The organism is Dickeya sp. CFBP 2040, assembly GCF_012273755.1.
GTDB classification, from domain to species: Bacteria; Pseudomonadota; Gammaproteobacteria; order Enterobacterales; family Enterobacteriaceae; genus Dickeya; species Dickeya poaceiphila.
The window spans coordinates 1-57,671 of record NZ_JAAVXH010000028.1 but is presented as its reverse complement, the minus strand read 5'-3'; the positions used below and the strand labels follow the sequence as shown (position 1 = coordinate 57,671).

General features: G+C 53.3%; 48 protein-coding genes and 6 tRNA genes (1 of these 54 running past the window's edge). 22 read left to right on the top strand and 32 right to left on the bottom strand.

The annotated features are described in order from the left end of the window. Both lptE and leuS read right to left on the bottom strand, forming a co-directional pair. Positions 1–455, bottom strand: partial view of an LPS assembly lipoprotein LptE gene (gene lptE, locus Dpoa2040_RS04050; RefSeq protein ID WP_168640387.1) — the 5' portion only. It extends 100 nt beyond the left edge of the window; only the first 455 of its 555 coding nucleotides appear in the window; its start codon is at positions 453–455; its stop codon lies off the left edge, out of view. A gap of 14 nt (positions 456–469) precedes the next feature. Further along, entirely contained in the window at positions 470–3,052 is a 2,583-nt protein-coding gene (leuS, locus tag Dpoa2040_RS04045; RefSeq protein ID WP_168640386.1) for a leucine--tRNA ligase, read from the bottom strand. 305 nt (positions 3,053–3,357) lie between these two features. Between leuS and Dpoa2040_RS04040 the strand changes: the two genes are divergently transcribed. After that, on the top strand, positions 3,358–3,840 hold the full coding sequence (locus Dpoa2040_RS04040) for a zinc ribbon-containing protein (RefSeq protein WP_168640385.1): 483 nt from the start codon (positions 3,358–3,360) through the stop codon (positions 3,838–3,840). Positions 3,841–3,900: 60 nt separating this feature from the next. Here the strand turns inward: Dpoa2040_RS04040 and Dpoa2040_RS04035 are convergent, their stop codons facing one another. From Dpoa2040_RS04035 to miaB, 9 genes are all read right to left on the bottom strand, one after another. Beyond that, complete coding sequence (locus tag Dpoa2040_RS04035) at positions 3,901–4,626, bottom strand: amino acid ABC transporter ATP-binding protein (protein ID WP_168640384.1); 726 nt, start codon at positions 4,624–4,626, stop codon at positions 3,901–3,903. Next, the gene (gene gltK, locus Dpoa2040_RS04030) at positions 4,626–5,300 is read right to left on the bottom strand and encodes a glutamate/aspartate ABC transporter permease GltK (protein ID WP_168640383.1); all 675 of its coding nucleotides are present in this window, start codon (positions 5,298–5,300) and stop codon (positions 4,626–4,628) included. Before gltK ends, Dpoa2040_RS04035 begins: the two co-directional genes overlap by 1 nt. Continuing rightward, entirely contained in the window at positions 5,301–6,041 is a 741-nt protein-coding gene (locus Dpoa2040_RS04025; RefSeq protein WP_042869463.1) for an amino acid ABC transporter permease, read from the bottom strand. A gap of 162 nt (positions 6,042–6,203) precedes the next feature. Beyond that, positions 6,204–7,097, bottom strand: coding sequence for a glutamate/aspartate ABC transporter substrate-binding protein (locus Dpoa2040_RS04020; RefSeq protein ID WP_168640382.1), 894 nt, complete (start codon positions 7,095–7,097; stop codon positions 6,204–6,206). Between the two features lie 373 nt (positions 7,098–7,470). Continuing rightward, the gene (gene lnt, locus Dpoa2040_RS04015; protein ID WP_168640401.1) at positions 7,471–9,000 is read right to left on the bottom strand and encodes an apolipoprotein N-acyltransferase; all 1,530 of its coding nucleotides are present in this window, start codon (positions 8,998–9,000) and stop codon (positions 7,471–7,473) included. A 7-nt stretch (positions 9,001–9,007) separates the two neighbouring features. Next, positions 9,008–9,877, bottom strand: a complete 870-nt coding sequence (gene corC / locus Dpoa2040_RS04010) for a CNNM family magnesium/cobalt transport protein CorC (RefSeq protein ID WP_042869468.1) — start codon at positions 9,875–9,877, stop codon at positions 9,008–9,010. Positions 9,878–9,975: 98 nt separating this feature from the next. Continuing rightward, positions 9,976–10,461: an rRNA maturation RNase YbeY gene (gene ybeY, locus Dpoa2040_RS04005; RefSeq protein ID WP_168640381.1), complete on the bottom strand. Its 486-nt coding sequence runs from the start codon at positions 10,459–10,461 to the stop codon at positions 9,976–9,978. Beyond that, positions 10,458–11,510: a PhoH family protein gene (locus Dpoa2040_RS04000; RefSeq protein ID WP_042869473.1), complete on the bottom strand. Its 1,053-nt coding sequence runs from the start codon at positions 11,508–11,510 to the stop codon at positions 10,458–10,460. Before Dpoa2040_RS04000 ends, ybeY begins: the two co-directional genes overlap by 4 nt. A 226-nt stretch (positions 11,511–11,736) precedes the next feature. Then, complete coding sequence (gene miaB, locus Dpoa2040_RS03995; protein WP_042873844.1) at positions 11,737–13,161, bottom strand: tRNA (N6-isopentenyl adenosine(37)-C2)-methylthiotransferase MiaB; 1,425 nt, start codon at positions 13,159–13,161, stop codon at positions 11,737–11,739. Positions 13,162–13,406: 245 nt separating this feature from the next. On the opposite strand from miaB, the gene ubiF reads away from it, so the two are divergent. Together ubiF and Dpoa2040_RS03985 are read left to right on the top strand one after the other, a co-directional pair. Further along, the gene (gene ubiF / locus Dpoa2040_RS03990) at positions 13,407–14,573 is read left to right on the top strand and encodes a 3-demethoxyubiquinol 3-hydroxylase (RefSeq protein WP_168640380.1); all 1,167 of its coding nucleotides are present in this window, start codon (positions 13,407–13,409) and stop codon (positions 14,571–14,573) included. A gap of 183 nt (positions 14,574–14,756) precedes the next feature. Next, positions 14,757–15,086 carry a multidrug efflux SMR transporter gene (locus tag Dpoa2040_RS03985; protein WP_042869477.1) on the top strand — a complete coding sequence of 110 codons (330 nt, stop codon included), beginning with the start codon at positions 14,757–14,759 and terminating at the stop codon, positions 15,084–15,086. Between the two features lie 120 nt (positions 15,087–15,206). Here the strand turns inward: Dpoa2040_RS03985 and Dpoa2040_RS03980 are convergent. The 10 genes from Dpoa2040_RS03980 to nagB form a co-directional block, all read right to left on the bottom strand. Then, a tRNA-Gln gene (locus Dpoa2040_RS03980) sits at positions 15,207–15,281 on the bottom strand. 7 nt (positions 15,282–15,288) lie between these two features. Continuing rightward, a tRNA-Met gene (locus Dpoa2040_RS03975) sits at positions 15,289–15,365 on the bottom strand. A 42-nt stretch (positions 15,366–15,407) separates the two neighbouring features. Continuing rightward, positions 15,408–15,482: transfer RNA gene (locus Dpoa2040_RS03970), tRNA-Gln, on the bottom strand. A gap of 38 nt (positions 15,483–15,520) precedes the next feature. Then, positions 15,521–15,595: transfer RNA gene (locus Dpoa2040_RS03965), tRNA-Gln, on the bottom strand. A gap of 56 nt (positions 15,596–15,651) precedes the next feature. Continuing rightward, positions 15,652–15,736: transfer RNA gene (locus Dpoa2040_RS03960), tRNA-Leu, on the bottom strand. Between the two features lie 9 nt (positions 15,737–15,745). Further along, a tRNA-Met gene (locus tag Dpoa2040_RS03955) sits at positions 15,746–15,822 on the bottom strand. 218 nt (positions 15,823–16,040) lie between these two features. Further along, complete coding sequence (gene asnB / locus Dpoa2040_RS03950; protein WP_168640379.1) at positions 16,041–17,705, bottom strand: asparagine synthase B; 1,665 nt, start codon at positions 17,703–17,705, stop codon at positions 16,041–16,043. Positions 17,706–17,999: 294 nt separating this feature from the next. Next, the gene (locus Dpoa2040_RS03945; RefSeq protein WP_168640378.1) at positions 18,000–19,223 is read right to left on the bottom strand and encodes an ROK family protein; all 1,224 of its coding nucleotides are present in this window, start codon (positions 19,221–19,223) and stop codon (positions 18,000–18,002) included. 30 nt (positions 19,224–19,253) lie between these two features. Beyond that, the gene (gene nagA / locus Dpoa2040_RS03940; RefSeq protein WP_168640377.1) at positions 19,254–20,405 is read right to left on the bottom strand and encodes an N-acetylglucosamine-6-phosphate deacetylase; all 1,152 of its coding nucleotides are present in this window, start codon (positions 20,403–20,405) and stop codon (positions 19,254–19,256) included. A gap of 24 nt (positions 20,406–20,429) precedes the next feature. Further along, positions 20,430–21,230, bottom strand: a complete 801-nt coding sequence (gene nagB, locus Dpoa2040_RS03935) for a glucosamine-6-phosphate deaminase (RefSeq protein WP_042869485.1) — start codon at positions 21,228–21,230, stop codon at positions 20,430–20,432. Positions 21,231–21,567: 337 nt separating this feature from the next. Here nagB and nagE point away from each other — a divergent pair, with 337 nt between their 5' ends. Together nagE and glnS are read left to right on the top strand one after the other, a co-directional pair. Then, on the top strand, positions 21,568–23,040 hold the full coding sequence (gene nagE / locus Dpoa2040_RS03930; protein WP_042869487.1) for an N-acetylglucosamine-specific PTS transporter subunit IIBC: 1,473 nt from the start codon (positions 21,568–21,570) through the stop codon (positions 23,038–23,040). Positions 23,041–23,204: 164 nt separating this feature from the next. Continuing rightward, positions 23,205–24,863 carry a glutamine--tRNA ligase gene (gene glnS / locus Dpoa2040_RS03925; RefSeq protein WP_042869489.1) on the top strand — a complete coding sequence of 553 codons (1,659 nt, stop codon included), beginning with the start codon at positions 23,205–23,207 and terminating at the stop codon, positions 24,861–24,863. A 75-nt stretch (positions 24,864–24,938) separates the two neighbouring features. Here the strand turns inward: glnS and fur are convergent, their stop codons facing one another. Together fur and fldA are read right to left on the bottom strand one after the other, a co-directional pair. Next, the gene (fur, locus tag Dpoa2040_RS03920; RefSeq protein ID WP_042869491.1) at positions 24,939–25,385 is read right to left on the bottom strand and encodes a ferric iron uptake transcriptional regulator; all 447 of its coding nucleotides are present in this window, start codon (positions 25,383–25,385) and stop codon (positions 24,939–24,941) included. 347 nt (positions 25,386–25,732) lie between these two features. Next, positions 25,733–26,260: a flavodoxin FldA gene (gene fldA, locus Dpoa2040_RS03915; RefSeq protein ID WP_168640376.1), complete on the bottom strand. Its 528-nt coding sequence runs from the start codon at positions 26,258–26,260 to the stop codon at positions 25,733–25,735. A 417-nt stretch (positions 26,261–26,677) separates the two neighbouring features. Between fldA and Dpoa2040_RS03910 the strand changes: the two genes are divergently transcribed. Then, on the top strand, positions 26,678–28,363 hold the full coding sequence (locus Dpoa2040_RS03910) for a methyl-accepting chemotaxis protein (protein WP_168640375.1): 1,686 nt from the start codon (positions 26,678–26,680) through the stop codon (positions 28,361–28,363). 42 nt (positions 28,364–28,405) lie between these two features. Here Dpoa2040_RS03910 and ybfE read toward each other — a convergent pair whose 3' ends face one another. Next, on the bottom strand, positions 28,406–28,687 hold the full coding sequence (gene ybfE / locus Dpoa2040_RS03905; protein WP_168640374.1) for a LexA regulated protein: 282 nt from the start codon (positions 28,685–28,687) through the stop codon (positions 28,406–28,408). A gap of 264 nt (positions 28,688–28,951) precedes the next feature. Next, the gene (gene ybfF / locus Dpoa2040_RS03900; RefSeq protein WP_042869499.1) at positions 28,952–29,722 is read right to left on the bottom strand and encodes an esterase; all 771 of its coding nucleotides are present in this window, start codon (positions 29,720–29,722) and stop codon (positions 28,952–28,954) included. A gap of 253 nt (positions 29,723–29,975) precedes the next feature. Here ybfF and seqA point away from each other — a divergent pair, with 253 nt between their 5' ends. Together seqA and pgm are read left to right on the top strand one after the other, a co-directional pair. Then, positions 29,976–30,512 carry a replication initiation negative regulator SeqA gene (gene seqA / locus Dpoa2040_RS03895; RefSeq protein WP_042869502.1) on the top strand — a complete coding sequence of 179 codons (537 nt, stop codon included), beginning with the start codon at positions 29,976–29,978 and terminating at the stop codon, positions 30,510–30,512. Positions 30,513–30,537: 25 nt separating this feature from the next. Then, positions 30,538–32,181 (top strand): phosphoglucomutase (alpha-D-glucose-1,6-bisphosphate-dependent), encoded by a 1,644-nt coding sequence (pgm, locus tag Dpoa2040_RS03890; RefSeq protein ID WP_042869503.1) that lies wholly within the window; start codon positions 30,538–30,540, stop codon positions 32,179–32,181. A gap of 129 nt (positions 32,182–32,310) precedes the next feature. Here the strand turns inward: pgm and kdpE are convergent, their stop codons facing one another. Genes kdpE through kdpF form a run of 6 tightly spaced genes read right to left on the bottom strand, consistent with a single transcriptional unit; the run spans position 32,311 to position 40,230 of the window. Next, positions 32,311–33,000 (bottom strand): two-component system response regulator KdpE, encoded by a 690-nt coding sequence (gene kdpE, locus Dpoa2040_RS03885; protein WP_168640400.1) that lies wholly within the window; start codon positions 32,998–33,000, stop codon positions 32,311–32,313. Next, on the bottom strand, positions 32,997–35,726 hold the full coding sequence (kdpD, locus tag Dpoa2040_RS03880) for a two-component system sensor histidine kinase KdpD (RefSeq protein ID WP_042869509.1): 2,730 nt from the start codon (positions 35,724–35,726) through the stop codon (positions 32,997–32,999). Before kdpD ends, kdpE begins: the two co-directional genes overlap by 4 nt. A 57-nt stretch (positions 35,727–35,783) precedes the next feature. Next, positions 35,784–36,359 carry a potassium-transporting ATPase subunit KdpC gene (kdpC, locus tag Dpoa2040_RS03875; protein WP_168640373.1) on the bottom strand — a complete coding sequence of 192 codons (576 nt, stop codon included), beginning with the start codon at positions 36,357–36,359 and terminating at the stop codon, positions 35,784–35,786. Positions 36,360–36,374: 15 nt separating this feature from the next. Then, on the bottom strand, positions 36,375–38,441 hold the full coding sequence (kdpB, locus tag Dpoa2040_RS03870; RefSeq protein ID WP_042869513.1) for a potassium-transporting ATPase subunit KdpB: 2,067 nt from the start codon (positions 38,439–38,441) through the stop codon (positions 36,375–36,377). Between the two features lie 14 nt (positions 38,442–38,455). Continuing rightward, positions 38,456–40,141: a potassium-transporting ATPase subunit KdpA gene (gene kdpA, locus Dpoa2040_RS03865; protein ID WP_042869515.1), complete on the bottom strand. Its 1,686-nt coding sequence runs from the start codon at positions 40,139–40,141 to the stop codon at positions 38,456–38,458. Then, the gene (gene kdpF / locus Dpoa2040_RS03860) at positions 40,141–40,230 is read right to left on the bottom strand and encodes a K(+)-transporting ATPase subunit F (RefSeq protein ID WP_080578346.1); all 90 of its coding nucleotides are present in this window, start codon (positions 40,228–40,230) and stop codon (positions 40,141–40,143) included. The genes kdpA and kdpF overlap by 1 nt, the downstream gene beginning before the upstream one ends. Positions 40,231–40,666: 436 nt before the next feature. On the opposite strand from kdpF, the gene Dpoa2040_RS03855 reads away from it, so the two are divergent. From Dpoa2040_RS03855 to pxpA, 6 genes are all read left to right on the top strand, one after another. Beyond that, positions 40,667–40,873 carry a YbfA family protein gene (locus Dpoa2040_RS03855; RefSeq protein WP_146411416.1) on the top strand — a complete coding sequence of 69 codons (207 nt, stop codon included), beginning with the start codon at positions 40,667–40,669 and terminating at the stop codon, positions 40,871–40,873. Between the two features lie 283 nt (positions 40,874–41,156). After that, a complete protein-coding gene (gene phrB, locus Dpoa2040_RS03850) occupies positions 41,157–42,587 on the top strand; it encodes a deoxyribodipyrimidine photo-lyase (protein ID WP_168640372.1) in 1,431 nt (476 codons plus the stop codon). Positions 42,588–42,618: 31 nt separating this feature from the next. Further along, complete coding sequence (locus Dpoa2040_RS03845; protein WP_168640371.1) at positions 42,619–43,362, top strand: type 2 GTP cyclohydrolase I; 744 nt, start codon at positions 42,619–42,621, stop codon at positions 43,360–43,362. Between the two features lie 63 nt (positions 43,363–43,425). Continuing rightward, a complete protein-coding gene (gene pxpB, locus Dpoa2040_RS03840) occupies positions 43,426–44,085 on the top strand; it encodes a 5-oxoprolinase subunit PxpB (protein ID WP_168640370.1) in 660 nt (219 codons plus the stop codon). Further along, positions 44,079–45,008, top strand: a complete 930-nt coding sequence (pxpC, locus tag Dpoa2040_RS03835; protein ID WP_168640369.1) for a 5-oxoprolinase subunit PxpC — start codon at positions 44,079–44,081, stop codon at positions 45,006–45,008. The genes pxpB and pxpC overlap by 7 nt, the downstream gene beginning before the upstream one ends. After that, positions 44,998–45,735, top strand: coding sequence for a 5-oxoprolinase subunit PxpA (gene pxpA, locus Dpoa2040_RS03830; protein WP_042869528.1), 738 nt, complete (start codon positions 44,998–45,000; stop codon positions 45,733–45,735). Before pxpC ends, pxpA begins: the two co-directional genes overlap by 11 nt. A 121-nt stretch (positions 45,736–45,856) precedes the next feature. On the opposite strand, the gene Dpoa2040_RS03825 is transcribed toward pxpA, so the two are convergent. After that, positions 45,857–47,143 (bottom strand): citrate synthase, encoded by a 1,287-nt coding sequence (locus Dpoa2040_RS03825; protein WP_168640368.1) that lies wholly within the window; start codon positions 47,141–47,143, stop codon positions 45,857–45,859. 657 nt (positions 47,144–47,800) lie between these two features. Here Dpoa2040_RS03825 and sdhC point away from each other — a divergent pair. The 8 genes from sdhC to sucD all read left to right on the top strand — a co-directional run bounded on the left by sdhC (position 47,801) and on the right by sucD (position 57,504). Further along, the gene (sdhC, locus tag Dpoa2040_RS03820) at positions 47,801–48,190 is read left to right on the top strand and encodes a succinate dehydrogenase cytochrome b556 subunit (protein WP_042869532.1); all 390 of its coding nucleotides are present in this window, start codon (positions 47,801–47,803) and stop codon (positions 48,188–48,190) included. Beyond that, the gene (gene sdhD, locus Dpoa2040_RS03815; RefSeq protein ID WP_042869535.1) at positions 48,184–48,531 is read left to right on the top strand and encodes a succinate dehydrogenase membrane anchor subunit; all 348 of its coding nucleotides are present in this window, start codon (positions 48,184–48,186) and stop codon (positions 48,529–48,531) included. The genes sdhC and sdhD overlap by 7 nt, the downstream gene beginning before the upstream one ends. Continuing rightward, a complete protein-coding gene (gene sdhA / locus Dpoa2040_RS03810; RefSeq protein ID WP_168640367.1) occupies positions 48,531–50,297 on the top strand; it encodes a succinate dehydrogenase flavoprotein subunit in 1,767 nt (588 codons plus the stop codon). Before sdhD ends, sdhA begins: the two co-directional genes overlap by 1 nt. Positions 50,298–50,315: 18 nt before the next feature. After that, positions 50,316–51,032: a succinate dehydrogenase iron-sulfur subunit gene (locus Dpoa2040_RS03805; RefSeq protein WP_168640366.1), complete on the top strand. Its 717-nt coding sequence runs from the start codon at positions 50,316–50,318 to the stop codon at positions 51,030–51,032. Positions 51,033–51,274: 242 nt separating this feature from the next. Continuing rightward, positions 51,275–54,082 carry a 2-oxoglutarate dehydrogenase E1 component gene (gene sucA, locus Dpoa2040_RS03800; protein ID WP_042869541.1) on the top strand — a complete coding sequence of 936 codons (2,808 nt, stop codon included), beginning with the start codon at positions 51,275–51,277 and terminating at the stop codon, positions 54,080–54,082. A gap of 17 nt (positions 54,083–54,099) precedes the next feature. Further along, positions 54,100–55,326, top strand: a complete 1,227-nt coding sequence (odhB, locus tag Dpoa2040_RS03795) for a 2-oxoglutarate dehydrogenase complex dihydrolipoyllysine-residue succinyltransferase (protein ID WP_042869543.1) — start codon at positions 54,100–54,102, stop codon at positions 55,324–55,326. 139 nt (positions 55,327–55,465) lie between these two features. Continuing rightward, positions 55,466–56,632 (top strand): ADP-forming succinate--CoA ligase subunit beta, encoded by a 1,167-nt coding sequence (sucC, locus tag Dpoa2040_RS03790; RefSeq protein WP_042869545.1) that lies wholly within the window; start codon positions 55,466–55,468, stop codon positions 56,630–56,632. Continuing rightward, a complete protein-coding gene (sucD, locus tag Dpoa2040_RS03785) occupies positions 56,632–57,504 on the top strand; it encodes a succinate--CoA ligase subunit alpha (RefSeq protein ID WP_042869547.1) in 873 nt (290 codons plus the stop codon). The genes sucC and sucD overlap by 1 nt, the downstream gene beginning before the upstream one ends. The last annotated feature ends 167 nt before the right edge of the window (positions 57,505–57,671 follow it).

The window sequence follows — 57,671 nt, the reverse complement described above, 5'->3', positions numbered from 1 at the left end:
GCTGCCTGTTGACGCATTTCCTGCAGGATAATCTCCTGTTCGGCCTCTTTAGCTAAGGCAGCGAGTGGATTATCAAAGAAGGAACGGAAAACCGTCACATTCAGTGGATAAATATCGTCCCCTGGAATCAGCACTTGTGCTTTCAGCTCCATAACAAATTGATACTCTGCCGTTTTTCCGTCCTGGAAAATGGAGACCGTGCTGCGTGACAGGGTTTCGCCCAGATAACGCAGTGACGGAATGTCCTTACGTTTAGTGTCTTCAGACACCTGGATATTGTTAAGACGCAACTGCTCACGAATAGCTCTGGTCGTCGGGCCATAGGGATCGCCGCTATCTAGAATCAGATTATGCAACTGCGTGGGGAGTTGAGTCGTGCCGCGCAGATGAAAGCCGCAACTGGCGGTCATTAAGACCGCCAGCCCCAGCACCAGCGTTAGAAACGGGTGTCGCACAGTACCTCCTTGCCTTAACCTACAACCAGGTTAAGCAGTTTGCCCGGAACGAAAATCACCTTGCGGACAGTCACGCCATCCAGATATTTTGCCACCAGCGGTTCCTGTGCTGCACGCTCACGAACCTGCTGTTCGGTGGCATCGGCTGCCACAGTAATCTTGCCGCGGACTTTACCGTTGACCTGCACCACGACCAGACGGGAATCCTCGACCATTGCCTGCTCGTCTGCGACCGGCCAGGGCGCCTGATCGATGTCGCCTTCGCCTTTCAGTTCATTCCACAGCACGAAACAGGCGTGCGGGGTGAACGGGTACAGCATCCGCACCACTGCCAGCAATGTTTCCTGCGTCAGCGCGCGATCCTGTTCAGATTCTTGCGACGCTTTAGCCAGCTTGTTCATCAACTCCATAATCGCTGCGATAGCGGTGTTGAAAGTTTGGCGACGACCGATATCGTCAGTCACCTTGGCGATGGTTTTGTGCAGGTCTCGACGCAGCGCTTTCTGCTCTTCTGTCAGTGTCGCTGCATCCAGTGGTTGGGTAGCGCCTTTTCCGGTGTGGTCATAGACCTGTTTCCATACGCGCTTCAGGAAGCGGTTGGCCCCTTCAACACCGGACTCCTGCCACTCCAACGTCATTTCTGCCGGAGACGCGAACATCATGAACAGGCGCACGGTGTCGGCACCGTAGCGTTCCACCATCACTTGAGGGTCAATGCCGTTGTTTTTGGATTTCGACATCTTGCTCATACCGGCATACACCAGTTCACGACCTTCGTTGTCGAACGCTTTGATAATGCGGCCTTTATCATCGCGCTCCAGCGTAACGTCGACCGGTGAGACCCAGATACGCTCGCCGTTGTTGCCAGGATAATAGAAGGCATCGGCCAGCACCATCCCCTGGCACAGCAGGCGTTTCGCTGGTTCATTGGAGTTCACCAGACCTGCGTCACGCATCAGCTTGTGGAAGAAGCGGAAATACATCAGATGCATGATGGCGTGTTCGATACCACCGACATACTGATCTACCGGTAGCCAGTAGTTAGCAGCAGCTGGATCGAGCATCCCTTGATCATATTGTGGGCAGGTATAACGTGCGTAATACCATGACGACTCCATGAAGGTATCGAAGGTGTCGGTTTCACGCAGTGCCGGCTGACCGTTGACCGTGGTTTTGGCCCATTCAGGATCGGCTTTAATCGGGCTGGTGATGCCGTCCATGACCACGTCTTCCGGCAGAATGACCGGCAACTGGTCTTCCGGTGTTGGGATTACCGTGCCGTCTTCCAGCGTCACCATCGGGATAGGCGCACCCCAGTAACGTTGACGGGATACGCCCCAGTCACGCAGACGGTAATTGACCTTACGTTGACCAACACCCAACGACACGAGCTTGTCGGCAATGGCGTTGAACGCGGCGTCAAAATCCAGGCCGTCAAATTCACCGGAATTAAACAAGCGACCTTTTTCAGTCTGCGCCTGAGCGGACAGATCCGGCTCGCTGCCATCTGTTGCCAGAATAACCGGCTTCACCGGCAGGTTATATTTGTGGGCGAATTCCCAGTCGCGTTGGTCATGCCCCGGTACTGCCATTACCGCACCGGTGCCGTACTCCATCAGCACGAAGTTGGCGGCCCATACCGGTACGTTTTCGCCGGTCAGCGGGTGGATGGCGAACAGACCGGTGGCGACGCCTTTTTTCTCCATCGTTGCCATGTCGGCTTCCGCTACTTTGGTGTTGCGGCATTCAGCGATGAAGTCTTGCAGCGTCGGATTGTTTTTCGCCGCTTTTAACGCCAGCGGGTGACCTGCCGCTACGGCGACATAGGTTACGCCCATGAAGGTATCTGGACGCGTAGTGTAAACTGTCAGCGTATCGTCGCCGTCCGCAATCCGGAAAGTGATTTCCACCCCTTCAGAGCGACCAATCCAGTTTCGCTGCATGGTTTTGACTTGCTCCGGCCAGCTTTCCAGCGTATCGAGGTCGTTGAGCAACTCATCGGCATAAGCGGTGATTTTGATAAACCACTGGGGGATTTCCTTGCGTTCTACTTTGGTATCGCAACGCCAGCAACAACCATCGATCACCTGCTCGTTGGCCAGTACGGTCTGGTCGTTAGGGCACCAGTTTACCGCTGAGGTTTTTTTGTAAACCAAGCCTTTTTCGTACAATTTGGTGAAAAACCACTGTTCCCAACGGTAGTAATCCGGCTTACACGTTGCTACTTCGCGATCCCAGTCATAACCGAAACCCAGCAGTTTCAGCTGGTTTTTCATGTATTCGATATTGGCGTAGGTCCAGGGCGCCGGTGCCGTCTTGTTTTTCACCGCCGCGCCTTCTGCTGGCAGGCCGAAGGCGTCCCAGCCGATTGGCTGCAGCACGTTTTTGCCCAGCATACGCTGGTAGCGGGAGATCACGTCGCCGATGGTGTAGTTACGCACATGGCCCATGTGTAGACGGCCAGAAGGATAAGGCAGCATGGAAAGACAATAGTATTTTTCCTTGCCGGGTTCTTCGGTCACTTTGAAAGTCTGTTTTTCTTGCCAGTGAAGCTGGACGTGCGCTTCGATCTCTTCTGGGCGGTATTGCTCTTGCATGGCTGCCAGTGGTCCTTAGTGAAAATTGCTACCTCAGTAGCATGTTTTGTTTCATTTTAAAAGATCCGCATAGCATAGCTGATAAGCGACTGGCTCAACAACCGCTTGAGGCGCTCAGTGGCTGATTTATACGGCTTTAGGTAACGAAGAACGCTGTAGGATGTGGCCAAATACTGAGTATTGGGAAGCGGCTCCCGGTGGCATCGGAAAAATCATCTACACTAGGCAGTGTTACGCATTATTGCGGGACGTAGTCCAGGCTGAGCAGGCCCGTCGATAAGCGCTTTACAGGCTAAGGAGTTACGATGAGCAAAGTGGTTCAGTATTACCGGGAGCTGATGTCCGCCGTTACCGAATGGTTAAGTCGCGGCGAGCGGGACATAGGTAAACTGATGTCGGATGCCAGGCGTCAGTTGCAGGAAACCAATGAGCTGACACAAAAGGAGATTGAACAGGTAATACTGGCGCTCCAGCGTGATCTGGAAGCGTTTTCCCTTAGTTACGAGGAGAGCCAGAATACCTTTTCTGACAGTGTGTTCGTGCGTGTTGTCCGCGAAAGTGTGTGGCAAAACCTGGCGGATATCACCGACAAGACTCAACTGGAGTGGCGCGAAGTGTTCAAGGATGTGAGTCATCACGGCGTATATAGCAGTGGTGAAATCGTCGGACTCGGTAATTTGGTGTGCGAACAATGTCACCACCACATTGCTTTTTATACACCTGAAGTGCTGCCGCGATGCCCGAAATGCGGCCATGACCAGTTTCATCGTCAGCCGTTTTCGCCCTGAGAGGGACACAGAAAAACAAGGGTGCCGACGCCCCCTTGTTTTTGAATGAAGCAAGGCAAATTAATGCAGAATTTTTGCCAGAAAATCTTTGGCGCGATCAGAACGCGGGTTACCAAAGAAGTCCTCTTTGCGGGTGTCTTCAATGATTTTGCCTTCGTCCATGAAGATGACGCGATGCGCCACCTTGCGGGCGAACCCCATCTCATGGGTCACCACCATCATGGTCATGCCTTCCTGGGCCAGTTCCACCATCACGTCCAGCACTTCGTTGATCATTTCCGGGTCGAGCGCCGAGGTCGGTTCGTCAAATAGCATTGCTACCGGGTCCATACACAAGGCGCGAGCGATCGCCACACGTTGTTGCTGGCCGCCGGACAACTGCCCAGGGAATTTGTTGGCATGGGCGGACAGACCGACACGCGCCAGCAGTTTCAATCCTTTCTCGCGGGCCGCCTCTTTGTCGCGCTTGAGGACCTTCACCTGCGCCAGTGTGAGGTTGTCAACGATAGACAAGTGAGGGAACAGTTCAAAATGCTGGAACACCATACCGACTTTGGCGCGTAATTGTGCCAGATTGGTGCGTTTATCGTTGACAGTGATGCCGTTAACTTCGATCTGACCTTGTTGGATCGGTTCCAGGCCGTTAACGGTTTTGATTAAAGTCGATTTTCCGGAGCCGGAAGGTCCGCAAACCACCACTACTTCACCTTTTTTCACTTCAGTGGAGCAGTCAGTCAGCACCTGAAATTGACCATACCATTTAGAAACATTTTTCAGGAAAATCATCAAACTGTCCTTCTCTTCAAATAATTGACCAGCATCGACGCCGAGAGGCTGATAGCAAAATAGACAAACCCGGCGAACAGGATCATTTCTACCTGGGTGCCGTCGCGTTCACCGATAGTGGATGCAGTGCGGAAAAAGTCCGCCAGACTGAGCACATACACCAGCGAGGTATCCTGAAACAGCACGATACCCTGAGTTAGCAGTAAGGGTATCATGGCCCGGAACGCCTGCGGCAGAATCACCAGTTGCATGGATTGCCAGTGGGTCATTCCCAACGCCAGCGCTGCTGAAGCCTGGCCGCGAGAAATACTCTGGATACCGGCGCGGATAATCTCGGAATAATAGGCCGCCTCGAACAACGAAAAGGCTACCATAGCCGACACCAGCCGAATATCGGTTTTCGCAGACAGGCCAAGCACATTTTGTAATAAGCTCGGTACAATCAGGTAGAACCATAACAGCACCATGACCAGCGGTACTGAGCGAAACAGGTTGACGTATAGTGTGGCAAACCAACTGATAGGTTTGATAGGCGACAGGCGCATCACCGCCAGCACGGTCCCCCAAATGATTCCCACCACCACTGCGGTTAGGGTGATCTCCAGCGTTACGCCCATTCCATTGATCAAATAGGGCAGGCTGGGCGGAATTGAACTCCAGTCAAAGTTATACATTTATTTGCTCCCCAGGTTGCCCGGCAAACGGGTTTTACGCTCTACAATCTGCATCAGCAACATGATGATGACGTTGATGCCAACATAGGCCAGCGTAATTGCGCTGAACGATTCGTAGGCGTGGGCAGAATAATCCAGCAGTTTGCCAGCCTGAGCCGCCATATCCATCAGACCAATGGTGGAAGCGATGGCGGAGTTTTTTACCAGGTTGAGCATTTCCGAGGTCAGTGGCGGCACAATGACCCGATAGGCGTTGGGTAACAAGACATAACGGTAGGTTTGGGGAAGCGTCAGGCCGATCGCCAGACCAGCCGCCTTCTGGCCGCGTGGTAATGACTGAATGCCTGCCCGCACTTGCTCGCACACACGCGCAGCGGTGAACATGCCCAGACAAAACATGGAAGAGAGGAAAAACTGAATATTGGGGTCCAGCTCAGCCTTAAACCACATGCCGATTTTGGTTGGCAATAATTCCGGCACCACCAGATACCAGCTAAAAAACTGTACAATTAACGGTACATTACGAAACATCTCCACATAGCAGGTGCCGATGCCAGCCAGCAGACGATGCGGGACGGTACGCAGAATACCCAGCAGTGAACCCAACAGGAAGGCGATGACCCAGGCACACAAGGAAAGCGACACGGTGACCTGCAGGCCGGAAATAATCCACCCCAGATAAGTGGTATTTCCGAACGGAGCAGGTTGCAGGAAAATACCCCAGTTCCAATCTATTGACATAATGAACTCCGGTAAAAAAAGGGTAGCGTCCGCTACCCCGAAGATTGGTGAGTGGCTCATGGATTCGCAGAATGGGGAACGGCCACGCTGCGCCTGTCTGTCTTGCCACGAATCAGCAATCGGAAGGCAGATTACTGCCCTTTATTGTCATTATTAATTCGGTTATAGCGCCTTATCGTTCGGTGCTTTGAACAGAGCTTTCATGTCATCGGACAGCTCAAAGTTCATGTTCAGGTTTTTCGGTGGAATCGGTTTTTTGAACCAGGTATCGAACCATTTTTCAGCTTCGCCGGAGGTCTGAATCTGGCTTACGGTCGCATCCACCAGTTGTTTGAATTGAGCATCGTCTTTGCGCAGCATACAGCCGTAGGCTTCGCGGGATTGCGGCGTGCCAGTGATAACCCATTCATCCGGGGTTTTAGCTTTGGCGCGCTCACCCGCCAGCAAGGCATCATCCATCATGAACGCGACTGCGCGGCCACTTTCCAGCGTGCGGAACGAGTCGCCATGGTCTTTGGCGCTGATGATGCGCATGTTGAGCTTTTTCTCTTCGTTCATCTTGTTCAGCAGCACTTCAGACGTGGTGCCGGATGTGACAACGACGGCTTTACCAGCCAGATCGCTGAAATCTTTGATGGCAGAGTCTTTCTTGGTCAAAAGACGTGTGCCGATGATAAATATGGTATCGGAGAAGGCGACTTGCTGCTGGCGTTCCAGGTTGTTGGTGGTGGAGCCGCATTCCAGATCATAGGTGCCGTTTTGCAGCAGTGGGATACGGTTTTGTGAGGTAATGGGGATTAGTTTTACTTGCAGGTTCGGCGCATCAAGTTTTTTCCTGACCGCTTCAACAATCTTGTCGGAGTATGCCTGAGAATAGCCTACCACTTTCTGCTGGTTGTCGTAGTAGGAAAACGGCACTGACGATTCACGATGACCAATAACGATAACACCATTGTCTTTGACTTTTTTCAGGGTGCCAGTCAGCTCTTCTGCATGGGCCAGACTTCCGGTTACCGAGATCAACAATAATGACAGTGCCAGTTTACGCAATTGCATGTTTTAACTCCTTTGTTGTTGTGAACGATGGCAATCATGGATGATGTAGCCCTGGGGTTCAGGCCAGCCATGTTGTGCACCGCTAAAGAGCGAATAAAACGCTGCCATATTTAAAAATAGCGGATTGTAAACATATTGAAACGGGAATGTTTGTTTTTTGCGAGGCGTCCCGCACCAAAGTGCTGCAATAAAAAACTTATGGCACTAGTTTGGTGCAGTTCATGCCCTGATGTTGTGCTGTTTCAGGACTGAGAATGGCTGCAAATGTACAACGCAAGGCGTTTCATCTTAATAGTTAGCAAATAATGCGCCAAAAACGAAACAAGACATGTCTAAGCATGTCTTGTTTCTGGTTGGAGAGTAAAAGTTGTCATCAGCGTGAACGGGAGCGATGTACCAGCGCGGCGAGTCCCAATAGCGTTTCCAGTAGCCACAATGGCCAGGAGCCGAACCTGGCATAAGGTGTGATGCCGGTTGCGGGTGTTACGTTCGTTTCCAGCACACTTCGGGTGAACTGAGGCAGGCTGGCGTTGATGCTGCCATCAGGCGCGATAACCGCTGTTACCCCATTGTTGGTGGATCGCAACAGTGGGCGCCCCAGTTCCAGCGCCCGCATCCGTGCCATCTGAAAGTGTTGCCAGGGACCAATTGAGTTGCCGAACCAGGCATCGTTGGAAATGGTCAACAGCATATCGGTGTCGGCGCGGAAATTGTCGCGTACCTGTTGCCCCAGGATTACCTCATAACAGATAGTGGCGGTCAGCCGATAGCCGTTGACGATCAACTGCGGCTGACGATAATCGCCGCGGCTGAATGCGGACATCGGCAGATCAAAGAATGGTGCCAGTGGGCGCAGCAGGGTTTCCAGCGGCACAAATTCGCCAAACGGCACCAGATGATGTTTGCTGTAACGGTTGGCGGTGGGGTAGCGATACGGTTGCTGATCGCCCAGCACAATAATGCTGTTATAAAAATCGGTGCGATTGTTTTCCCGGCGAGCATCGACGATGCCGGTAATCAGGCTGCTGTGATGTTCGCGCAGGATAGCGTCCAGTTGCGTCAGGTAGTCCTGCTGGCGAATTTCGACATCCGGAATAGCTGATTCGGGCCAAATTACTAGCGGGGCTTTGTCTATCACTGACAGGGTGTTGTCGAAATAGACTTTCAGCGTGTTGAACAGCTCGTTCGGGTCCCATTTCAATGCCTGTGGAATATTCCCTTGTACCATGGCGACGTTAACTGTGCGTTCCGGTTGCAGTTTGTACCATTCAAGCGAGCGCAGCGGCCATGGCAGCATCAATAAGGCAATCGCCATCAGCGTGGGCTGCCAGCGGCGTTGTGTCAGCCCCAGCACCAGCAAACCGCTGATAACCATAAGCAGGAAGGTGAGGGTATCGACTCCTGCTATTGGTGCAATACCTTTCAGCGGGCCATCAATCTGGCTGTAGCCAAATTGTAGCCAGGGAAAGCCGGTCAGCACCCAGCCGCGCAACAGCTCAGTGACCTGCCACATGACGGGGGATGCCAGTGCCAGCCGCCAGACAGTGGCTTGCGGCCACAAACGTGTAAGCAGCCCGGCAAACAGCATCGGATACAGCGACAAGTAGAGCGCCAACAGCACCACCAGACCGACATTTATCGGGCCAGGCATACCACCAAAATCAGCGATGCTGTAGTAAACCCAGTGGATACCGATGCCGAACAGGCCAAACCCCCAGCAAAAGCCGATAGCGGCCGACTGACGTACGCGTCGGTTCAGCGTCAGGCCTTGTAGCCCCATCAGGGAAATAATAGCGGCAGGCCAGAAGTCGTAAGGAGAAAACGCCAGTGTGCCGCAGGCACCGAATAAAAGCGCCAGCAGGAGGCGAACCTGCTGGCGTTGCAATAATGAGGCGACTGCCATGAATGAATTAATCTTCCAGTTGCGGTTGCGGAACATCGTCAGGGATTCTGACATGAACCTGAATAATACGGCGACTGTCTGCCATGGCAACTTTGAACAGGTAACCGTCTATGTCGATGGTTTCCCCACGTGCCGGCAGGTGGCCGAAAGATTGCATCACCAGACCGCCGATGGTGTCCACTTCTTCGTCGCTGAATCGGGTTGCAAAGACCTTATTGAAGTCTTCGATAGGCGTCAGGGCACGTACCGTATAAGTCTGACGGTTTAGCTGGCGGATATCGCGGTCTTCCTCGTCATCGTATTCGTCTTCGATTTCACCGACGATGAGTTCCAGAATATCTTCAATCGTCACCAGCCCGGAGACCCCGCCAAATTCGTCGATGACGATGGCCATGTGGTAGCGCAGGGAGCGGAATTCGTTAAGCATCCGGTCCACTCGCTTGCTTTCTGGCACCACCACGGCAGGCCGTAACACTTTCTCCATGCTAAACGGTTCGGAATTGCTGCGCATGAATGGCAGCAGATCCTTGGCCATCAGAATGCCTTCGATATGGTCCTTATCTTCGCTAATGACCGGGAAGCGAGAGTGGGCTGATTCGATGATCACATCAAGACACTCTTCCAGCGTCTGGTTGTGTTTAAGCGTAATCATCTGCGAACGCGGGATCATGATGTCACGCACTCGCTGTTCGGCAATGTCCATCACCCCTTCCAGCATGTCGCGGATTTCGGGGTCAATCTGTTCCGAATCACGGATCAGCGCCAGCAGATCGTCGTGCTCTTTGGATTTGCCGTGAAAAATCTGGTTAAGAAAAAGAGAAAAAAATCCCTTTTTAGGACTGGGGGTATCGCTGTTGGTAGAATGGTCGTCGCTCATGGCGTCAGTTAATATCACTCTTGTTAAGAAATGATGACCAGCGGTGAATGATGCTAAAAATGTACCGCCGCTGGCGTCAGGTCCTTAGAATATCGAATTTAAGGCTTGTCAGTAAGATCTTCTTTTTCTGCCAGATACGGGTCGGCATAGCCCATACTCTGCATGATTTCCGTTTCCAGAGCTTCCATTTCTTCGGCCTCACTGTCTTCGATATGATCATAACCTAACAGATGCAAGCTGCCATGGACAACCATGTGCGCCCAATGTTCCTCCGTGCTTTTCTCCTGTTCGACCGCTTCCTGCTCGACAACTTGCCGACAGATGATAAGGTCGCCCAGCAACGGCAGTTCTACTTCCGGTGGTGCCTCGAACGGGAACGACAGCACATTGGTCGGCTTGTCTTTGTCGCGGTAGGTCAGGTTCAGGTGATGGCTTTCCTCTTCATCCACCACCCGGATGGTGACTTCCGCCACGTCCTGAAACTGTGGCAGCACTGCTTCCAGCCAGCGCTGGAAATCGGCCTCAGACGGTAGCCCGTGGGTATTTGCACTGGCGATTTGTAAATCAAGGATGACCTGGCTCATTTTTGCTCCTGCACGGCGGCTTGCGCATCACGTTTACGCTGTTCTGCCAGTTCGTCCCGGCGTTTTTGATCGGCATTTTCCCAGGCTTCATAGGCATTAACGATGCGGGCGACCACTGGGTGGCGCACGACGTCTTCGCTGTGGAAAAAATTGAAACTGATCTCTTCGACCTCTGACAGCACCTCAATAGCGTGGCGCAGACCGGACTTCTGGTTGCGCGGCAGGTCTATCTGGGTGACGTCGCCAGTGATGACCGCTTTTGAGTTAAATCCGATGCGGGTCAGGAACATCTTCATCTGTTCGATGGTGGTGTTCTGGCTTTCATCCAAAATGATAAACGCATCGTTTAACGTGCGCCCGCGCATATAGGCCAATGGCGCGACTTCAATCACGTTGCGCTCTATGAGCTTTTCCACCCGTTCGAAGCCCAGCATTTCAAACAGCGCGTCGTAGAGCGGACGCAGATACGGGTCCACCTTCTGGCTCAAATCACCTGGCAGAAAGCCCAGTTTTTCACCCGCTTCCACCGCCGGACGGGTCAGCAGAATGCGGCGGATTTCCTGGCGCTCCAGCGCATCCACGGCGGCAGCCACCGCCAGATAAGTTTTCCCGGTCCCGGCTGGCCCAATGCCGAAGGTAATGTCGTGATCGAGGATATGGGCGACGTACTGCGCCTGATTGGGGGTACGAGGTTTAATGACGCCGCGTTTGGTGCGGATGTTCACCGCTTTGCCGTATTCCGGCACGCTGTCGGCGGTTTGCTCCAACACTCTCGATTCTTTGATTGCCAGGTGAATCTGCTCTGGATCGATATCTGGAATAATGCCGCGCACCGGGGCTGTGTCCACATAAAGATGGCGCAGAATATCAGCAGCGGCGTCGATGCAGAGGTCTTTTCCTACCAGCTTGAAGTGATTGTCGCGATGATTGATCTCTATGCCGAGGCGGCGTTCCAGCTGTTTGATGTTGTCGTCAAATGGGCCACACAGACTGAGCAGGCGTTTGTTGTCCGCCGGTTCGAGGGCAATTTCTTTTATCGTTACGTTCAAACTATTCCTCTTGGAGTTAAGCAGAATGAGCAATGACGCTGTGCCACCGGCAGGATAGCTGCTCGGCTATGGCGCAGAGATTACCCTGATTATTTATCGTGAAGCACGCGGTGTGCAAGTCACATTCGGCATATAAAGCAGTGGGGGAGATGAATTCGCTTTTGACGTGGAGACAAAGAAAAAAGCGGGCTGTTTGGCAGCCCGCCTGAGAATGCGGGTGAATCCATTATGGTTGATAGATGCCAACGCCGAGTTCGTTTTCTTTACGGGTGCGGGCGATGACTGATGTCGGTGATTCGCTGACGCGGAGATCCATTTGATCTTCGGTACGAACGACGACGCCGCGCAATGAATTCGGATAAACGTCAACGATTTCTACATCGACGAATTTGCCGATCATATCAGGCGTTCCTTCGAAGTTAACCACGCGGTTATTTTCGGTACGGCCAGACAGTTCCATCACGCTTTTGCGTGACGTCCCTTCTACCAGAATACGCTGCACTGTGCCCATCATCCGGCGGCTGTACTGCATCGCCTGCTGATTGATGCGTTCTTGCAGAATGTACAAACGCTGTTTTTTCTCTTCTTCGGTCACGTCGTCCACCATGTCGGCAGCTGGCGTGCCGGGGCGGGGCGAGTAGATAAAGCTAAAGCTCATATCGAAATCGACGTCGGCAATCAGTTGCATGGTTTGCTCGAAATCGTCCTGCGTTTCGCCTGGGAAGCCGACGATAAAATCGGAACTGATCTGGATAGCCGGGCGGGCTTTACGCAATTTGCGGATGATAGCCTTGTATTCGAGCGCGGTGTGGCGACGTTTCATCATCGTCAGAATGCGGTCTGAACCGCTCTGAACCGGCAGATGCAGGAAGCTCACCAGTTCCGGCGTATCTTCGTAGACGCTGATGATATCGTCGGTGAATTCAATCGGGTGGCTGGTGATAAAGCGGATACGGTCGATACCGTCGATCGCCGCCACTAAACGCAGCAACTCGGCGAAGCTGCAAATATCGTCATCATGCGTGGCACCGCGATACGCGTTCACGTTCTGGCCCAGCAGGTTGACTTCACGTACACCCTGTGCCGCCAGTTGGGCGATTTCAAACAGCACATCATCGACCGGACGGCTGACTTCTTCACCGCGGGTATAAGGCACTACGCAGAAGGTACAATATTTGTTGCAGCCTTCCATGATCGAGACGAATGCAGTCGGCCCTTCGGCGCGTGGCTCCGGCAGACGGTCAAATTTTTCCACTTCCGGGAAGCTGATATCCACGATAGGGCTGCGGGTACCCTGCACATGATTGATCATTTCCGGCAGGCGATGCAGCGTCTGCGGCCCGAAAATCACGTCCACGTAATGTGCGCGGTCACGAATATGTTCACCTTCCTGCGACGCCACGCAACCACCTACACCGATGATCAGATTCGGGTTGGTGTCTTTAAGCGTTTTCCAGCGACCGAGCTGATGAAACACTTTTTCCTGCGCCTTTTCACGGATCGAACAGGTATTCAGCAGCAGAATGTCGGCTTCTTCAGCGACTTCGGTCAACTGGTAACCGTGCGTACTTTCCAGGAGATCGGCTATCTTCGATGAATCGTATTCGTTCATCTGACAGCCCCAGGTTTTGATATGCAGTTTTTTTGTCATCGTCATCGACTAGCCATTACTCAGTGCGGGTAAACACGCTTACCTTCGTGGGGCGCGTACATGCGGGCGCGTATTGTAATCTTTTGCCGCCGTGGTGACCAGATCAAGCGTTAGTCTACGCCCTGCGATGATGCGTGTCGCTTTTCTGAAAAATTGATGTCGAAATCCAGTAAACTATCGGCATCTTTTGTCTTTCTGGCGCAGGTGCATTTACTTAACTGCGCAGCAGAAACAGTGGGGCGGGTATGCACTATGATGCGGTAATTGTGGGCGGTGGCATGGTCGGTGCCGCAGTCGCGTTGGGGCTGGCGCAGAGTGGTTTCCAGGTTGCGGTGTTGGAGCAGGAAACGCCGTCGCCGTTTGTTGCGGGTGGTGCGCCGGATGTGCGCGTATCGGCGATTGGTCTGGCGTCGGTCCGCTTGCTGGAGCGGCTGGGTGTGTGGCAGGCGGTTGAACAGATGCGTAGCGCACCTTACCGACGGCTCGAAACCTGGGAATGGGACAATGCGCACGTGGTGTTTGATGCGGCTGACCTTGGGTTATCTGAACTGGGGTTCATGGTTGAAAACCGTATTCTGCAACTGGCGTTGTGGCAAGGGTTGGAAAGAACGCCTGGGGTGACGTTGTTGTGTCCGTGGCAATTGCAGCGTCTGCGCCGTGAAGACGAACAGTGGTTGCTGAGTAGCGAACAGGGCGATAGCTTATCGGCATCGCTGGTGATTGGCGCTGATGGCGCCAATTCGAAAATTCGCCAGTGGGCGGGTATTGGTATCACCGGCTGGCAATATCGCCAGTCTTGCATGTTGATCAGCGCTGAAATGGCTGGCCCCCAGCAGGATGTAACCTGGCAGCATTTCACGCCATCCGGGCCGCGTGCGTTCCTGCCGCTGTTTGATGGCTGGTGCTCATTGGTGTGGTACGACAGCCCGTCGCGCATTCGCCAGTTACAGGCGATGTCGCTTCCTCAACTCAATAAGGCTATTGCCGAGACGTTTCCTGCGCGGCTGGGTGCGGTCAATGCTGTTGCGGCTGGCGCGTTTCCACTGGTGCGTCGCCATGCGCAGCAGTACGTATTGCCGGGGCTGGCACTGATTGGTGATGCGGCGCATACCATCAACCCGCTGGCGGGCCAGGGTGTAAATCTGGGGTATCGGGATGTTTCCACATTACTTGATGTGGTGATCCGGGCGCGTGATAAAGGGGCTGTCTGGTATGACGAATCGGTGCTACGGAGTTATCAATGGCAGCGCAAACCGGACAACCTGCTGATGCAAAGCGGTATGGATCTGTTTTACGGCGCGTTCAGTAACCGTCTGCCACCGCTGGAACTGGCGCGCAATCTGGCATTGATGACGGCGCAACGCGCTGGAAAACTGAAACAGCAGGCATTGCGTTACGCACTGGGATTGTAATTACCTGCCGTAGCTGCTTTTGGCAGCTACGATTTCTCATCATGATCTTACCATCGTCATGTTGCTTTCATGTCGTGTGATTAGATTGATGCCGACTTGTCAGAAGACAGCTGACGCAATCCCTGTGTCTGATGATACGGTGATTTGTATCGATAAATTTCTTATACGTTGGTAATAAAACTGATGACCTATTTATTTCTTTGTCTGGCGATTGTGTCAGAAGTGATCGCGACGACGGCGTTGAAGCTGTCGGAGAGTTTTACCCGACCATTGCCGAGTGTCGTGACGGTGGTGTTTTACGCTATCGCATTTTATTGCCTGACCATTTCTATGCGGGTGCTGCCGACTGGCGTGATTTACGCTATTTGGTCAGGCGTCGGGATTGTATTGATTGCAGCGGTGAGCTGGATTTTTTACGACCAGCGGCTGGACTGGCCGGCTGTGCTGGGAATGGCGCTGATCATTGCAGGGGTGGCAGTGATAAACCTGTTTTCCAATTCTGTTGCGCATTGAGCCATCCGGTGCTGGCATCAGGTTAACACCAATATTGATGCAGAGAGATTGTTGGATAAACAGCCAGGAAATCGGTAAATGGTAAAAAAAGAAAAAGCCCGGTTTACGGGCTTTTCTGTATGGCTGGGGTACGAGGATTCGAACCTCGGAATGGCGGAATCAGAATCCGCTGCCTTACCGCTTGGCGATACCCCAATTAAGATGGTGGCTACGACGGGAATCGAACCTGTGACCCCAGCATTATGAGTGCTGTGCTCTAACCAGCTGAGCTACGTAGCCAAATTACTTCACGGCCAGAAGCGATAGCTTCATGACTGAAAATGGCTGGGGTACGAGGATTCGAACCTCGGAATGGCGGAATCAGAATCCGCTGCCTTACCGCTTGGCGATACCCCAACAGGGTGCACATCATCTGATGTGTCTTACGTAATGTATGGCTGGGGTACCAGGATTCGAACCTGGGAGTGGCGGGATCAAAACCCGCTGCCTTACCGCTTGGCGATACCCCAATAAAACTGTTGCAACCTGAGCTGACGCTTTTTGGTTTTTACACTGACAAAGGTAATGGTGCGGGAGGCGAGACTTGAACTCGCACACCTTGCGGCGCCAGAACCTAAATCTGGTGCGTCTACCAATTTCGCCACTCCCGCAGAGAAAAGTGGTGGCTACGACGGGAATCGAACCTGTGACCCCAGCATTATGAGTGCTGTGCTCTAACCAGCTGAGCTACGTAGCCATCTTTTCCGCGTCACCTTCATCGGCGTTGCGGGGCGCATTATGCGGAGTTGGCCTTTTGGCGTCAACACATTTTTTCCCTAAAAACGGCGGATTCGCGCTGTTTGTTTGGGTTATGAACAGTCTGGTGAGAAAAACGTCAGAAAGCAGGCTTTTAACGGTATTCCATAAGAAAAACGGGCCGCTAATGGCCCGTTTAAAACAGTAAAATAAAACAGGTTATTGGTAGGCGGACTGATGCACGCCGACGGCACGGCCTGACGGGTCATCCATCTTTTTGAACGATTCATCCCATTCAATCGCTTTAGCAGACGAACACGCTACTGAAGGGCCGCCAGGAACACATTCGGCTGCGCTCGGAACCGGGAACAGTTCTTCGAAAATTTCACGGTACAAATAGCCTTCTTTGGTGGTTGGCGTGTTGTACGGGAAACGGAAGTGCGCGGTTTCCAGTTGCTGGTCGGAAATCTGCTTGGCCGCAACCTCTTTCAGGGTATCGATCCAACTGTAACCCACGCCGTCAGAGAACTGTTCTTTCTGACGCCAGGCTACGCTGTTCGGCAGGTAAGATTCAAAGCACTCACGCAGGATGTGTTTTTCCATTTTGCCGTTGCCGCACATTTTGTCTTTCGGGTTGATGCGCATTGCTACGTCCAGGAAGTTTTTGTCCAGGAACGGTACGCGTGCTTCAACGCCCCAGGCCGACATCGCTTTATTGGCGCGTGCGCAGTCATACTGGTGCAGCGCCAGCAGTTTACGCACGGTTTCTTCATGGAATTCTTTCGCGTTCGGCGCTTTGTGAAAATAGAGATAGCCGCCGAATACTTCGTCCGAACCTTCGCCGGACAATACCATTTTGATACCCATTGCTTTGATTTTGCGGGACATCAGATACATCGGCGTCGAGGCGCGGATAGTGGTGACGTCATAGGTTTCGATGTGATAAATCACGTCACGGATAGCATCCAGACCTTCCTGCACCGTGAAATGGATTTCGTGATGCACTGTGCCCAGATGATCAGCGACGTCACGCGCGGCTTTCAGGTCAGGCGCGCCTTCCAGGCCAACGGCGAAGGAGTGAAGCTGCGGCCACCAGGCTTCGCTGCGCTCGTCGTCTTCCACGCGGCGGGCGGCGAATTTCTTGGTAATAGCCGAGATGATAGAGGAATCCAACCCGCCGGACAGCAGTACGCCATAAGGAACGTCTGACATCAGATGACTTTTTACCGATTCTTCCAGCGCTTCACGCAGTTCGTCGGCATCGGTGACGTTGTCTTTAACGTGGTCGTAATCGAACCAGTCACGACGATAGTACTCACGAATCTCGCCGTCCTGACTCCACAGATAACTGCCAGCCGGGAATTCTTTGATGGTGCGGCACACCGGCACCAGCGCTTTCATTTCAGAAGCGACATACAGGTTACCGTGTTCATCGTAGCCCATATAGAGCGGGATGATGCCCAAGTGGTCGCGGCCAATCAGATAGGCGTCTTTTTCAGTGTCATACAGGGCGAAGGCGAACATGCCGCGCAGTTCGTCCAGAAATTCCGGGCCTTTTTCCTGATACAACGCCAGAATCACTTCACAGTCGGAACCTGTCTGGAACTGGTAACGATCACCATATTGCTGACGCAGAGCCTGATGGTTGTAAATTTCGCCGTTTACGGCCAGAACATGGGTGTGCGGCTGGTTGTAGAGCGGTTGAGCACCGGTGTTAACGTCAACGATGGATAGACGCTCATGCGCCAGAATGGCTTTGTCGCTGGCGTAAACACCGGACCAGTCTGGGCCGCGGTGGCGCATCAGACGGGACAATTCCAGCGCTTTTTTGCGCAGTTCAACCGGGTCGGTTTTCAGATCAAGCACACCAAAAATAGAACACATACCAAAGGCTCCCTTTATTCACGCATCACAACGTGAAAACAGTCAAAGTGTATGGTGGTAATCAGCGGTTTTCCTTGCCGGGTTGTACTACTGTGGGTCGGTCACCGCCATATCGGTAACACTGATTTAGCATCAAAACGGCACATCAATTCAATATCATTTAATGAAAAAAGCCATTGCGCTGGTGAATGCGTAATTTTTGGTGTGATTTATTGGCTTTTGTTCAAAATGATGGAAGGCGTGGGCCGGATTTTTAGCGATCTCATAATCCGGCCTTATAGCAGAAAACTGAACTTACTGATTTTCAAGCAGACGTTGCAGTAATACACCATTTAGCATCGCACGTTTTACCAGCGCAAAAGCACCGATGGCGGATAAATGTTGTAATTCTGAGACGACGACAGGCAGGTTTTGACGAAAGTCTTTCAGTACCTGTGCATTGATGCAGCGCTGAATGGCGGGCAACAGAATCTTGTCCGCTGCCGTAATTTCACCGGCGATAACCACTCGTTGCGGGTTGAACAGGTTAACGGCAATCGAAATCGCTTTACCCAGTGGCTGCCCAGCCGCTTCGATCAACTCTCTGGCAAGCAGATCCCCTTTCATGGCTGCTTTACAGATGGCGTCTATCTGGCAGTTCTCTAGCGTCAGCTTGCTGGAAAATCCCTGCTGCAGCAAATGACGCGCCCGTTGTTCCAGCGCACCGTTCGATACCACTGTTTCCAGACAACCAAAGTTGCCACAGTGACAGCGGTCGCCTAATGGGTCAACCTGGATATGACCGATCTCCCCAACATTGCTGTTGCTGCCGAGAAAAATGTTGCCATTGACCAAAATACCTGCGCCCACGCCACGATGAACCCGTATTAGCAGTGAATCCTGACAATCACCGGTGGCGCCAAAGTAATGTTCGGCCAGTGCCAGACTGCGAATATCGTGACCGACAAAGCTGTGCACCTTGAAATGTTGTTCGAGATTTTTCACCAGCGGCCAGTTATCTACGCTAATGTGTGGCATATAACGCACTATGCCGGCGGCAGGGTCTACCAGCCCTGGCAGTACCACCGAAATGGCGATTAATTCACGGATGCGGCGTTGATGATGGTCGATGAACTGACCGATAACAGTGAACAGCGCACTTTCCAGTGAGTCCTGGGTATTTTCTGGCAGACTGCAGAGTTCTTCTTCCAGCTGTTTGCCTTGCAGGTCGTATAAGGCGAGGGTGGCGTCGTAGCGGCCAAGTCTGACTGCCACCGTATGAAATGGCCGTGTTTCGGAGATAATTGAAATGGCGCGGCGTCCACCGGTTGATGCCTGCTGATCCACTTCTTTGATGAGACCACGTTCCAGCAACTGGCGGGTAATTTTTGTGACGCTGGCGGGAGCAAGTTGACTCTGTTCTGAAATCTGAATTCGAGAGATGGGGCCTTGTTGATCAATCAGGCGGTACACGACCGCACTGTTGAGTTGTTTGACCAGATCAATGTTCCCTATCTGGGTTTGTCCGCCTGTGGTCATTACGCATTACTCGTGTCGATGCAATACGTTTTACTGCTTATGAAAAACTTCTTCACCATTCACAAACGTATTGAGGATGTCAAAATCGCGGGTAAGTACCGTCAGGTTCGCCACTTTTCCTGTTTCAATGCTTCCCAGTCGGCGCTCTTCGCCGATGGCTCTCGCCGGGTAGAGCGTCGCCATTCTTAGTGCTTCATCCAGAGCGATACCCGCGTGTTCTACGCAATTGCGCACGGCATTAATCATGGTAAGTGCCGAACCACTCAGAGTTCCGTGATCGTCCACACAAATGCCGTCGCGGTAGTATATGGTTTTACCAGCAAATGTGAACTGGTCGATGCTGGAGCCAGCCGGTGCCGTGGCATCGGTGACCAGCACCAGTTTGTCGCCTTTGATGCGTTTGCTGTTGCGGATAGTGGCCCAACTGACATGGTGACCATCGGCAATGATGCCGCAATAGACTTCGGGTGCATCATAGACGGCACCGACCAGGCCGGGTTCCCGACCAGTAACGGGGGGCATGGCATTGAACAGGTGGGTAGCGAAGCGTATCCCGGCGGCAAACCCCTGTTTGGCTTGTTCCCAGGTGGCGTGGGAGTGACCGGCGGAAACCACGATGCCGACGTTGCTCAGCTGTCTTATCACGTGTTCGGGCACCATTTCCGGCGCCAGTGTGACTTTGCTTATCACATCAGCGTTGTCACACAGATAGGCGAGCAGTTGCTCGTCAGGCTGGCGGATAAAGGCTGCGTCATGGGTGCCTTTTTTCACCGGGTTGAGCCAGGGACCTTCCAGATGCAACCCCAGTGCCTGATGATGGTGCTGTGCGAGCCAGGTGCGCATCACGTCGATGCTGTGGCGCATAAATTCATCGGAAGAGGTAATCAGCGTCGGCAAAAAGCTGGTACAGCCGGATTTTTCGTTGGCTTTCTGCATGGTTTCCAGCGTTTTGACGGAAAGGCTGCTCAGTGCGTCGTTGAACTGCACGCCGCCACAGCCGTTCAATTGCAGGTCGATAAAGCCAGGGGCCAGTAATGCGCCTGCGAGATCGCGCCGGGGTAAATCGTCAGGCAGATCGCGTGTCAGGCAGACTGCCGCGATCATTCCATCGGTGACGACGATTGCATGGTCGTCAAGGATCTGGTGGCCGGTAAAAACACGACCATTGGTTAAAGCGTACATCTAAATAAGCTCCTGGCTCACCGATTACAGGTTTTTGATATTTTCAGCTTCCAACTCGCGGAAATATTTCACGGTTTTCACTTTTAATTCCATGGTGGAAGGCTCATCGCACACCATCAGCGCTTTAGCGTGTAACTGCAGGCAACTGATGGTCCACATGTGATTTACGTTGCCTTCCACCGCAGCCTGAAGGGCTTGCGCCTTGTGGCGACCACTGACCAGAATCATCACTTCTTCTGCATCCAGCAGCGTACCGACGCCCACCGTCAGGGCATATTTCGGCACCAGACTAACATCGCCGCCAAAGAAACGAGAATTAGCGATGCGTGTCTCTTCCGTCAGGGTCTTGATACGTGTGCGGGACACCAGAGAGGACGCCGGTTCGTTGAAAGCGATGTGACCATCATTGCCGACACCGCCCATGAACAGATGAATCTTGCCGTAAGACTTGATTTTTTCTTCATAACGGTGACACTCGGCGGCGATATCTTCCGCGTTGCCATTCAACAGGTTAATGTTTCCTTCCGGAATATCAACGTGGTTGAAAAAATTCTGGTACATGAAGGTACGGTAACTTTCCGGGTGGTCTACCGGTAGCCCGACGTATTCGTCCATATTGAAGGTGACGACATGTTTGAAGCTGACTTGTCCCGCATTGTATAGCGCAATCAAGGCGTTGTAGGCTTCCAGCGGCGAACTTCCGGTTGGCAGGCCAAGTATGAACGGGCGCTCCGCCGTTGGTTTGAAAGCATTGATGCGCTCGGCAATATAGCGGGCGGCCCATTTGCCAACTTCGGCGGGGGTTGTTAATGGAATTAGTCTCATGAGGTTCTCCTCGGAATCGGTTAGCAAAGGCAATTATTCGTCGGGTAAACGCAGTCGGATAGACCGGCTATCAGGTAATATGCCAACGCTGTGTTTTGATATTTAGTCTGAAGCTAGTGTAGCAAGTTTTTTTTAGACTTAAAATAAGTTGTATTAATATCGCGGCATAAACTTTTTGTATGTGCTTTTGTGGTGATAATTATCACATAATCATTGCTATTAATTTGCGTGGCGAATTATTTTTTTGGCACTCTGACCAGGCCCACATGGCTGGCGGGTGATTCGATGACAAGGCTGACAGACAATTTTATTGCCCGAAAGGGAAAGAGAGGGGAAGGTGAGTACACTCGGTTATTTACAAAAAGTGGGCCGTGCGCTGATGGTGCCTGTCGCTACATTGCCCGCGGCCGCCATCCTGATGGGGGTGGGGTATTGGATCGATCCGATTGGCTGGGGCAGTGAAAGCGCGCTGGCCGCGCTGTTGATCAAATCCGGTGCGGCTATTATCGAGCATATGGCGGTGCTGTTTGCAGTCGGTGTTGCCTACGGTATGTCGAAAGATAAAGACGGTGCGGCAGCATTGTCCGGGTTTGTTGGTTATCTGGTGTTGACTACATTGTGCTCGCCAGCAGCCGTGTCGATGATTCAGCACATCCCTCTGGCAGAGGTGCCGAAGGCGTTTGGCAAGATTGAAAACCAGTTCATCGGTATTCTGGTCGGGGTGATTTCCGCTGAGCTGTATAACCGCTACAGCCAGGTTGAGTTGCCTAAAGCGCTCTCTTTCTTCAATGGCCGTCGTCTGGTGCCGATTTTGGTTTCGCTGCTGATGATTGTGGTGGCGTTTGTGCTGATGTACGTCTGGCCGGTTATCTATAACGCGTTGGTTTCCTTTGGCGAACATGTTCAGCAGTTGGGATCGGTTGGTGCCGGTATTTATGCCTTCTTTAACCGTCTGTTGATTCCGGTCGGGCTACATCATGCACTGAATTCGGTGTTCTGGTTCGATGTGGCTGGCATTAACGACATTCCCAATTTCCTGAGTGGTCAGCAGGCGATTGATGCCGGTAAAGCCATTCCTGGCATTACCGGGCGTTATCAGGCTGGTTTCTTCCCGATCATGATGTTTGGCTTGCCGGGCGCGGCGCTGGCGATTTATCACTGTGCGCGGCCTGAAAACCGTAGCCGAGTGGCGGGAATCATGGTGGCAGCGGCCTTTGCGGCCTTTTTCACTGGTATTACCGAACCGCTGGAATTCTCCTTCATGTTTGTGGCACCAGTGCTGTATGTACTGCACGCCGTGCTGACCGGGATTTCGGTATTCATCGCTGCCAGTATGCACTGGATTGCCGGTTTTGGCTTCAGCGCTGGTTTGGTGGACCTGGTGCTGTCTACGCGTAATCCGTTGGCGACACACTGGTATATGTTGCTGTTGCAGGGCGCAGCCTTCTTCGTTATCTATTATGTGGTATTCCGCTTTACCATCACCCGCTTTAACCTGATGACGCCGGGGCGTGAAGCTGTCGCGGCGCAGTCCTCATCCGAGGGGGTAACCGCACCTGCCGGTAATACCCAATCGGTGGCGAGAGGCTATTTGCAGGCCATTGGCGGCAAAGATAACCTGACTGGGATCGATGCCTGTATTACTCGCTTGCGGTTGAGTGTGAAGGATTCCGGGCTGGTGGATGAGCCTGCTGCTCGTACTCTGGGAGCGGCTGGGGTGATTCGCCTCAATAAGCAAAGCGTGCAGATTGTCGTTGGTACCCAGGCGGAAAACATCGCAGCGGCGTTACGCGACGTTTCACAGGAATAATTCAGCAGGCGTTATCGCTGTCAGATCTCGACAAACGGAGCGTACGTAAACGTACGCTCCGTTTTTTTATCTTGAATTTTCATGAAACAAACGGTTGTTTCCCAGCGTGGCTTGTTGGATCATTAGTGGTTATGGGTTGTTTTTTTGCATTTGAGGAACCAAGCATGAGTGAGGCTGAAGCCCGCCCAACCAACTTTATTCGTCAGATTATTGATGAAGATCTGGCTACCGGTAAACACGACAATATTCAGACGCGTTTTCCTCCAGAGCCGAACGGCTATCTTCACATTGGCCACGCCAAGTCCATCTGTCTGAACTTCGGCATTGCTGAAGATTACAACGGCAAGTGCAACCTGCGCTTTGATGATACTAACCCGGTAAAAGAAGATATCGAGTACGTTGAGTCCATCAAGCATGACGTCCAGTGGCTGGGTTTTTCCTGGAGTGGCAATGTTCGCTATTCGTCTGATTATTTTGACCAGTTACACCAGTATGCGATTGAACTGATTAATAAAGGGCTGGCATATGTCGATGAGCTGACGCCGGAGCAGATCCGCGAATACCGCGGCACGCTGACGTCCCCTGGCACAAACAGCCCGTACCGTGATCGTAGCGTCGAAGAAAATCTGGCATTGTTCGAAAAGATGCGCAGCGGCGGTTTTGCTGAAGGTACAGCGTGTTTGCGTGCCAAAATCGACATGGCATCGCCGTTTATTGTGATGCGTGACCCGGTGCTGTATCGCATCAAATTTGCCGAGCATCATCAGACCGGCAATAAATGGTGCATCTATCCGATGTATGACTTTACCCATTGTATTTCCGATGCGCTGGAAGGGATCACGCACTCGCTGTGTACGCTGGAGTTTCAGGATAACCGCCGTTTGTATGACTGGGTGTTGGATAACATTACGATTGCTGCCCACCCGCGTCAGTATGAGTTTTCCCGGCTGAACCTGGAATATGCGGTGATGTCCAAGCGGAAACTGAACCAACTGGTGAACGAGAAGGTAGTAGAAGGCTGGAATGATCCGCGTATGCCGACCATCTCCGGTTTGCGCCGTCGTGGTTACACCGCTGCTTCTATCCGAGAATTCTGCCGCCGTATCGGGGTTACCAAGCAGGACAACACGGTGGAAATGGCCGCGCTGGAGTCATGTATCCGTGATGATCTGAATGAGAATGCGCCGCGAGCGATGGCGGTGCTGGACCCGGTAAAAGTGGTGATTGAGAACCTGCCGCAAGGGTATGAAGAGTGGCTTACCATGCCTAATCATCCCAATAATCCGGAGATGGGAACGCGTCAGGTGGCGTTCAGCCGTGAGGTATATATTGATCGCGCTGATTTCCGCGAGGAAGCCAACAAGCAGTACAAACGTCTGGTGCTGGGTAAGGAAGTGCGCTTGCGCAATGCTTATGTGATTAAAGCAGAGCGAATTGATAAAGATGAGCAGGGCGTGATTACTACGATTTACTGCAGCTGCGATACGGAAACCCTGAGCAAAGACCCGGCTGATGGTCGTAAAGTGAAAGGTGTGATCCACTGGGTATCAGCAGCTCATGCGCTGCCAGCACAGTTCCGTCTGTATGACCGCCTGTTCAGCGTGGCTAATCCAGGTGCAGCAGAGGATTTTCTCTCAACCATCAATCCGGATTCGCTGAGTATTGCTCAGGGGTTTGTGGAAGCTAGTCTGGGTAATGCAAAAGCTGAAAACGCTTATCAGTTTGAGCGTGAAGGTTATTTCTGCGCCGATGGTGTCTATTCCAGCCCTGACAATCTGGTATTCAACCGTACAGTGGGGTTGCGTGATAGTTGGGCAGGGTAACAGCCGCCAGACTAGCGGTAGCCAGATAAAAATAAAACCGCCGCGGCGGTTTTATTTTTGCTCAGTATCAGACGATTAGCGTTCGTCATGTGCGCTGTCGTCTTCACGGCAGTCGCCACTACTACAATGACCATACAGGTATAAGCTGTGGTTGGTCAGCTTGATGCCATATTTCTCTGAAATCTCACGCTGGCGCGCTTCGATAGACTCATCGCTGAATTCAATTACCCGACCGCAATCCAGACAGATCAAATGATCATGATGGTGCTGCTGAGTGAGTTCGAAAACGGACTTGCCACCTTCGAAGTTGTGGCGGGTAACGATACCTGCATCGTCAAACTGGTTTAACACACGGTAAACGGTGGCCAGACCAATTTCTTCACCCATATCAATCAGCTTTTTATATAAGTCTTCCGCGCTGACGTGGTGGCATTGAGGGTCCTGAAGGACTTCCAAAATTTTCAGTCGTGGAAGTGTGACTTTCAGGCCGGCCTTTTTTAATGCGGTGTTGTTGTCAGTCATGCGGATTTAGTCCTGTTACTTGCTTTATCTGGGAGGCTATTAGCCTAGTATCATCGGTTGGCTTAAAAAAGGTCACGTGTCTCAATTATAGAACCGCGCCATCGAAATGGAAACCATGGAACTTTTGCAAGATGATTCCCGTTAACTTGATGTATTCAGGCTGGTTATCTGCAAGAAACAACGTGTATGCAAGGATCGATCATTAAACATAATCCGGCTAACCGAATAGATAGTGTACCTTGTCAGAATGAAAAGTTAAAAAAATGTATTACTGATTGTGATAGGTTTTATCTATATACATACATCGGTATGGCTCTGGGTCGATTTGCCTCAGAGCCACAGGCGAATCAGGCCAGCAACTCTTTCAGATTAAGCTCGTCACTGATTTGTTTGACCCAGTTGGATACACGTTCACCGGTCAACTCTGGTTGACGATCTTCATCAATAGCCAGACCGACAAAGTGGGTGTCATCCGCCAGACCTTTAGAGGCTTCAAAGTAATAACCTTCAGTTGGCCAGTGACCAACAATGTTTGCGCCGCGCGGTTCGATGATATCGCGAATGGTACCCATGGCATCACAGAAGTACTCTGCGTAGTCTTCCTGATCTCCGCAGCCGAAGATGGCAACCAGCTTGTCGGTAAAATCAATTTCTTCCAGTGTCGGAAAGAAATCATCCCAGTCGCACTGTGCTTCACCGTAATACCAGGTCGGAATACCCAGTAGCAGAATATCAAAACGCTCAACATCTTCTTTGCTGCTTTTGGCAATGTCGTGCAGTTCGGCAACGTCGCTTCCTAGTTGCTGCTGGATCGTCTTGGCAATGTTTTCGGTATTGCCAGTGTCACTGCCAAAAAAAATGCCTATGAGAGCCATAGATAAAATAACCTCTTGATTCCTAAGGATATGGTGCCTGAGTCACCTACGATCCGCTAATAATAGCAGACACTGTCTGATGGATAAACGTGTATCTGTTGCGGTGTGCATAAATGGCATTGAAGTGACGGATTGGTTTTTTATTAACCACTTCCTTAATGTTTTTTTAATTTTTTTAAAATACGATGTTTGTATAGGAGGCTGAAAATATGGGAAATTGATTAAATATATAAATTTTATTGGCTTTTAATCGACATAAAACACTAAATGTTCCTGTGATTTTGACGATGACAGAACATGGTGCTTTATTGAATGTAAATGTGCAGCAATATTTATTACAAAGCGAGAGACTTTTTCATCGCATAACTTAGAACAAGCCTTATCTCTTCGATCAATAGCCCGTTTATGGAGTCAACTATGCAATTCCTGAAAAATATTGCCATCCGCACGGCCATGCTGTGGGTTCTTGGCATCTTCTGCGTGTTATGGGTTGCGGTTTCGGTTTACACCATGTACTCGTTCAAAACCATGAACGAAACTTCTAAAACCAGTGCGTTACTGGTTAACAATATGAACCTGGTCAATACGGGTAATGACCAATATTTTCGTATGGTCACCCGACTGGCGCGCGCGATTGACTACCGCCAGAGCGGGGATAACCAGAAAGCGGAAGAACAACTGAAGTCAGCACAGGCTGCGTTGGATTTACTGAAATCTAATCTGGAAGCATTCAAGAAGATTGACCATGCCGGCCTGTCTCAGGAATTGGTTGATGCGGTGACCCGCGACTGGAGTAATCTGATTACTCAGGGTGTCGATCCCATGTATCAACGTGCGGCAGACAAAAAATTTGATGAATACGACAAATATTCTAAAGACGTCGTTCCTGCCTTTAGCCGTCAATTCAATGTTTCTTTTACTAACTTCAACAAGGCTGGGTCGGAGATGTTCGTCGATGCCGGCAATCGGCTGGAAGCTATCACCGGTGTAGGACAGACTATTTTGCTGGCAGGCTTGGTCGCAGGTTTGCTGATGCTGTTCCTGACTGATCGCTATCTGGTGGCTTACCTGGTGCGTCCGCTTAACGATTTGCGTGACCATTTCCTGGTGATTGCTGCTGGTCGTCTGGGAAAACCGATTCTGGATTTTGGCAACAACTGTGTGGGTAAACTGTTCCCGCTGCTGCGTGATATGCAAACCAGTCTGGCTAATACCGTCAGTACGATTCGTACCAGTGCTGATTCCATTTATCAGGGCGTGTCGGAAATTGCTTCCGGTAACAACGACCTGGCGTCTCGCACTGAATCGCAGGCGGCAGCACTGGAAGAAAGCGCTGCCAGTATGGAACAGCTGACATCGACGGTGAAACAGAATGCTGAAAACGCCAGTCACGCCAGCCAACTGGCCCGCCAGGCGTCCACCACAGCCAGTAAGGGCGGTGAATTGGTAGACAACGTGGTGAAAACCATGGCGGAGATCTCCGGCAGCTCGAAGAAGATTGCTGAAATTACCAGTGTGATTAATGGCATCGCCTTCCAGACCAACATTCTGGCGCTGAATGCGGCGGTAGAAGCGGCGCGTGCGGGCGAGCAAGGGCGTGGATTTGCGGTGGTGGCGGGTGAGGTAAGAAGCCTGGCGCAGCGCAGTGCACAGGCGGCGAAAGAGATCGAAAATCTGATTGCCGAGTCGGTTCGTTGCGTGGATAACGGTTCAGCGCTGGTGGCCGATGCAGGTAGCACCATGAGCGAGATCGTTAATGCAGTGACCAATGTCACCGATATCATGTCTGAAATTGCCATTGCGTCGGATGAACAAAGTAAAGGTATTGCTCAGGCGGGTCTGGCAATCACGGAAATGGACGGCGTCACTCAGCAGAACGCCGCGCTGGTACAGGAAGCCTCTGCGGCAACACGTTCGCTGGAAGAACAGGCGATGGTGCTGACCGAAGCCGTATCGGTATTCCGGCTGACAGAGGAACAGATGACTGGGTTGCAGCCACGGCGTGAACGTCAGGCACCAGTCAGAGCAGTGGCTGCCCCTGCTGCCAAGGCATTGCCAGCCGCGACAGCCAGGAAGAGTAATGATAATTGGGAAACGTTCTGATGTGCTGAGAACGACCGGCGTCATGGATGACGCCAGTGAGCGTTAGTCTTGTTGTTCCGCCAGCTGCGCCAGCAGTATTTGTTCAATAAGTTCACTGCGGCTGATGCTTTTCTGCTCAGCCAATGCATTCAAAATATCTACTGCTTCACTGTTGATTTTCAGCTCGACACGACGCAGCCCCCGTACCTTGTCACGCCGCAATTGATTACGCTTGTTGATCCGTAACTGCTCGTCGCGTGAGAGCGGGTTGGTTTTAGGCCGCCCAGGGCGGCGCTCGTCCGCGAACAGATCCAGTGTGGTGCGATCCGTTTGTTCTTTTGCCATAACTAATGGTACTGCAAGCAATTCGGCCAAAACGCCGCACTGGATCACCGGGATTCGAATACTGGGGGTAATCCGTTGCTTTCAGCAACGCAGGCGGTGTTTTGATGAAATGTGGTTAACGATGCAAGTGGCCAGACAGCCGTCCCTCATACTTAGCGCGCCATAATACCCCAGCCGTTGAGGTGGCGACAACGTTTACTGGGGACAAGGCTCAATTAAACTGTGGTATGACGTCGATGGATATGGCTGCCGGCGTCCGATACCTCAGTCAGTGGTTAGAAATCGGTGGATAGCGCGTAGCACCGCCTCCGGTTTTTCTGCGTGCACCCAGTGCCCGGCGCCACTCACCACATGCGCTTTGGCGGCGGGAAACTGGCGCAACAGCACGTCGCGGTAGCTATCATCCAGATAAGGTGATTCGCTGCCGCGAATAAACAGGATGGGTCCAGTCCAGGCGGGCACCTCTCGCCAGCCGACAATGTGTTCGTACTCATCCCACAGCACCGGCACGTTAAAACGCCATTCTCCTTGCTGAAAGGATTTTAGTAAGAATTGCACCACACCCTCTTCACCCGGCAGATAATCGCGCATGATTGCCGCAGCTTGTGCCCGTTGCTCCACACCCGCGTCACTGGCGGCGCGAATGGCGGCGAACACCTTGTCGTGACGCCGAACCTGATAATCCACTGGGGCGATATCAATTGCCACGATACGGTCAATACATTTGGCAAGCGTCTCGGTCAGCGCCATCGACACTTTCCCGCCCATCGAATGGCCGATCAGAATGACTCGCTCCAACCCCAGCTCATCGATCAACTCGCGCACGTCCTGCGCCATCGCCGGATAATTCATCTCCAGAGAACGGGGCGACAGCCCGTGGTTGCGCAGATCAATCTGCAACGTATCGTGATGTTTTTGCAGATCACGCGCCAGTACGCCAAGATTGTCCAGGTTACCAAACAGGCCATGAATAAGGATTACGGGTAATCGATTTTGCGGTTGTTGTGCGTTTTGCCAGCGATAATTCAATTTCATGGTGAAGTTCATTCAGAGAGACAGTGGCTTAGGGTATCATGACTTTATCATGGCGTTTGGCCGCAGCGTAAACGCTATCGGGCGGCGTCAGCCGGGCAGGGAGCGAAAACCGCGCTCATGTACGGGATTTGTGCGACATATTCAGGATAATCCTGAATATGTCGCCACCGGCGTCTGCCGCTGTTCGTGGGTTGCGCATAGCCTGTATAATTCCTAATGATTGATTAAAGACATAAAACAGTACTGGATAAAGATGAAAACTATTGAGGTCGACGACGAGCTTTACCGTTATATCGCCAGCCACACTCAACATATCGGCGAGAGTGCATCGGATATTTTACGGCGTATGCTGAAATTCAGCGGCGCGCAGTCAACACCGTCGGTGGCCCCGTCGACAGCGGCGTTGACCATTACCCAGCCTGCAGCCGTACAACAGCCACGTGACCGGGTAAGAACCGTGCGTGAATTGCTGTTGTCAGATGACTATGCGGAGCAGAATAAGGCGGTCAATCGTTTTCTGATGGTACTGTCTACCTTATATCACGTGTCGCCTGAAGAGTTTGCCGCCGCTACCGAATCGTTGCATGGCCGCACTCGCGTCTATTTTGCTGCCGACGAGCAAACGCTGTTGCTGCACGGCGCCCAGACTAAACCCCGGCACATTGAAGGTTCGCCTTACTGGGTTATCACCAATACCAATACCGGTCGCAAACGCAGCATGATCGAGTACATCATGCTGGCGATGAAGTTCCCGCCGGAACTGACTGAAAAAGTTTGCGGCACCATTTAACTCACTGCGTCAGGAAGAAACGCCAATGGCTAATCACCCAAGAGCCGGACAACCGACCCGGCAAAGCGACCTGATTAATGTCGCACAGTTGACGTCCCAGTATTATGTGTTGCGCCCGGATGTGACCAATCAGGCCCAATCGGTTAAATTCGGCACGTCTGGTCATCGCGGTAGCGCCGCCCGTCACAGTTTCAACGAAGCCCATATTCTGGCGATTGCCCAGGCGATTGCCGAAGAGCGCAGTCGTCAGGGCATCACCGGACCATGCTACGTGGGCAAAGACACTCACGCGTTGTCCGAACCGGCGTTCATTTCGGTGCTGGAAGTGCTGACCGCCAACGGTGTTGACGTCATTATCCAGCAGGATAACGGCTTTACCCCGACGCCAGCGGTGTCAAACGCGATTTTGGTTCACAATCGCCAGGGTGGCGCGCTGGCCGATGGCATTGTGATTACCCCGTCGCATAACCCACCAGAAGATGGCGGTATTAAATACAATCCGCCCAATGGTGGCCCGGCAGATACTAATCTCACCAGCGTGATTGAGAAACGCGCCAACGCGTTGCTGGCGGATAACCTGCGTGATGTGAAGCGCCAGTCGCTGGACAAGGCGCGTCAAAGCGGCCACCTGCACGAACGTGATCTGGTCGAGCCGTATGTCGAGGCGCTGGGCGATGTCGTGGACATGGCGGCGATTCAGCGCGCGGGTCTAAAGCTTGGCGTTGATCCGCTCGGTGGTTCCGGTATTGCTTACTGGCAGCGTATTGCCGAACGCTACCAATTGGACCTGACGCTGGTCAACGACGCCATTGATCAGACATTCCGGTTTATGACGTTGGATCATGATGGTGTTATCCGTATGGACTGTTCGTCCGTTTCGGCAATGGCTGGTTTGCTGGCACTGCGCGACAGGTTTGATTTGGCTTTCGCCAACGACCCGGATTATGACCGTCACGGTATCGTCACCCCGGCTGGACTGATGAATCCGAATCATTATCTGGCGGTAGCCATCAACTACCTGTTCCGTCATCGCCCACAGTGGAGCGAGTCGGTCGCGGTGGGGAAAACGCTGGTGTCCAGTGCGATGATTGACCGTGTAGTAGCGGACCTGGGGCGCAAACTGGTGGAAGTGCCGGTAGGTTTCAAATGGTTTGTGGACGGTCTGTTCGACGGCACGTTGGGATTTGGCGGTGAAGAGAGCGCTGGTGCGTCGTTCCTGCGTTTTGACGGCAAGCCCTGGTCTACGGACAAAGACGGCATCATCCTGTGTCTGCTGGCAGCGGAAATCACTGCGGTAACCGGCAAGAACCCGCAGCAGCACTATGATGAGTTGGCCGCACGTTTTGGTGCACCGAGCTATAACCGTTTACAGGCATCAGCAACCCATGCACAGAAAGCGGCATTGTCAAAGTTGTCGCCGGAAATGGTATCAGCCAGTACGTTGGCCGGTGATCCGATTACCGCGCGTCTGACTGCCGCACCCGGCAATGGCGCGTCGATTGGTGGCCTGAAAGTGATGACAGACAACGGCTGGTTTGCTGCGCGTCCGTCCGGTACGGAAGAGGCCTATAAAATTTATTGCGAAAGCTTTCTTGGCGCGGAGCATCGTGAAAAAATCGAGAAAGAAGCTGTTGAGATCGTCAGCGCGGTGCTGAGCAACGCAAAGTAATCAGTCACGCGAAAGAGTCAGTCATCTCGGCTGACAATCAGGGCGCTGTGTAAACAGCGCCTTTTTTATGGCCTGTCAGGCGGTTATCCCAACGCCACCAGCAATGCGCCGGCGGAAATCAGCGCGAGTTTAGGGCATAAACCGGTAGCCGATAGCGGTTTCAGTCAGAAAGTGTCGTGGCCGGGTTGGGTCGTCTTCCAGTTTTTGGCGCAAATGTCCCATATAAATCCGCAGATAATGGCTGTGCTCCACGGCGTTAGGACCCCAGACCTGATTGAGCAGTTGGCGCTGCGTCAACACTTTGCCTGGGCTGGCGAGCAGGGTGGACAACAGCCGGAATTCAATCGGCGTCAGGTGCAGTTCCTGCTGATTGCGCATGACCTGACGATTCACCAAATCCACGGTGACATTTGAAAACGTAATCAATGGGGTTTCCTGCTGAGGGGTGCTAAAACGGCGCAGTGCCACCCGCGCACGCGCCAGTAATTCGCCAATGCCGAACGGCTTGGTGAGGTAATCTTCGGCACCGGCATCCAGCGCGTCTATCTTGTCTTGTTCGTCGGTACGCGCCGAGAGCACGATAACCGGAATGGCGCTCCATTGGCGCAGATCACGGATGTAATCAATGCCGTCGCCGTCGGGCAGACCCAGATCAAGAATAATGAGATCCGGTTTGCGGGTGGCGGCTTCTATCAATCCCCGTTGCAGCGTCTCGGCTTCAAACACGCGACAGCCTTCACCTTCCAGCGCGTTACGCACGAAACGCCGGATCTCTTTTTCATCTTCTACGATCAGAATGTTGGTCTGTAACAGGGTCAGGACTCCATCTCTTCAGGTTCGAGCGCCGGTGGCGCACCCAGCGGCAGCGTAAAATGGAACACTGCGCCACCCTCATTTGCGTTGGTGGCCCAGATTCGTCCGCCGTGAATCTCCACAATCGCCCGACAAATCGCCAATCCCAGCCCGACGCCGGGAATGGAGGATTCTTTATGCCCGCGGGCAAACTTGTCGAAAATCATTTTTTCCTGACCGACCGGAATGCCGGGACCGTTGTCCTGAATCTGCACTTCCAGCAGGTCGCCAGAAACCGATGAGGATACCCGGCTGGCCGAGATAATAATGGTTGCCTGCTCGCCTGCGTATTTGATGGCGTTTTCCAGCAGGTTAATCAACACCCGTTCGATCAGGCTGGCGTCGCAGTACACCAGAGTCATGTCCTGCGGCAATCGTAATTGAATAGTATTGCTTGCCAGTGAGTTTTCCAACTGCCGCAATGCACTTCCGGTCAACTCTTCCAGCGTTTGCCACTCTTTACGCAAATTAAAGCCGTCAGACTGGATGCGCGCCATGTCCAGCAAGTTGTTGACCAGACGCGTGGTGCTGAGGATGTGTTGGCGGATCTGGCTGGCCTGTGGGGCATACGGTGAACCTTCTGAGGCCAGATTGAGCGTCAGGATTTCCGCCTGACCGAAGAGGACCGTCAGCGGCGTGCGTAAGTCATGGGATAATGCTGCCAGCAGTGAGTTGCGCAGTTGCTCGCGTTCGGCATCCAGACGCGCATTTTCAGTGCTGTTGACCAGATGCAGGCGCTCTAGCGCGTTGGCGATCAGTACAGTAAAGGTTTCCAACATGCGTTGTTGTTCCGGGATCATCAATTGACGAACGTTATTCGGCTCGACGGCGATAACGCCAAAAGTCAGCTGTGGCGTCGCCAGCGGCAGCAATTGATAGGGAACGCCCGGTAGTGTGGATGTGCCCGCGCCGGCAGTGGCGGCATGATCGTAACTCCAGCGGGCGATAGCCCGGTCAACGATCAACTGATCGGGTTCGTCGAGCGCGACCTGCTGCAACTCCGCTGTAGGGGAGGATACCGGTTCAGCCAGCAAAATGGCGATCTTGGCCTGAAAGGTGGAACGCAGAAAATGATGACTGGCTTTGGCGATATCCTCGACCGACAGGCTGCGGTTGAGCGCCTTGGACATTTCGTACAGATGCCGCACCCGCTGCTCTCGGTAGCGGGCGACGCGGGCCTGATAACGTACCCCGGCGGTCAGATTCCCCACCAGAATGCCGATGGTCAGCATCACTGCAAACGTAACCAGATACTGCGCATCTGCGACGGCGAAGGTACCTTTCGGCACCACAAAGAACAGATCAAAACTGGCGACGTTGATGATAGCGGCGAACACCGACGGCCAGCGGCCATAAAACAGTGCGACAATCACCACCGCCAGCAGGTAGAGCATTACCAGATTGACCGGCTCCAGCATGGAAAACGGCGACCACAGCGCCAGCAGCGTGATCAACGCACAGAGCAGGGCGGCAACACCGCAACCGTAGAGTTGTGGTCGCCACTTGTCCGTTATTCCCCGGATATCCGGCGTCTTGGGTGGGGGCGGTGTGGCATCGTCTTGTACCGAAACCACCACCAAATCGAGGTCTGGTCCTAGCTTGCCGAGTTTCTCGGCGAAGCGGGTACGACGCCACCAGCCGAGTTTTTGTTCGGTGTGACGGCCAATCACGATTTTACCCAGATTATGATCGCGGGCGTAGCGCAACACGGCGCGCTCCACCGACGGATCAGAGAGCGTTGCGGTTTCTGCTCCCAGATCCTGCGCCAGCTTCAGCGCGCGCAGAATAGCGCGTCGTTCGCCTTCCGGCAGGCGATGCAAGCGTGGTGTTTCGACGTAGACCGCGTGCCAGATGCTGCCCAGCCGGGCAGCCAGTCGGGCGGCGGTGCGAACCAGTTTTTCGTTGCCCACACCACGACCGATGCACAGCAAGATGGCGTCGCGGGTATGCCAGACCCGTTCACGCCCCTGGCTGGCGCGCATCGCCCGCATTTGATCGTCCACCCGGTCGGCCATACGCCTGAGCGCCAGTTCGCGTAAGGCGAGCAGGTTGCCTTTGCGAAAGAAATTTTCGATGGCGCGTTCTGCCTGCATGGGCAGGTAGACTTTGCCTTCGTTGAGTCGTTGGCGCAGGTCGTCAGGCGGCAGATCCACCAGCACCACTTCGTTGGCATCGTCAAAAATCGGGTCGGGTACGGTTTCCCGCACCCGGATGCCGGTGACGCCGCCAACGATATCGTTGAGGCTTTCCAGATGCTGTACGTTGACGGTCGTGAACACGTCGATGCCGGCATCCAACAGCTCCTGTACGTCCTGCCAGCGTTTGGGATGACGGGAGCCGCGAATGTTGCTGTGCGCCAGTTCGTCGATCAGGATCAGCGCCGGGCAGCGTGCCAGCGCCGCATCCAGATCGAATTCATGATGATGGCGGCCATAATGGCTGATTTTCTTCATCGGCAGGTATGGCAAGCCTTCCACCAGTGCGGCGGTTTCGCTGCGCCCGTGGGTTTCCACTACGCCGACCAGTACATCCAGCCCTTGTGCTTTCAGGCGTTGCGCTTCCTGCAACATGGCGTAGGTTTTACCTACGCCGGCGCAGGCTCCGAAGAAGATTTTCAGTTTGCCGCGCGGTTGTTCCTCAATCTGGCTCAGCAGGCTATCCGGGTCGGGGCGACGTTGTTCCTCGTCGGTCATTTCTGTTCTGTTCCTTATCGGTCATTACTGTGCCCTGACGTTAACGTGGTTCCTTAATCAGGGTAGCGGTTTAAGCTGGTCCAACGCCATATTCAATTCTACGACATTCACCACTGACGTACCGATAAATGCGGGCCGTGGCGTGTAGGTATAGCGATTGATTAATTGCACCACCTGGTCCAGCGACAGGCCGCGTGCTTTTGCGACCAGACCGGCCTGATAGACCGCCGCATCGACTGAAATATGTGGGTCCAGACCACTGGCCGATGCCGTGACCAGGTCCACCGGGACGGCATCGTTGTCACCATGACGCTGTTGCCAGGCCGCTACGTTTTGGCTGACGGCTTTGTCCAGCGCCGGGTTGCTAACGGCAAGGTTGCTGCCGCCTGATGCCATGGTGTTGTAGGCGCTGTCCGAGGTAGCGGACGGGCGACCCTGGAAGTATCCGTTACGGCTGAACGCTTGCCCAATCAGCTCTGAACCAACCGGCTTGCCCTGCCGGTATAGCAGGGACCCACTGGCCTGCGCCGGAAACAGCGATTGCCCCAATGCGGTGACCAGCAACGGATAACCAACGCCGGTTACCAGGGTCATCAGCAGTAATAACACCAGAGAAGAACGGATATAATTCATGATGATTACCTTCGGTTATGCCAGTCCGGTGATGGTCAGGAACAGGTCGATAAGCTTAATGCCGATAAACGGCACCAGCAGACCACCCAGCCCGTAAATCCACAGGTTACGGCTTAGCAGCGCGGCGGCGCTCATGGGCTTATAGCTGATCCCCTTCAACGCCAGCGGGATCAGGAACACGATAATCAGCGCGTTGAAGATCACTGCCGACAGCATCGCCGAGGCAGGGGAGTGCAGGTGCATCACGTTCAGCGCGTTTAACTGCGGGTAAGTGGCGGCGAATGCAGCCGGGATGATGGCGAAGTACTTAGCCACATCGTTGGCGATACTAAAGGTGGTGAGCGAACCACGGGTCATCAGCATCTGCTTGCCGATGTGCACCACCTCGATCAGTTTGGTGGGGTTGGAATCCAGATCCACCATGTTGCCCGCTTCTTTAGCCGCCTGTGTGCCGGAGTTCATTGCCACCGCCACATCGGCCTGTGCCAGCGCCGGGGCGTCGTTGGTGCCGTCGCCGGTCATCGCTACCATACGGCCTTCCGCCTGATACTGGCGAATCAGTGCCAGCTTGGCTTCCGGCGTGGCTTCCGACAGAAAGTCATCCACGCCGGCTTCGGCGGCGATGGCCGCGGCGGTCAGCGGGTTATCGCCGGTGATCATCACCGTCTTGATGCCCATATTGCGCAGTTCGGCGAAGCGCTCCTTGATACCGCCTTTGACGATATCCTTCAACGCCACCACACCCAGTACGCGTTTACCTTCGGCTACCACCAGCGGGGTGCCGCCTTTACGTGCCACGCTGGCGACGGCGTCGTCCACCTCTGCCGGGAACTGACCCTGATTGGCTTCAATGTAGCGGCGCAGCGCGTCTACCGCGCCTTTGCGGATGGTGCGGCCCTGAATATTGACGCCGCTCATCCGAGTTTGCGCCGAAAACGGCACGAAGGTGGCGTCCAGATCCTGTAGTGTGCGTTCACGCAGGCCAAAACGCTGTTTAGCCAGCACCACGATGCTGCGGCCTTCCGGGGTTTCGTCGGCCAGCGAGGCCAGTTGCGCTGCGTCGGCCAGTGATTGTTCGCTGACGCCTGGCGCTGGCAGAAACGCGGATGCCTGACGGTTGCCGAGCGTGATGGTGCCGGTCTTGTCCAGCAACAGTACGTCAATGTCGCCGGCGGCTTCTACCGCACGACCGCTGGTAGCGATGACGTTAGCGCCCAACATGCGGCTCATGCCAGCGATGCCGATAGCTGACAGCAATCCGCCGATGGTGGTGGGAATCAGGCACACCAGTAACGCCACCAGTACCGTGATGCTGATGACCGACCCGCTGTTGTTGGCCATCACGCTGAACCAGGAGAACGGCGACAGCGTGGCGACCACCAGCAGAAAGATGATGGTCAGTTCCACCAGCAGGATAGTGAGCGCGACTTCATTCGGCGTTTTACGGCGCCTGGCGTTTTCCACCATGGCGATCATCCGGTCGATAAAGGTTTCGCCGGGGTTGACGGTGCACTGAATGACCAGCCAGTCAGACAACACGCGGGTGCCGCCGGTCACGGATGCGAAGTCGCCGCCGGACTCGCGGATAACCGGTGCGGATTCGCCGGTGATGGCGCTTTCGTCCACCGAGGCGCCGCCTTCGAGCACTTCACCGTCGCAGGGGATCATCTCCCCTGCCGACACCAGCACTACATCACCTTTGCGCAGGCTGTCAGCCGGTACTTTTTGGGTCGCGGCATCGTGATGCGCCGCAGAGAGTTTATTGGCCCAACTGGTTTTTTTTACCCCTTTCAGGGTTTCTGCCTGCGCCTTGCTGCGGCCTTCCGCCAGCGCTTCGGCAACGTTGGCGAACAGTACCGTCACCCACAACCACAGCGACACTGCGCCGGTAAACCCGGCGTTGCCGGCGGTTTGCCCACTGACGATTGCCAGCCAGATACCGGTAGTCAGCAGGCTGCCGATATACACCACGAACATCACCGGATTGCGCCATTGGATGCGCGGATCGAGTTTTTTTACCGCATCCACCAGCGCATTACGCAACAGGGCAGAATCAAAAATCGTTTGCTGTTTACGAATCATCTTTTTTCTCCGGCTCAGTGAACCAGACTTGACTGTAACTGCTCGGCAACAGGACCCAGTGCCAGAGCAGGGATAAAGTTCAGTGCGCTGATCAGCAAAATGATGACGATCAGCAAGCTGATGAATAGCGGGCCACGAGTAGACAGCGATCCTTTGGTTTCCGGCTGGCGTTTTTTCGCCGCCAGCGAACCGGCAATCGCCAGTACTGGAATCAGCGATGAGAAACGCCCCAGCAGCATCGTGATGCCGAGCGTCAGGTTGTAAAACGGGGTGTTGACGTTGAGACCGCCAAAGGCGCTGCCGTTATTGTTGGCAGCAGAGGAATAGGCATACAGCACTTCGCTAAAACCGTGCGCCCCAGGGTTCAGAATACCCGCGCGACCCGCTTCGGTACTGAGTGCCAGCGCGGTGCCCAGCAATACCAGTGCCGGGGTAATCAGAATCGCCAGTGCCGCCATCTTCATTTCCCAGGCTTCGATTTTCTTACCAAGATACTCTGGGGTGCGGCCAATCATCAGCCCGGCGATAAATACCGTCAGTAGCACGAACACCAACATGCCGTAGAAACCGGAACCCACACCACCGAAGATCACTTCGCCAATCTGCATCAACCACATTGGGATCAGGCCGCCCAGCGCGGTGAACGAATCATGCATGGCGTTGACTGCGCCGGAGGATGTTGCCGTCGTGATAGCCGCGAAAAAAGCTGACGCCAGCACGCCAAAGCGAGACTCTTTTCCTTCCAGATTTTGTGCGCTGTCTGCACCCAGTGATAACAGATGCGGGTTGCCGCTGACTTCGGCGTACATGACTACCGTGGTAGCGACAATCAGCATCAGTGACATGGCCCATAGTAAGGTATGCCCCTGACGGCGGTCATTCACTACCCGGCCAAAGGTAAAGCACAACGCGGCGGGGATCAGCAGCATGAACAACATCTGCACGAAGTTGGTCAACGCATTCGGGTTTTCGAATGGATGCGCTGAGTTAGCGCCGAAAAAGCCGCCGCCGTTGGTGCCCAGCATTTTAATCGCTTCCTGTGAGGCCAACGGTCCCATCGGCAGCACCTGTGATGCGCCTTCCAGCGTGGTGAGATGCTGATAAGGCAGGAAGTTCTGGATGCTCCCCTGACTGATGAAAAACAGGCTGAGCAGCAGTGAAATCGGCAGCAACAGATACAGAGTGATGCGCAACAGATCCAGCCAGGCGTTGCCCAGTTCCTGGGTGGTGCGGCGGGCAAACGCGCGCATCAGTACAAAAGCTACTGCGATGCCGGTGGCGGCGGACAGAAAGTTCTGTACCGTTAGCCCCACCATCTGGCTGAAATAGCTGAGGGTGTTTTCTCCGCTGTAAGCCTGCCAGTTGGTGTTGGTCACAAAACTTATCGCGGTGTTGAGCGCCAGATGCCATGACAGGCCCGGCATTTGCTGTGGATTCAGCGGTAACCTGTCCTGATACATCAACATCACGAACAGCAGTGCGATGCCCAACAGGTTGAACGCCAGAATCGAGATGGCGTAGTGTTGCCACTTCATTTCGCGGGTTGAAAAGCCACATAGCCGGGCCACGTTCAGCTCGTAGCGCTGCAATACGCCGGTTTCGCCTTCTACCAGCCGGGCCATAAACTGGCCAAGCGGCTGTGCCAGCACCAATAAGATCGCAAACAGACTGACGATCAATAAAAAAGCATCGCTGGGCATCAGAATTCCTCCGCGTTGAGCAATGCATAGAAAAGGTAAACCAGCAGCAGTACCACCAGTATACCGCCTGCCACCAAGCCAATATTCACAGTCACCTCCAACGGTGTTGACAAACTATCATCCGGTCGTTTCCCACGGTTCAAACTTACCGCGCAACGGCATCTGGCCGGTTCTATACGCTTGAAAATGAGATTCTTCCTACAGCGCTCAGGCTACGCAGAGTAGAAAAAAGAAGGTGCAAATTTCCGTGGGGTGAGCGTAAAAAAAGTATAAAAATGGTGAAAAATACGTCAGTTAGGCTATTGATAGGCCAGAGCGAGGTACAGGAGCGGAGGATGGCCCACCGGTACTGACAGTCTGTCTGACATGTTGGGTCCGTATAATTACATTTAACTTTGGGTGGCGAAAAAATTAACTAAAATTTAACTTATTGATGAGTATGAAAAAATAGTCAATTTCTGTGTTGTTATCTGGTCCGATGAGTGTAAAATTTAATCAGAGATAACCCTTTAATCAGGAGCCGCTATGATGTCCTATGTTATTTATCCTTGGTACCGGGTCGTTCTGCGTCGAACCGCTGTAGTGCTGCTTGGTTTGGCGGCGTTGCCGGTGATGGTGTTCTGGCGTGGTCGCGCTCGTTTTTATAGCTACTTGCATCGCGTCTGGCTTAAGACCAGCGACAAGCCGGTGTGGCTGGAACAGTCTGAACATGCTGCCAGCTATTTTTACTGATTGACTATCCGCTCAGGGAAGCCACCTGTGGCTGTTTTTTCTTCCGTGCGGTTGTTAGCGCTCGTCTCTTTTTTCTGTCTCTTTTCCTGTCTCTTTTGCTGACTATCTGACCTCCTTCCTCTGCGTAGCTGTCATAGGCTCTGCTATGCTATTGCGATAGCATTCTCTTTTAATCAAGGAGATACCATGACTGTCGGGCAGCAGCGCGACTCCGATTCTTACCCGCAGGCGCTGCGGTTACGGTATGGGCACTTATTTTTCAGCAGTACGTTAAGGATGGTTCATGACTACACATCTGGTTTGGTTTCGTCACGATTTACGCCTTACCGATAATCTGGCGTTGCACGCCGCCTGTCAGGACCCTGAAGCACGGGTTGAAGCGGTGTTTATCGCCACGCCGCAACAGTGGGCCAGCCATACGATGGCGTCGTGTCAGGCTGCTTTCCTGTTGGGTAATTTGCGTTGTTTGCAGCAAGTGCTGCGGGAGAAAGGTATCCCGCTGCACTACCATCAGTGTAATGATTTTGCCGCCAGTGTGCGTTGGCTAACAGATTTCTGCCGTGAGCGTCAGGTAACGCAGTTATTTTACAACCGTCAGTATGAGTGGAATGAGCGTCAGCGTGATAAACAACTGGAACAGGCGCTGGCGGGGGTGACCGATTGCCGCGGATTTGACGACAGCCTGTTGTTGCCGCCTGGCAGCGTGGTTACCGCGTCTGGCGACATGTACAAGGTGTTTACGCCATTTCGTGCGGCCTTTATCAAACGTCTGCAACAATCTGATGTCAGTTCGATGCCTGCGCCGGCAGCCCGCCAGCAGGGGAATGTCGTGCTCTCATCGCTGGCGCCGTTCGACTATCCGCAAACCGACGTTCACGCCGATTTCCCGGTTGGAGAACCAGCTGCCTTGCAGCGCCTGCGCCAGTTCTGCCGCGAGCAGGTCGCGTTCTACCATGAACAGCGTGACCAGCCTGCGCGAGCCGCGACCAGCAAGTTGTCGCCGTATCTGGCGCTGGGGGTACTGTCGCCACGTCAGTGTTTCAATCGGCTACGTGTGGAACACCCGGACTGGTTAACCCGGCTAGAAAGCGGTGCGTTTGTCTGGTTCAGCGAGCTGGTGTGGCGCGAGTTTTACCGTCACCTGCTGGTGTTCAGCCCCGTGTTGTGCAAGCACCAGCCGTTTATTGGCTGGACGCAGCGTGTCGCGTGGCGTAACGCGCCAGATGAGCTGGCGGCGTGGCAGCGGGGAGAAACCGGTTATCCCATCGTTGATGCGGCGATGCGGCAGTTGAATCAGACGGGCTGGATGCACAACCGACTACGGATGATATGCGCCAGTTTTTTGGTGAAAGACCTGCTGATCGACTGGCGTGAAGGCGAGCGCTATTTCATGAGCCAGTTGCTGGACGGCGATTTGGCGGCCAATAACGGCGGCTGGCAGTGGGCGGCATCCACCGGCACCGATGCCGCGCCTTATTTCCGTATTTTCAACCCTACCACGCAGGGGGAGCGTTTCGACCCGGACGGCGAGTTCATCCGACGCTGGGTACCGGAGCTGGCGCAGATTCCGGGCAAGGAGATTCATCATCCTCATGACTGGGCGGCCCGTCAGCACCGACGCATCGACTATCCAGCGCCGATTGTTGACCATAAACAGGCACGTACGCGTACACTGGCGGCATTCGACGCCGCTAAAAAGAATGAAACGGCATGATCGCCACAACAGACACAAGGAGCACAAAACTATGCGTAATACTGAACTGGAAAGCCTGATTAACGGCTTTCTCAATGTGGCGGCGTTTCAGGACTACGGCCCTAATGGGTTACAGGTGGAAGGGCGCAGCGAGGTACGGCGTATTGTCACCGGCGTCACTGCCTGCCAGGCATTGCTGGATGCCGCTGTAGCGCAGCAGGCTGATGCGGTGCTGGTGCATCACGGCTATTTCTGGCGCAACGAACCGGCGGTGATACGCGGCATGAAACGTCAGCGCCTGAAAACCCTGCTGGCGAATAACCTCAACCTGTATGGTTACCACCTGCCGCTGGATGCCCACCCGGACGTGGGCAACAACGCCCGGCTGGCGGCGATGCTGGATATTCGGGTGCAGGGGGAAATTGAGTCGCTGTTGCCATACGGTGAACTGGCCGAGCCTTGCAGCGGTGACGATTTACGTCACAGGCTGGAAACGGTGCTGGAGCGACCGGTTCTGCATTGCGGCGACCATGCGCCTGCGCAGATCCGGCGTATTGCCTGGTGTACCGGCGGCGGACAAAGCTTTATCGATCAGGCGGCTGATTTTGGCGTTGACGCTTTTATCACCGGCGAAGTGTCGGAAAAAACCATCCATACCGCCCGTGAAATGGGGCTGCATTTCTATGCTGCCGGTCATCATGCAACCGAGCGAGCCGGTATCCGCGCATTAGGCGAGTGGCTGGCGTCGCAACACGGCTTTGAGGTGACATTTATTGATATCCCCAATCCGGCGTAATTGAGGCTGGACGTACATGATGCAATAGCGGAATGAGGCAGATGACATCAGGCGGGAGGAAAAATGCAACGCGCACGCTGTTATTTATTGGGTGAGAGAACGGTGGTGTTGGAGCTGGAACCACCGCTGAGGCTGGAAAGCCAGCAGCGGATCTGGGGACTGGCGGAGCGTTTGACCGGGCACGATGATGTCAGCGAGGTGATTCCCGGCATGAACAACCTGACGGTGGTGCTCAGGAACCCTGGTCAACAGGCGCTGGATGCTATTGAGCGGCTGCAACGCTGGTGGGAAGAGAGTGACTCGCTTACCGACGTACAACAGCGTGAGGTAGACATTCCGGTAATCTATGGCGGCGAACACGGGCCAGACTTGAATGTCGTGGCGGAACACTGTGGCATGACTGCGCAACAGGTGGTGGAGCGTCATGCCGCCGGGCGTTATGTGGTCTATTTCCTCGGTTTCCAGCCCGGCTTCCCCTATCTTGGCGGGTTGGATGAGGCACTGTCTACACCGCGCCGCGCCGAACCACGCCTGCAGGTGCCTGCCGGTTCGGTAGGCATCGGCGGCAGCCAGACCGGTGTTTATCCACTCAGCACACCGGGTGGCTGGCAGTTGATTGGCCGCACCTCGCTGGCGTTGTTCCAGCCGATGCAAACGCCGCCTACGCTGCTCAAACCGGGGGACCGGGTGCGTTTCGTACCCCAGCGGGAGGGCGTATGCTGAAAGTTATCCGGGCAGGATTGCAGACCACGGTCCAGGATCTTGGGCGTACGGGGTGGCGACAATTAGGCATCAGCCAGTGCGGCGCGCTGGATAGCCCGGCGCTAACACTTGCCAATCTGTTGGTGGGGAATGAAACGAACGCGGCGGCGCTGGAAATTACACTGGGGCAACTGGTGGTCACATTTACCACGCCGTGCTGGATAGCGTTGACCGGTGCAGACTGCCACGCCGTACTGGATGGTAAAACGTTGTGGACCGGGTGGTGCTTCGCTGTACAAAAGGGGCAGACACTGCGTCTGCGATCGCCGCGCAATGGGATGCGCAGTTATCTGGCGGTGTCTGGCGGTATTGCGGTGCCGGAAGTGCTCGGTTCGCGCAGTACCGATCTCAACGCCGGAATCGGTGGACTGGAAGGACGCCCACTGGCGGATGGCGATACCTTGCCACTGGGAAAACCGTGGCGTTTGCCTGGCCGTTCTGTCGGGGTTAAGCAACTACTGTTCAGCAATCGGGTACGTGTATTGCCAGGGCCGGAGTATCAGGCGTTCAGTGAAGCGGCGCGCGACAATTTCTGGCGTACTGGCTGGCATCTTAGCCCACAGAGCAACCGTATGGGGTATCGTCTGTTGGGGCCGGCGTTGATGCTTGAAAAACCACGGGAAATGTTGTCGCATGGTCTGCTACCAGGGGTCATTCAGGTGCCGCACAGCGGTAAGCCGATTGTGCTGATGGCCGATGCCCAAACGACTGGCGGCTATCCACGCATTGGCTGTGTGATTGAAGCTGACTTGTACCACATGGCGCAGTTGCGCCTGGGTGAACCGGTTCACTTTATTCGTTGTTTTCTGGATGAGGCACAGCGAGCATTACAAGAGCAGCACCGCTATCTGGAACAATTGGCTTGGAGGCTACATGGTAATTGATTTGAATGCTGATTTGGGAGAGGGCGGCCAACATGACGAGGCGCTGTTACAACTGGTTTCCTCTGCTAATATCGCCTGCGGTTTTCATGCCGGCGATGCTGACATGATGCGTCAGTCAGTGCGCTGGGCTATCCAGTATGGTGTAGCAATTGGCGCTCACCCAAGTTTTTTCGACCGTGAAAACTTCGGTCGATCGGCGATGAATGTGCCGCCGGAAACGGTTTATGCACAGGTGCTATACCAAATTGGCGCGCTGGCAGCGATTATCAAAGCAGAAGGTGCACGCCTGTTTCACGTCAAACCCCACGGTATGCTCTACAATCAGGCGGCGCGCGACCCCGCGCTGGCAGAGGCCATTGCCCATGCGGTGGCGGCAGTTGATCCGTCGTTATGTCTGGTCGGGCTGGCGGGGAGTGAGCTGATTCGTGCCGGTAAACGCGCCGGACTGAAAACCCGTCAGGAGGTTTTCGCTGACCGTAACTATCAGGCCGATGGTTCGCTGGTGCCGCGTGATCAGCCTGCTGCTGTGATCAGTAGTGACGAGTTGGCGCTGGCTCAGACACTGGAAATGGTGCAGCGTCAGCGGGTGCGTGCCAGTAACGGCAGTTGGGTTGCGGTGCAGGCAGAAACCGTTTGTTTGCATGGTGACAATGCTCATGCGCTGAGCTTTGCCCGTCGGCTACGGGAAAGTTTTGTTCAGTACGGCATACAGGTTATGGCCCGATAATCAGGAAATAATGGCCAGCTTTTTCTGTGGCTGAAAGGCGAGATGTCTATATTTCACTTTTAAAAAAGGTCGGGTAAAAAACCCGACCTGAGTATCTGGTATGCAGATAGCGCCGTTGTGCTTAAGGTTTGGTCGTTAATGGCGTGAAATCGCGCTCGGCATGACCGGTATACAACTGACGCGGACGAGCAATCTTCAGCCCGTCGTCGTGCATTTCGCTCCAGTGAGCAATCCAGCCGACGGTACGTGCCATAGCAAAAATCACCGTAAACATGGTAGACGGAATTCCCATGGCTTTCAGGATAATGCCGGAGTAGAAGTCTACGTTCGGGTAAAGTTTGCGCTCGATGAAGTACGGGTCGTTCAGTGCGATGTTTTCCAGCTCCATCGCCACTTCCAGTAAGTCATCTTTGGTACCCAGTTCTTTAAGCACTTCGTGGCAGGTCTGGCGCATAACGGTGGCGCGCGGGTCGTAATTCTTGTACACACGGTGACCAAAGCCCATCAGGCGGAACGAGTCGTTCTTGTCCTTGGCGCGTTTGATGAATTCTGGAATATGCTCAACCGAGCTGATCTCTTCCAACATGCGCAGACAGGCTTCGTTGGCGCCGCCGTGAGCCGGTCCCCATAGCGAAGCGATGCCCGCGGCGATACAGGCGAATGGGTTGGCACCGGAAGACCCGGCGGTACGCACGGTGGAGGTGGAAGCGTTCTGCTCATGGTCTGCATGAAGAATCAGAATGCGGTCCATGGCGCGTTCCAGCACCGGATTCACGACATACTCTTCGCACGGCGTTGCAAACATCATACGCAGGAAGTTACCAGAGTAGGACAGGTCATTGCGCGGATACACGAACGGCTGACCAATGGAGTATTTGTAACACATCGCCGCCACGGTCGGCATTTTTGACAGCAGACGATAGGCGGCAATCTCACGATGGCGCTCGTTAGCGATATCCAGCGAATCATGATAGAAGGCTGCCAGCGCACCGGTTACGCCGCACAGTACCGCCATGGGATGAGAGTCGCGGCGAAAGCCGTGGAACAGACGCGTAATCTGCTCGTGAATCATGGTGTGGCGAGTAACAGTGGTTTTGAAGGTGTCATACTGCTCTTGTGTCGGTGCTTCGCCAAACAGCAAAATATAACAGACTTCCAGATAGTTAGATTTCTCCGCCAGTTGTGCGATAGGGTAACCACGATGTAACAGAATGCCCTGATCGCCATCAATGTAAGTGATCTTGGATTCGCAGGATGCGGTAGAAGTGAAACCGGGATCAAATGTGAAATAACCTTTAGAACCGAGGCTACGAATATCAATTTCATCGTTGCCAAGCGTACCAGACAGGACATTTAGCTCAATAGCGTCTTTACCGTCTATTGTAAGTGTTGCTTTTTTTTCAGCCATTTACAGTCTCCTTAGCGCTTTAATCTTTAATTTTAAAAATTTGTCACTGCAGAAATACCGTCATGCCCGCACGCTGGACAAAGGAAACAGACCAGGTGTCACTCTGTAAGTTAGGAACAGACCGGGTACAGAGTTGACTGTATCGCCATACGACCACAGTCAGGATGAACACGTTACTCTCCCTGCTTGGGTACTAACCCTGTCCTACTATCTCTAATTATAGCTAGTACTTATCACTTTTCAGGGGGACTTTGCTTTCCACTGTTACATAACTTTGATGAATGGGAAAGCGTTACCGATAAGCTTTAACAAACAGGACAAAGGATTTCTTGGGCCTTAGTTGTAATTTAAATGTTTAAGATTTGTCAAATCAGATAATTAATTTTATATAAATTGTGAAATTCGTGATCTTAATCACTGTTCAGGGCAAATGTGCCCAAACAGTTTGTAGGGTAATTGTAATGGGAATGTGAAGTGCCTATACTGCCGCCAGGTCTCCGGAATACCCTGCAGTAGGAGCACCCAGTGTGATCGGTTTGTGCGGATGAAAATAAAGGACAGTTATTCAGCCGCGCATTGACAGAGACAAGCATCATCTCATCGTTCACACTGTCTGACCCCACAACAGGTCCGGAGGAAGAAAATAATAAAAGCTGTGTGGGCAAACTCGTGAAAAAACAAAGACCTGTCAATCTGGATCTACAAACGGTCCGATTCCCCGTTACCGCGATAGCATCTATTCTTCACCGTGTCTCCGGCGTTATTACGTTTGTTGCTGTGGGTGCTCTGTTGTGGTTGCTCGGCCTCTCACTCTCTTCACCAGAAGGATTTGCTCAAGCAGCGGCTATCATGGGCAGCTTCATCGTGAAATTCATTGTCTGGGGCATCCTGACCGCACTGGCCTATCATATTGTAGGTGGTCTGCGTCATCTGCTGATGGATTTCGGCTATATCGAAGAAAACTTCGCAGCGGGATCTCGTTCTGCAAAAATCTCTTTCATCATTACTGTCGTGCTTTCATTTTTGGCTGGAGTCCTCGTATGGTAAGCAATGCCTCCGCATTGGGGCGTAATGGCGTACACGATTGGTTGTTACTTCGCGCTTCTGCCATCGTCATCGTGCTGTATGTCCTTTATATCGTTGGTTTTGTGGCCAGTGCGGGTCACATCACGTATGAAGTCTGGCGTGGTTTCTTCGCCATGCATCTCACCAAGGTGTTCACCCTGCTGACGCTGTTCGCCATTCTGGTCCATGCCTGGATCGGGATGTGGCAGGTGTTGACTGACTACATCAAACCGCTGGCTGTCCGGCTGACTTTGCAGCTGGCTATCGTGGTCGCCTTGTTGGTGTACGTCATTTATGGAACTGTTGTGGTGTGGGGTGCCTAATGAATTTGCCAGTCAGAGAGTTTGATGCCGTTGTTGTCGGCGCAGGTGGTGCAGGTATGCGCGCTGCGCTGCAGATTTCCCAAATGGGGCTGTCTTGTGCCCTGTTGTCAAAAGTGTTCCCGACCCGTTCTCATACCGTATCTGCTCAAGGTGGTATTACGGTAGCGCTGGGCAATACCCACGAGGATAATTGGGAATGGCACATGTATGACACCGTAAAAGGTTCCGACTATATCGGTGATCAGGATGCGATTGAATATATGTGTAAAACCGGTCCGGAAGCGATTCTGGAGCTGGAACACATGGGATTGCCGTTTTCCCGTCTCGATGATGGTCGTATTTATCAACGCCCGTTCGGCGGTCAGTCCAAGAATTTCGGCGGCGAGCAGGCTGCCCGTACTGCGGCGGCAGCGGACCGTACCGGCCACGCGCTGTTGCATACGCTGTATCAGCAGAACCTGAAAAACCACACGACGATTTTTTCCGAATGGTATGCACTGGATCTGGTGAAAAACCAGGATGGCGCTGTGGTCGGGTGCACGGCTATCTGCATTGAAACCGGCGAAGTCGTCTATTTCAAAGCCCGCGCCACGGTGCTGGCAACCGGTGGTGCAGGTCGTATTTATCAATCCACCACCAATGCCCACATCAACACGGGCGATGGTGTCGGCATGGCGCTGCGTGCGGGTGTTCCGGTGCAGGACATGGAAATGTGGCAGTTCCATCCAACCGGAATTGCCGGCGCCGGCGTGCTGGTGACCGAAGGTTGCCGCGGCGAGGGCGGTTACCTGTTGAACAAACACGGTGAGCGTTTCATGGAGCGTTATGCACCTAATGCCAAAGATCTGGCTGGGCGCGATGTGGTCGCTCGTTCCATTATGATTGAAATCCGCGAGGGCCGTGGTTGTGATGGCCCGTGGGGCCCACATGCCAAACTGAAATTGGATCATCTGGGCAAAGAAGTGCTTGAGTCCCGTCTGCCGGGGATTCTGGAATTGTCCCGTACCTTTGCTCACGTAGACCCGGTGAAAGAGCCGATTCCGGTTATTCCTACCTGCCATTACATGATGGGCGGTATTCCGACCAAGGTTACCGGTCAGGCCTTGACAGTGAATGAGAAGGGCGAAGACGTGGTGATTCCGGGTCTGTTCGCCGTGGGTGAGATTGCCTGTGTATCGGTACACGGTGCCAACCGTTTAGGCGGTAATTCGCTGCTCGACCTGGTGGTGTTTGGTCGTTCAGCCGGTATGCACCTGCAGGAGTCTCTGGCTGAACAGGGGGCAACCCGTGATGCCAGCGATTCTGATGTCGAAGCCTCGCTGGAACGCCTTAACCGCTGGAATAATTCCCGTTCAGGTGAAGATCCGGTGGAAATCCGCAAAGCGTTGCAATCGTGTATGCAGAACAATTTCTCGGTCTTCCGTGAAGGCGACGCCATGGCGAAAGGGCTGGAAGAACTGAAAGTGATCCGCGAGCGTCTCAAAAATGCCCGTCTGGACGACTCGTCAAGCGAGTTTAACACCCAGCGTATCGAATGCCTGGAGTTGGATAACTTGATGGAAACGGCTTATGCCACTGCGGTATCAGCAAATTTCCGTACTGAAAGCCGTGGTGCCCACAGCCGATTCGACTATCCTGATCGTGATGACGAGAATTGGTTATGCCATTCGCTGTATCAACCGCAAACCGAAAGCATGACGCGCCGTGAGGTGAACATGCAGCCTAAACTGCGTCCGGCGTTCCCGCCGAAAGTGCGTACCTATTAATTTTGCGGAGAGAAAGCGATGAAACTTGAATTTTCCATTTATCGTTACAACCCGGATGTCGATAACGCTCCGCACATGCAGGATTATACGCTGGAAGCGGAAGAAGGCCGCGACATGATGATGCTGGATGCGTTAATCCTCCTCAAAGAGCAGGACCCAACGTTGGCGTTTCGCCGCTCCTGCCGTGAAGGTGTGTGCGGGTCTGATGGCTTGAACATGAATGGCAAGAATGGGCTGGCTTGTATTACCCCTGTGTCCAGTCTGCGCAATGGCAATAGCAAAATTGTGATCCGCCCCCTACCGGGGCTGCCGGTTGTGCGTGATTTGGTAGTAGACATGGGACAGTTCTATGCCCAATATGAGAAAATCAAACCTTACTTGTTGAATAATGGGAAAAATCCTCCAGCCCGCGAACACCTGCAATCGCCGGAGCAACGGGAGAAACTTGATGGGTTGTACGAGTGCATCATGTGTGCCTGCTGTTCTACATCCTGTCCGTCGTTCTGGTGGAACCCGGATAAGTTTGTCGGGCCTGCAGGTCTGCTGGCAGCATACCGTTTCCTGATTGATAGCCGTGATACGGAAACCAAAGCACGTCTGGATGACCTGAATGATGCTTTCAGTGTATTCCGTTGTCACAGCATCATGAACTGCGTCAGCGTCTGTCCGAAAGGGCTGAACCCGACGCGAGCTATCGGTCACATCAAATCGATGTTGTTGCAGCGTAGCGCTTGAGTTTCAGACGTATATAGCAAATTGTTCCCCCGCCTTAACGCGGGGGAACGACAGGAAACCTTTAAAAGCTGGCTCACGCGCCTGAACCGTCTTTTAAAGGTTCCTTCGGGATAGGAATATCCGCATTGTGCGTGTAACCAGGCACAGTAAGTGAACCGTTTTACGGTCATCCGTTTTATAACGGCAAGATAAGACATATTAACCACGGCGAAAACTAAAGCTTATTAGCTTAAGGGATCACAATGCAGAACGGCGCAATGAAGGCCTGGCTGGATTCCTCCTATCTGGCGGGCGCGAACCAGTCCTACATAGAGCAGCTCTATGAAGATTTTTTAACCGACCCAGATTCTATCGATCACAGCTGGCGTTCGATTTTTCAACAACTTCCTACCACTGGGGTTAAACCGGACCAACTTCACTCCAAAACCCGCGACTATTTTCGGCGTCTGGCGAAGGATGCTTCTCGTTATACTTCTTCCATTACTGACCCTGACAGTGATGCCAAGCAAGTTAAAGTATTGCAGCTGATTAACGCTTTTCGTTTCCGTGGTCATCAGAATGCTGATCTTGATCCACTGGGCTTGTGGAAGCAGGAACATGTAGCGGATCTGGAACTGGCTTACCACAACCTGACTGATGATGATCTGAAAGAGAGCTTTAACGTCGGCTCGTTCGCTATCGGCAAAGAAACTATGCCGCTTGGCGAATTGTATGCGGTGCTTAAGCAGACTTACTGCGGCTCGATTGGCGCGGAATATATGCATATCACCAATACCGAGGAAAAACGCTGGATTCAGCAGCGTATTGAATCGGTGGTAGGGCAGCCAAGTTTTACTGTTGAGGAAAGAAAACGTTTCCTGAAAGAATTAACGGCTGCTGAAGGGCTGGAACGCTATCTGGGGGCTAAGTTCCCTGGCGCCAAGCGCTTCTCGCTGGAAGGGGGCGATGCGCTGATCCCGATGTTGAAGGAAATGATCCGTCACGCGGGTAAAAATGGTACGCGCGAAGTGGTGATGGGGATGGCCCACCGTGGTCGCCTCAACGTGCTAGTGAACGTGATGGGGAAAAAAACCCAGGATCTGTTTGACGAGTTTTCCGGTAAGCACAAAGACCATCTTGGCACAGGTGACGTGAAGTACCATCAGGGTTTCTCATCGGATATGGAAACCGAAGGTGGTAAGGTCCATTTGGCGCTGGCGTTTAACCCGTCGCATCTGGAGATTGTAAGCCCGGTGGTAATGGGTTCGGTACGTGCCCGTATTGATCGTCTGGACAACCCCAGTAGTTCGCTGGTGCTGCCGATCACCATTCATGGCGATGCTGCGATTGCTGGTCAGGGCGTAGTTCAGGAAACCCTGAATATGTCCAAAGCTCGTGGTTATGAGGTAGGCGGAACCATTCGCATCGTCATCAACAACCAAATTGGTTTTACCACATCTAATCCGCGCGATGCACGTTCTACAGAATACTGTACCGATATCGGTAAGATGGTGCAGGCGCCGATCTTCCACGTCAATGCTGATGATCCTGAAGCGGTGGCATTTGTTACTCGTCTGGCATTGGATTTCCGTAATACCTTCCAACGTGATGTATTCATCGATCTGGTCTGTTACCGCCGTCACGGCCACAACGAAGCTGATGAGCCGAGCGCTACCCAGCCGGTCATGTACCAGAAGATCAAGAAACATCCGACGCCTCGTAAAATTTATGCTGATCGCCTGGAGCAACATCGGGTGGCAACGCTGGAAGATGCTACCGAGATGGTCAACCTTTACCGCGATGCGTTGGATGCTGGTGAATGCGTGGTAGATGAGTGGCGTCCAATGGATATGCAGTCCTTTACCTGGATGTCTTATCTCCACCATGAGTGGGACGAGCCTTATCCGCATAAAGTGGAAACCAAGCGTCTGCAGGAACTGGCTCGGCGTATCAGTGAAGTGCCTCAAGCATTGGAAATGCAACCGCGTGTCGCCAAGATTTATAACGACCGTGCTGAAATGGCAGCGGGTGAGAAATTGTTTGACTGGGGTGGCGCTGAAACGCTGGCGTACGCAACCTTGGTGGATGAAGGCATTCCTGTTCGCCTGTCTGGCGAAGATGCCGGTCGTGGTACCTTCTTCCATCGTCATGCGGTGGTACACAACCAGAAAGGGGGTTCCACTTATACGCCGCTGGCGCATGTTCACAATGCCCAGGGGGTTTTTAATGTTTGGGATTCGGTGCTGTCTGAGGAAGCCGTGCTGGCGTTCGAATACGGCTATGCCACAGCCGAACCACGTACGCTGACTATCTGGGAAGCGCAATTTGGTGACTTTGCCAATGGCGCGCAGGTGGTGATTGATCAGTTCATCAGTTCCGGTGAACAGAAATGGGGTCGTATGTGCGGTCTGGTCATGTTGCTGCCGCACGGTTACGAAGGTCAGGGACCAGAGCACTCCTCTGCACGCCTTGAGCGCTATTTGCAACTGTGTGCCGAGCAGAATATGCAGGTCTGCGTTCCGTCAACGCCGGCGCAGGTCTACCATATGTTACGTCGCCAGGCGTTGCGCGGTATGCGCCGTCCGCTGGTGGTGATGTCGCCGAAATCTCTGCTGCGCCATCCGCTGGCGATTTCCACGCTGGATGAACTGGCTAATGGACAGTTCCAGCCCGCGATAGGGGAAATTGACGAACTGGATCCAAAAGCAGTGAAGCGTGTCGTGCTGTGTTCCGGCAAGGTTTACTATGATTTACTGGAGCAGCGTCGCAAGAATGAACAGAACGATGTGGCGATAGTGCGTATTGAACAGTTGTATCCGTTCCCGCATCAGGCTGTACAGGCTGCGCTTGAACCATTCGCCCACGTACATGATTTTGTCTGGTGTCAGGAAGAGCCTCTGAACCAGGGTGCATGGTATTGCAGCCAGCACCACCTTCGTGAGGCGATTCCTTTTGGCGCCTCGTTGCGGTATGCCGGTCGCCCGGCCTCTGCTTCACCCGCCGTTGGCTATATGTCCGTACACCAGAAACAACAGCAAGCTCTGGTTGATGACGCGCTGAACGTTAATTAAATAAATAAGGATAGATGATGAGTAGCGTAGATATTCTTGTACCTGATCTGCCTGAATCAGTAGCTGATGCCACTGTCGCTACCTGGCACAAGAAACCGGGCGATAGCGTCCAGCGAGATGACGTGCTGGTTGAGATTGAAACCGATAAAGTTGTACTCGAAGTTCCTGCAATTGCAGCCGGCGTGTTGGAAGCGGTGCTGGAAGCAGAAGGTGCCACTGTAACATCTCGCCAGGTGCTGGGTCGTTTGCGCCCTGGAGACAACTCCGGGAAAGAAACCAGCGAAAAAGCACAGAGCAAAGAATCAACGCCTGCACAGCGCCATACTGCTGGACTGGAAGATGAAAATAACGACGCGTTGAGTCCGGCGATTCGCCGCCTGATTGCGGAGCACGATCTGGATGCCTCTGCCATTAAAGGTAGCGGTGTTGGTGGGCGTATCACTCGTGAAGACGTGGAAAAACATCTGGCTAGTCAGAAGGTTGCCAGCAAACCGGCGCAGGCGTCAGCTGCCACGCCGGCTTCCTCTGCACCAGCGTTGGGGAACCGTAGCGAGAAACGTGTTCCTATGACTCGTCTGCGTAAGCGCGTAGCCGAGCGTTTGCTGGAAGCGAAAAATAGTACCGCTATGCTGACTACGTTCAACGAAGTCAACATGCAACCGATTATGGATCTGCGCAAGCAGTATGGTGAGGCGTTTGAAAAACGCCACGGCGTGCGTCTGGGTTTCATGTCCTTCTATATCAAAGCTGTGGTTGAGGCATTAAAACGTTATCCAGAAGTGAATGCGTCTATTGATGGCGAAGATGTGGTTTACCATAACTACTTTGACGTCAGTATCGCTGTGTCGACCCCGCGCGGTCTGGTAACGCCAGTACTGAAAGATGTCGATTTGCTGGGTATGGCTGAAATCGAGAAGAAAATCAAAGAGCTGGCGGTAAAAGGCCGTGACGGTAAATTAACTGTTGAAGAGCTGACCGGCGGTAACTTCACCATTACCAACGGCGGCGTGTTTGGTTCTCTGATGTCAACCCCAATTATCAACCCGCCACAAAGTGCAATTCTGGGGATGCATGCCATCAAAGATCGCCCAATGGCGGTGGATGGCCAGGTTGTGATCCTGCCAATGATGTATCTGGCGCTGTCTTACGATCATCGTCTGATTGATGGTCGGGAGTCAGTCGGTTTCCTGGTTACAGTTAAAGAGATGCTGGAAGACCCGGCACGCTTACTGCTGGATGTCTGACCCGTTGCAGATTAAAGGCGGCTGACCTGCGCTCTGCTGCCTTTAATTATGTGCTATGCAGGCCGTTGCGAATGAGCGGCGGCGTTATCCACGACAGAGAGTCTCTGGACTTTTTTCAAACTTAAATGGATATAACATCATGAATTTACATGAGTATCAGGCAAAACAGCTCTTTGCTCGGTATGGTTTACCGGCACCGACCGGTTACGCCTGCACAACACCGCGCGAAGCGGAAGAAGCTGCATCCAAGATTGGTGCCGGTCCGTGGGTTGTTAAATGTCAGGTGCACGCTGGTGGTCGCGGCAAGGCTGGCGGTGTGAAACTGGTTAATAGCAAAGAAGAGATCCGCGCTTTTGCTGAAAACTGGCTGGGTAAACGTCTGGTAACCTATCAAACGGATGCCAACGGTCAGCCGGTTCATCAGATTCTGGTGGAAGGTGCGACAGATATTGATAAAGAGCTTTATCTGGGCGCGGTTGTTGATCGTGGTACTCGTCGAGTGGTGTTCATGGCCTCTACCGAGGGCGGCGTTGAGATTGAAAAAGTTGCAGAAGAAACACCACACCTGATTCACAAAGTTGCACTGGATCCATTGACCGGCCCTCAGCCGTATCAAGGACGTGAACTGGCGTTCAAGCTGGGCTTGAATGGCAAGCAGGTAGCTCAGTTCACCAAAATTTTCATGGGGCTGGCGACGCTGTTCCTGGAACGTGATCTGGCGTTAGTAGAAATCAACCCGTTGGTTATCACCAAACAGGGAGACTTGGTTTGTCTGGACGGCAAGCTGGGTGCTGACGGTAATGCTTTGTTCCGCCAACCGGAACTGCGCGAAATGCGTGACCACTCCCAGGAAGATGCGCGCGAAGCTCATGCGGCGCAGTGGGAACTGAACTATGTCGCGCTGGATGGCAACATCGGTTGCATGGTGAATGGCGCAGGTCTGGCGATGGGTACCATGGACATCGTGAAGCTGCACGGTGGTTCACCAGCTAACTTCCTTGACGTGGGCGGCGGCGCAACCAAAGAACGTGTGACCGAAGCGTTCAAAATCATTTTGTCCGACGATAAGGTAAAAGCGGTACTGGTAAATATTTTCGGTGGTATCGTGCGTTGCGACCTGATTGCCGACGGTATTATTGGCGCGGTAGCTGAAGTGGGTGTGAACGTTCCGGTAGTGGTGCGCCTGGAAGGCAATAATGCTGAACTGGGAGCGCAAAAACTGGCGGACAGTGGTCTGAATATCATTGCTGCGACCAGCCTGACGGATGCGGCTCAGCAAGTGGTTGCTGCAGTGGAGGGTAAATAATGTCCATTCTGATCGATAAAAACACCAAGGTCATCTGCCAGGGTTTTACCGGTAGCCAGGGGTCTTTTCATTCTGAGCAGGCGATTGCCTACGGTACGCAGATGGTTGGCGGCGTGACGCCAGGTAAAGGCGGCACTGAACATCTGGGGCTGCCGGTATTCAACACCGTGCGTGAAGCGGTAGAAGCCACTGGCGCGACGGCATCGGTTATTTATGTACCGGCACCGTTCTGTAAAGATTCTATTCTGGAAGCCATTGATGCCGGTATTCAATTGGTTATCTGCATCACCGAAGGTATCCCAACGCTGGATATGCTGACGGTGAAAGTGAAGCTGGAGCAGAGCGGTGTGCGTATGATCGGCCCGAACTGTCCTGGGGTAATTACACCGGGCGCCTGCAAAATTGGCATCATGCCGGGTCACATTCATTTACCGGGCAAGGTGGGTATCGTTTCTCGCTCAGGTACGTTGACCTATGAAGCGGTGAAGCAGACTACGGATGCTGGTCTTGGCCAGTCAACCTGTGTAGGTATCGGTGGTGACCCTATTCCAGGTTCTAACTTTATCGATATTCTCAAGCTGTTCGAGCAGGATCCGCAGACCGAAGCTATCGTGATGATCGGTGAAATCGGTGGTACTGCAGAAGAAGAAGCGGCAGCTTATATTAAGGAACACGTTACCAAGCCGGTAGTAGGCTACATCGCTGGTGTGACTGCGCCAAAAGGCAAGCGAATGGGTCATGCCGGTGCGATTATCGCAGGTGGCAAAGGCACGGCGGATGACAAGTTCGCTGCCCTTGAAGCTGCCGGCGTTAAGACAGTGCGTAGTCTGGCTGACATCGGCGATGCGGTAAAAACGGTACTGGCGCGTTAAGCCGGGTACAGCGTATCGGAAGTAGTGTTTTAATGTTTAAAGTTCGACATGTTTTGGCCACCTTGGGTGGCCTTTTTTATATTTGAATCTTGTCGCAAAAATTCAGCCTGAAAGAAAAGATATTTAATCATAACGGCAACAATAAAATAACATTTGTTGCATTAATT

Bases quoted from the DNA above. Each gene is read 5' to 3' on its own strand.
- leuS (WP_168640386.1), bottom strand. From the start codon at position 3,052: ATGCAAGAGCAATACCGCCCAGAAGAGATCGAAGCGCACGTCCAGCTT.
- Dpoa2040_RS04040 (WP_168640385.1), top strand. From the start codon at position 3,358: ATGAGCAAAGTGGTTCAGTATTACCGGGAGCTGATGTCCGCCGTTACC.
- Dpoa2040_RS04035 (WP_168640384.1), bottom strand. From the start codon at position 4,626: ATGATTTTCCTGAAAAATGTTTCTAAATGGTATGGTCAATTTCAGGTG.
- gltK (WP_168640383.1), bottom strand. From the start codon at position 5,300: ATGTATAACTTTGACTGGAGTTCAATTCCGCCCAGCCTGCCCTATTTG.
- Dpoa2040_RS04025 (WP_042869463.1), bottom strand. From the start codon at position 6,041: ATGTCAATAGATTGGAACTGGGGTATTTTCCTGCAACCTGCTCCGTTC.
- Dpoa2040_RS04020 (WP_168640382.1), bottom strand. From the start codon at position 7,097: ATGCAATTGCGTAAACTGGCACTGTCATTATTGTTGATCTCGGTAACC.
- lnt (WP_168640401.1), bottom strand. From the start codon at position 9,000: ATGGCAGTCGCCTCATTATTGCAACGCCAGCAGGTTCGCCTCCTGCTG.
- corC (WP_042869468.1), bottom strand. From the start codon at position 9,877: ATGAGCGACGACCATTCTACCAACAGCGATACCCCCAGTCCTAAAAAG.
- ybeY (WP_168640381.1), bottom strand. From the start codon at position 10,461: ATGAGCCAGGTCATCCTTGATTTACAAATCGCCAGTGCAAATACCCAC.
- miaB (WP_042873844.1), bottom strand. From the start codon at position 13,161: ATGACAAAAAAACTGCATATCAAAACCTGGGGCTGTCAGATGAACGAA.
- ubiF (WP_168640380.1), top strand. From the start codon at position 13,407: ATGCACTATGATGCGGTAATTGTGGGCGGTGGCATGGTCGGTGCCGCA.
- Dpoa2040_RS03985 (WP_042869477.1), top strand. From the start codon at position 14,757: ATGACCTATTTATTTCTTTGTCTGGCGATTGTGTCAGAAGTGATCGCG.
- asnB (WP_168640379.1), bottom strand. From the start codon at position 17,705: ATGTGTTCTATTTTTGGTGTGCTTGATCTGAAAACCGACCCGGTTGAA.
- Dpoa2040_RS03945 (WP_168640378.1), bottom strand. From the start codon at position 19,223: ATGACCACAGGCGGACAAACCCAGATAGGGAACATTGATCTGGTCAAA.
- nagA (WP_168640377.1), bottom strand. From the start codon at position 20,405: ATGTACGCTTTAACCAATGGTCGTGTTTTTACCGGCCACCAGATCCTT.
- nagB (WP_042869485.1), bottom strand. From the start codon at position 21,230: ATGAGACTAATTCCATTAACAACCCCCGCCGAAGTTGGCAAATGGGCC.
- glnS (WP_042869489.1), top strand. From the start codon at position 23,205: ATGAGTGAGGCTGAAGCCCGCCCAACCAACTTTATTCGTCAGATTATT.
- fur (WP_042869491.1), bottom strand. From the start codon at position 25,385: ATGACTGACAACAACACCGCATTAAAAAAGGCCGGCCTGAAAGTCACA.
- fldA (WP_168640376.1), bottom strand. From the start codon at position 26,260: ATGGCTCTCATAGGCATTTTTTTTGGCAGTGACACTGGCAATACCGAA.
- Dpoa2040_RS03910 (WP_168640375.1), top strand. From the start codon at position 26,678: ATGCAATTCCTGAAAAATATTGCCATCCGCACGGCCATGCTGTGGGTT.
- ybfE (WP_168640374.1), bottom strand. From the start codon at position 28,687: ATGGCAAAAGAACAAACGGATCGCACCACACTGGATCTGTTCGCGGAC.
- ybfF (WP_042869499.1), bottom strand. From the start codon at position 29,722: ATGAAATTGAATTATCGCTGGCAAAACGCACAACAACCGCAAAATCGA.
- seqA (WP_042869502.1), top strand. From the start codon at position 29,976: ATGAAAACTATTGAGGTCGACGACGAGCTTTACCGTTATATCGCCAGC.
- pgm (WP_042869503.1), top strand. From the start codon at position 30,538: ATGGCTAATCACCCAAGAGCCGGACAACCGACCCGGCAAAGCGACCTG.
- kdpD (WP_042869509.1), bottom strand. From the start codon at position 35,726: ATGACCGACGAGGAACAACGTCGCCCCGACCCGGATAGCCTGCTGAGC.
- kdpC (WP_168640373.1), bottom strand. From the start codon at position 36,359: ATGAATTATATCCGTTCTTCTCTGGTGTTATTACTGCTGATGACCCTG.
- kdpB (WP_042869513.1), bottom strand. From the start codon at position 38,441: ATGATTCGTAAACAGCAAACGATTTTTGATTCTGCCCTGTTGCGTAAT.
- kdpA (WP_042869515.1), bottom strand. From the start codon at position 40,141: ATGCCCAGCGATGCTTTTTTATTGATCGTCAGTCTGTTTGCGATCTTA.
- Dpoa2040_RS03855 (WP_146411416.1), top strand. From the start codon at position 40,667: ATGATGTCCTATGTTATTTATCCTTGGTACCGGGTCGTTCTGCGTCGA.
- phrB (WP_168640372.1), top strand. From the start codon at position 41,157: ATGACTACACATCTGGTTTGGTTTCGTCACGATTTACGCCTTACCGAT.
- Dpoa2040_RS03845 (WP_168640371.1), top strand. From the start codon at position 42,619: ATGCGTAATACTGAACTGGAAAGCCTGATTAACGGCTTTCTCAATGTG.
- pxpB (WP_168640370.1), top strand. From the start codon at position 43,426: ATGCAACGCGCACGCTGTTATTTATTGGGTGAGAGAACGGTGGTGTTG.
- pxpC (WP_168640369.1), top strand. From the start codon at position 44,079: ATGCTGAAAGTTATCCGGGCAGGATTGCAGACCACGGTCCAGGATCTT.
- pxpA (WP_042869528.1), top strand. From the start codon at position 44,998: ATGGTAATTGATTTGAATGCTGATTTGGGAGAGGGCGGCCAACATGAC.
- Dpoa2040_RS03825 (WP_168640368.1), bottom strand. From the start codon at position 47,143: ATGGCTGAAAAAAAAGCAACACTTACAATAGACGGTAAAGACGCTATT.
- sdhD (WP_042869535.1), top strand. From the start codon at position 48,184: ATGGTAAGCAATGCCTCCGCATTGGGGCGTAATGGCGTACACGATTGG.
- sdhA (WP_168640367.1), top strand. From the start codon at position 48,531: ATGAATTTGCCAGTCAGAGAGTTTGATGCCGTTGTTGTCGGCGCAGGT.
- Dpoa2040_RS03805 (WP_168640366.1), top strand. From the start codon at position 50,316: ATGAAACTTGAATTTTCCATTTATCGTTACAACCCGGATGTCGATAAC.
- sucA (WP_042869541.1), top strand. From the start codon at position 51,275: ATGCAGAACGGCGCAATGAAGGCCTGGCTGGATTCCTCCTATCTGGCG.
- odhB (WP_042869543.1), top strand. From the start codon at position 54,100: ATGAGTAGCGTAGATATTCTTGTACCTGATCTGCCTGAATCAGTAGCT.
- sucC (WP_042869545.1), top strand. From the start codon at position 55,466: ATGAATTTACATGAGTATCAGGCAAAACAGCTCTTTGCTCGGTATGGT.
- sucD (WP_042869547.1), top strand. From the start codon at position 56,632: ATGTCCATTCTGATCGATAAAAACACCAAGGTCATCTGCCAGGGTTTT.